This is a genomic window from Hydrogenophaga sp. L76, from assembly GCF_057654755.1.
Genome location: NZ_CM172807.1, coordinates 2109288 through 2165017, shown reverse-complemented (window position 1 = coordinate 2165017; position 55730 = coordinate 2109288). Strand labels below are relative to the sequence as shown.

Here is a 55730-nt window from a genome sequence, read left to right as displayed (position 1 = left end):
CGACGCCGTGATGCCCGGCATCGACGGCTTCGAGGTGGCGCGCCGCCTCAAGGCCGACCCGGCCACCGCGCAGATTCCCATCATCTTCATGACCGGCCTCACCGAGACCGAGCACCTGGTGGCCGCGCTCGATGCCGGCGGCGCGGACTACGTGACCAAACCCATCAAGCCGCGCGAGGTGATGGCGCGCATGGGCGTGCACCTGCGCACCGCGCGCCACGTGCGCCAGGGCGCGGTCGAGCGCAGTCAGGCGCGCTACGCGCTCGACGCCTTCGGCTACGCCACCATCACCGTGCGCGAGCGCGACGGCCGCCTGATGTGGCAGACCCCGCTGGCGCGCGACCTGCTGCAGCGCTACTGCGGCACCACCGCACCCGAGACCCCGGCCGAGGTGCTGCAATGGCTGCGCCGCCACCTGGGTGAAGCACAGGCCCAGCGCGAGCCGCCGCGCCTCACGCTCGACCACGGCCCGCGCCGCCTCACCTTCCGGCTGCACCAGCGCGTGGGCGACCAGGACGGGAGCGAAACCGTCGAAGCGCCGGGCGAAGGCGGCGACTGGCTGATCGTGATGCAGGAAACCTCGGACGCCAGCGTGCTCGAAGCCATGGGCCAGGCCTTTGGCCTCACCGCGCGCGAAGCCGAGGTCTTGTACTGGGTGGCCAAGGGCAAGATCAACCGCGACATCGGCGACATCCTGGGTTCGAGCCCCGCCACGGTGAAGAAACACCTGGAGCGCATCTACGCCAAGCTCGGCGTGGAAACCCGCACGGCCGCCGCGGCCATGGCGATCAACCGCGTGCCGTTGCTGCAGCCGCAGCATGGGGGGTGACCGTCACCGCACTGGCCAGCTGAAAGTCAAGCTGGCTTATCGCCCGCCTCGATCTGCTTCACCACCCGGTCAAAGTCGCTCTCAAACAGCCGGTCCTGCACGATGCGGTACTTCTCGAACTCGGTTTCCGCATGCGCCTTGGCCAGTTCGGCAGACACCTTGCCGGCGTCCTGCAGGATGTCGCGGTCCCAGAGTTTCAGAAAGCCGCTCAGGCGTTCTTCCCAATCCTGCATGGTCATGGGCATGCGGCGCATCGCCTGCAGCTCGGCCATGTCCAGGTACGCGGAAACGATGCGCTGCATCTGCGCCAGCTCGAATTCCGAGAGGTAGTTCTTCGCGACGGACACGTCGTATTTGTGGATCTTGCCCTGGGGTGCGCCTTCCCAGTGGGTCAGGCCCATGTGGTCCTTCTGGTGGTTCGCCCGACCCACGATCACCTCGGCCGCAGTCTGCCCGTGAATGGCGTAGTGCAGCTTGTTCTGCACGGCGGCAAAGAAGCGCTGGGTCGCCGTGGCCGAGGCGTCGTAGTCCAGCGCGGTAGCGTAGATGTCGGTGATCTTTTGGTAGAACTTGCGCTCTGAAACCCGGATCTCCCGGATTTTCTCCAGCTGCCGTTCAAAGAAGTCTTCGGTTAGCACGCCGCCGCCGCTCTTCAGGCGTTCCGAGTCCATCACCCAGCCCTGGATCGTGTAGTCCTTGACGATCCGGTTGGCCCACTTGCGGAACTGCACCGCCCGTTCGTTTTCGATCTTGAAACCCACGGCGATGATGGCCTGCAGGCTGTAGTGCTTGACCTGATAGTTCTTGCCGTCGGCGGCAGTTGTTAAGTACGGCTTAACAACTGCCGCTTCCTCCAACTCGTTGTCGGCAAACACACGCTTCAGGTGCTGGTTGATGGCCGGAACCGACACGTCGTAAAGCGTGGCCATCATCTTCTGCGTGAGCCAGAGGTTTTCATCCTCGTAGCGCATTTCCACGCTCGTGCTGCCGCCACCTGTGGCCGCGACAAACGTCAGGTACTCCGCCGCGGACGAACGGACGATGGACACCTCGGCCTTGGCGGATGGGGGCGGTTTGCGCTTGCTCATGGTGTTGTTTCCACCTCAACCTGGCCGTTCATCAGAAGAGGGAGTAGCCAGTCACGGAGTTGTGCGAGCTGTTGGTTTTCCTGCTCAAGTAAATCCTGCCGCTTGAAGATTGGTTCGACCGCATTTGTGAATTTTTCGATAACACCAGTTTTGGGTAGGCCGATTTTTACTGTTTTTAGTACTGCGCCTGAAATTTCCTTGAAGGTTGAGCCTGAAGCGTACTGAGTTATGGTCTTCAAAGAATCTTTGACCGTGTAGAAAACGAACGCAGTTGAATACCCGCTGGTAGGGATGAAAGACTTGAATCCTTGGTTGGTTGTCAGTTCGTTGCGCGCAATCGCCATGTAACCAATGGGTGCGCGTGAACTAAGCAGTACGGTCCCAGCTGGATACTTTTTCAGTGATGTACTCTTGATGCCTTCATCGGAGACATCTTGTGATCCTCGGGTGATGAACTTTTTGCCTTGATTGCCTGAGAGGTCGTACGGGGTAATCCACGGTGTTCCATTGGCGGTGAAATTGGCTGGATTTTCCGTTGTTGGGGTGCTGCCGCCAACAATTCGGCCTAAATCTTCCAACGTTCCATCTTCCCACCCTGTCGGGATCTCCCGTTTCAGGGTACCGTTGTAGACCAACTTGCCGCCTGAGGACTTGTAGGGTTTCCCGTTGGCATTGGGGAAATCAAACTGCACGAACCAATAGTCGTACAGCGTCTTGGCCATCGCCTCCAACTCGGCGTTGATGTGGTTGTTGCAGTCAATTTTGGCGTCGATGGCAGAAAGAACAGCGGCGATTCTTTTTTGCTCGTCAAGAGATGGAAGTGGGATTTCGAACTTCAGGCAGTCGGGGACACGGATATGGCTGACCGTCGATCCGCTGCTATCGTGCCTTTTGAATTGGAACTGCAGATCCGGTGAGAGGAAGGAATACAGCAGGAATTCCGATGTCAGCCGCTCTGGGTTGACCCTGTATTGCACAACCCTCTGTCCGAGAAAAACGCTCTTGTCAAAGTTAATCCGCCCAACTTCACCCATGGGTGCTTCTCGGGTCAGAAGGATATCCCCTCTCAGGACCTTGGCTCTTTTTGTCCATCTCTCATAGGTATCTTTTGATACTGATCGACAGCCTGCCAAGTCGATTCGACCATTCTTGATGTTCGTTGTCCTGATCATCTTGTAGGGTGTTTCTTGATCGACGCTTGGTGCGGTTTTGTTCACGCAGTCGACAATCAAGGTGCACAGCTCTGATGCCGGAATTTTGGGCCAGTTATTCATATCGCAACGCTGCCAGCTGCTTCTTGATATCAATCTCCAAACCAGCGGATTGCTCGAACAGCGCGTCCAACCGAGAAGTGAATCCTTGAAGTTTGTCTGCGAACTGTTTTGGCGTCAGATCGCTGTATTCAATCTTCACTTCGAAATACTGCCCGGCACTCAGGCTGTAGTTCTTGGCGGCAATCTGGCCGTAGCTCGCCACCACGGCAAAACCGTCTTCGTCCTCTTTGGCGTTGAAGGTGGCGATGATCCGATCCTCTTCGGCCTCGGACAGCACGGTCTTCTGGTTCTTGCCGTCCTTGACCTTGGTGCCCAGCACACCTTCACGGTTGTTGGGTTTCTTGACTTCGATGAAAGCCAGCGGTAAGCCGTTGATCAGCAAGGTGATGTCGGGTCGGAACTCGTCGTCACCGTTTTTGCATGTCAGCTCGGTGACGACGTGGAAGCTGTTGTTGTCGAAGTTCTCGAAGTCGATCAACCGAAGGCCTGAGCGGGCTGTGAGCTTTTCATAGAAGGCTTTGCCGAGGTCTTCGTTATCGAGCGTGAGCTTGACGTCGGCCAGCAGTCGGTTGATGTCATCGGCCTCTGCACCTGGGTTGATCTGCGCAACGGAAGCGCGGAACAGATCCGGGAAGATGTTGGTGCCCTCATCCCAAACGGCGTCTTTGAGGGAGAGGTAGCTATAGCCAAGCCTGACCAAGTGCAGGATGCAAGGAATCTTGACCCGAGAGTCTTCGCTGAAAACCATTTGATTTCTCCCTACTTATTTGATTTCTTGAGATGCAATTGGCGGGGACGTTCTCAATCCTCGCCTCCCTTCGGGATTTTCGACTGCGTCGGTGCGGCAGGGTCGAGATGCACTACCACCCCTTGAATGCTCACGACCAAGGACGTGCCCGTTTGTATTGCCAGCGCTCGCGCTCGTTGCGAGGCGCGGATCATGGCCTGTTTTGAATGTCTCAAATCTGCATCCCGCGCTGTTTCTATGGGCTGCTTGTTCTTGGTCATTCTGTCGTCCGGTGTTCGATGCATTCATTCGGCATTCTGCAGTTCCATGCAGAGGGAGTGCAGCTGCATCGCCATCACATCCTCTTTCAGCCGGTAGCTTTCCTGTCCCGGGTACACCACCAGCCTACGGGCAGGCTGCAGGTCTTCGCAAGCCGCGTGAAAACCGCGCTCCAGCTTCGGGCTGGTGCTGCGCTTGATTTCAATGGCCCAGCGGTCGCCGTTGGGCCACTGGAGCAACAGGTCCACCTCGGCGCCGCCGCTGCTGCGGTAGAAGAAGGCCTGCACGCCACGCGGTGCGCAGGCGATCAGGTTCTCGATGCAGAAGCCTTCCCAGCTGGCGCCCACCACGGGGTGGGAGAGCAGGTCGTCTTTGGTGCCGATGTGCAGCAGCGCGTGCACCAGCCCGCTGTCGCGCACATAGACCTTGGGCGACTTGACGAGGCGTTTGCCCTGGTTGTCATGCCAGGGAGTCAGGCGGCGCACCAGCAGCAGGTCGCTGAGCAGGTCGATATAGCTGGCGGCGGTTTTGCCATCCACGCCGATGTTGCGCGCCAGCTGGGCCACGTTGATCTGGCCACCCTGATGGTGGGCGAGCATGGTCCAGAGGCGGCGCAGCGTTTCGGCCGCGATGCGCGGGCCAAACTGCGGAATGTCGCGCTCCAGGTAGGTGCGGATGAAGTTTTCGCGCCAGCGCAGGCTACGGGCTTCGCCGGGGCTTTGCAGGCTGTCGGGGAAGCCGCCGCGCAGCCACAGGCTGTCTTGCAGGTCCACGCCGGTCTCGGCCACGGTCAGGCCGGTCATGTCGAGGTAGCTGATGCGCCCTGCCAGGGTCTCGCCCGATTGCTGCAGCAAGTCCCACGAGGCTGAACCGAGCAGCAGGTAAAGACCTGCGGTTTTGCCGCTGCGCCGGGCCTGGTCGATCAGGCCGCGCAGCAGCGGAAACAGGGCGGGCGCGCGGTGGACTTCGTCGAGGATGACAAGTTTGTCCAGGTGGTCGGAGAGGTACAGCTCGGCATTGTCCAGCTTGGCGCGGTCGCGTTCGGACTCCAGGTCCAGGTACACCGAGGGCCGATCTTGTGCCACGGCCAGCGCCAGCGTGGTTTTGCCGACCTGGCGTGGGCCGAGCAGGGCCACGGCGGGGTTGTGGGCCAGTTCGAGCGTCAGTTCCTGGGCTATGGAGCGTTTAAACATCCTTGCAATTATGGAACTTAATTCCTGAATTGCAAGGATAAATTTAAACCAGCCTGACCATACCAAAGCCCCACGCCCTGCGCCTGCACATACGCCACCCGGCGTACATACGCCGATCAGGGTTCTCCCTAGCATCCGTCTGTCCGCTGTGAAACGCCCGGAACCGGGCAGCCAACGGCGGCAAGAGTCACCCCCTCAACGGAAGTTTTCGAACCTGGAGAAGTCTTCATGATGCAACGTCGATTCACCCTCAAAGCCCTGACCGTCGCCACCGCCCTGGGCGCGTTTGGTCTTTCCGCCCACGCTGCCGACACCATCAAGGTCGGTGTGCTGCACAGCCTGTCGGGCACGATGGCCATTTCGGAAACCGTGCTGAAAGACGTGGCCCTGATGGCCATTGACGAGATCAACGCCAAGGGTGGCGTGATGGGCAAGAAGATCGAGCCTGTGGTGGTTGACCCGGCCTCCAACTGGCCGCTGTTCGCCGAAAAGGCCAAGCAGCTGATCGACCAGGACAAGGTCGCTGCGGTGTTCGGCTGCTGGACCTCGGTCTCGCGCAAGTCGGTGCTGCCGGTGTTTGAAGAGAAGAACAACCTGTTGTTCTACCCGGTGCAGTACGAAGGCGAAGAGCTGTCCAAGAACGTGTTCTACACCGGTGCCGCGCCCAACCAGCAGGCCATCCCTGCCGTGGAATACCTGATGAGCAAGGACGGCGGATCGGCCAAGCGCTGGGTGCTGCTGGGCACCGACTACGTGTACCCCCGCACGACCAACAAGATCCTGCGCGCCTTCCTGAAAGCCAAGGGCGTGGCGGACGCCGACATCATGGAGGAGTACACCCCCTTCGGTCACTCCGACTACCAGACCATCATCGCCAACATCAAGAAGTTCGCGGCTGCGGGCAAGAAGACGGCTGTGGTCTCCACCATCAACGGCGACTCCAACGTGCCGTTCTACAAGGAGCTGGGCAACGCCGGCCTGTCGGCCAAGGACGTGCCTGTTGTCGCCTTCTCGGTGGGCGAGGAAGAGCTGCGCGGCGTGGACACCAAGCCGCTGGTGGGCCACCTGGCCGCCTGGAACTACTTCATGAGCATCAAGAACCCGACCAACGCCGAGTTCACCAAGAAGTGGGCCGCCTACGCCAAGGCCAAGAACATCGCCGGTCACAAGGACAAGCCGCTGACCAACGACCCGATGGAAGCGACCTACATCGGCATCAACATGTGGGCGCAGGCGGTCGAGAAGGCCAAGTCCACCGACACCGACAAGGTGATCGCTGCCATGGCCGGTCAGACCTTCAAGGCCCCGGGTGGCTTCACGTCCACCATGGACAAGGAAAACCACCACCTGCACAAGCCGGTGTTCATCGGTGAAGTGAAGGCCGACGGCCAGTTCAACGTGGTCTGGAAGACGCCAGGCCCGGTGGTCGCCGATCCGTGGAGCGACTACATCGTCGAAAACAAGGGCAAGAAGAACGTGCCCATGATGAAGTAAACCAGGGCTCCGGCCCTGGAGGGGCCGGGGTGCGCAGGCGCCGCCGTGTGGTGGTGCCTGCTGTGACCCGGCCCCTGGTTTTTCTGTTGTTTTCCCCGAGTCTTTCTGCCCCTTGTGCAGCCAACCGAGAAAGACGGACCCATGCGTCCTTGCCCCTATTTTTCTGGCCGATGGCTGCACAGCGCCCTTCGCCTGCTGGCGGTGGGCTGCCTGGCCGCCAGCGGCCTGGCCCATGCGCTCACCCCGGCCGATGCCCAGGTGCTCGCCACCGGCGAGAGCGACGAGCGCATCGCCACCCTGAACCGGCTTGCCGTGGCCACCGACGACAAGGCCGCAGCGACCCTGATCCAGGCCATGGCCGACGAGGCCGTGCGCGTGCAGGGCACGCAGGTGCTGATCGTGCGCGATGAAGCGGCGGTTGACGCCGTGACCGGTGAAGCCGTGGCGCTCACCGACGAAGCGCAGGACGTGACCATCAACAACCGCATGCGCGGGGCGATCGAAACCGCGCTCGCCGGCATGCAGCTCGTGGACGGCGACCCCGAGCGCCAGCGCGAAGCGGCGCTGAGCCTGCAGCGCGGCAGTTTTGACGAGCCCGACGTGGCGCAGCTGCCGCTGATCGAACGCGCGCTGGCCGCCGATCTCGACCCCCAGGCCCGCCAGACGCTGGAGCTGGCTCAGGCCGCCGTGCTGCTGGCCAGCGAGGACGAGGCGCAGCGCCTCGCCGCCGCGCAGAAGCTGGGCGAGACGCTCAAACCCGAGGTGCGCCCCCTGTTGCTGCAACGCCTGGAAAGCGAAACCAGCGCCGCCGTCAAAGGCGCCCTGCAATCGTCGCTGGAGGCACTGGACCGCACGCTCGCCATCGGCAGCGCACTGGCGCAGGCCTTCACCGGCATCAGCCTGGGCAGCATCCTGCTGCTGGCCGCGCTCGGCCTGGCCATCACCTACGGCCTCATGGGCGTGATCAACATGGCGCACGGCGAGCTGATCATGATCGGCGCCTACGCCACCTGGGGTGTGCAGGCGCTGTTCCGCAATTACCTGCCCGGTGCGTTCGACTGGTACCTGCTGGCCGCGCTGCCGGTGGCCTTCATGGCATCGGCCCTGGTCGGCGCGGCGATGGAGCGCACCGTGATCCGCTTCCTCTACGGCCGCCCGCTGGAGACGCTGCTCGCCACCTGGGGCATTTCGCTGGTGCTGATGCAGGGCGTGCGCAGCCTGTTCGGGGCGCAGAACGTGGGGGTTGAAAACCCGAGCTGGATGAGCGGCGGCGTGACGCTGCTGGGCAACCTGAACCTGCCCTGGAACCGCATCGTCATCATCGGCTTTGCGGCGGCCGTGCTGATCGGCGTGACGCTGCTGATCACCCGCACGCGGCTTGGCCTGTTCGTGCGCGGCGTGACGCAGAACCGGCCCATCGCATCCTGCATGGGTGTGAACACCGCGCGCATCGATACCTACGCGTTTGCATTGGGCTCTGGCATCGCCGGCCTGGCGGGCTGCGCACTGAGCCAGATCGGCAACGTCGGTCCCGACCTGGGCCAGAACTACATCGTGGATTCGTTCATGGTGGTGGTGCTCGGTGGCGTGGGCCAGCTCGCCGGCACGGTCTATGCCGCGCTGGGCCTGGGCCTGCTCAACAAGTTCATCGAAGGCTGGGCCGGCGCCGTGCTGGCCAAGATCGCGGTGCTGGTCTTCATCATCGTCTTCATCCAGAAGCGGCCGCAAGGGATCTTTGCCATGAAGGGCCGGAGTGCCGAAGCATGACCAACATGTCCACACCCCCCGTTCCCGCGTCCGTGACGCTGCCGCACGCCGGCCCGCTGCTCACCCGCACCGGCTGGAGCGCCTTCGTCGTGGCGCTGCTGGTGGTCTGCGCCGTGGCGCCGCTGCTCAACCTGTTCGTGCCCGAAGGCAGCGCCTTCCACCTGAGTGACTACATGGTGGGCTTGCTGGGCAAGATCATGTGTTACGCCATCTGCGCGCTGGCCATGGACCTGATCTGGGGCTACACCGGCATCCTGAGCCTGGGCCACGGCCTGTTCTTTGCGCTCGGCGGCTACGTGATGGGCATGTACCTCATGCGCCAGATCGGCACCGACGGCAACTACAAGAGCGAGTTGCCCGACTTCATGGTCTTTCTGGACTGGAAGGAACTGCCCTGGCACTGGGCGCTGTCCGACAGCTTCGTCGCCACGCTGCTGCTGATCGTGCTGGTGCCGGGCCTCGTGGCCTTCGTGTTCGGCTACTTCGCCTTCCGCTCGCGCATCAAGGGCGTGTATTTCTCCATCATCACGCAGGCCCTCACCTTCGCCGCGTTGCTGCTGTTCTTCCGCAACGAGACCGGGCTGGGCGGCAACAACGGCTTCACCGACTTCAAGCGCATCCTCGGCATGCCGCTGGCCACGCAGAACATGCGCATGACGCTGTTCGTCATCACCGGCCTCACGCTGCTGGGCTTCTTCCTGTGGGCGCGCTGGCTGGTGAACAGCAAGTTCGGCCGCGTGCTGCAGGCCGTGCGCGATGCCGAGAGCCGCGTCATGTTCTGCGGCTACAACCCGCTGCCCTACAAGCTCACCATCTGGACGATTTCGGCCGTGATGTGCGGCATCGCCGGGGCGCTGTACGTGCCGCAGGTCGGCATCATCAACCCCGGTGAAATGAGCACCGCGGCCAGCATCGAGATCGCGGTCTGGGCCGCGGTCGGCGGCCGCGCCACGCTGGTCGGCCCCATCATCGGCGCCTTCATCGTCAACGGCGCCAAGAGCTGGCTGACCGTGACCTTCCCCGAGTTCTGGCTCTATTTCCTGGGGGCGTTGTTCATCGCGGTCACGCTGTGGATGCCACAGGGGGTGGTGGGGTTGGTGAAGAAGCTGCGCATGGGCAAAGGAGTAAAGGCATGACGCCCGACCTGATGGAAGAGGGCGCGCAGCGCTTTGAAAAACTGCAGACCGCGGGCGTGCTGGGCCGGACCGAGTCGGGTGGCCGCGCCGCGAGTTACGGCCGCATCCACACGCCCGGCGAAGTGGACACCACGCACGGCCGCATCCTGTACCTGGAAGACGTGCATGTCAGCTTCGACGGCTTCAAGGCCATCAACGGCCTGAGCCTGGACATCGCGCCCGGCGAGCTGCGCTGCATCATCGGGCCCAATGGCGCGGGCAAGACCACGATGATGGACATCATCACCGGCAAGACCCGGCCCGACAGCGGCCATGTGTTCTTCGGCAGCACGATTGATTTGTTGCGTTACCGCGAACCGGAAATCGCCGCGCTGGGCATCGGCCGCAAGTTCCAGAAGCCCACGGTGTTCGAGCAGCTCAGCGTGTACGAGAACCTGGAGCTCGCGCTGGCGACCGACAAGCGCGTGCGCCACAGCATGGTGTTCCGCCCGACGGGCGAAGAGAAGGACCGCCTCGGCGAGGTGCTGACCACCATCCACCTGGCCGACAGCGCGGCGCGTCTGGCGGGCAACCTGAGCCATGGGCAGAAGCAGTGGCTGGAGATCGGCATGCTGCTGATGCAAGACCCGAAGCTGCTGCTGCTGGACGAACCCGTGGCCGGCATGACCGACGAAGAAACCGAGCGCACGGCGCAACTGTTCCTGAGCTTGAAGGGCAAACATTCGCTGATGGTGGTGGAGCACGACATGAGCTTCATCCGGACCATCTCGGAGAAGGTCACGGTGTTGTGTGATGGCTCTGTGCTGGCTGAAGGCACGCTGGATGAGGTGCAGGCGGATGAACGGGTGATCGAGGTTTACCTTGGGCGCTGAAGAAACCACGGAGAAAGCCATGAGCCTGCTCGAAGTCAAACAAGTCAACCAGTACTACGGCGGCAGCCACATCCTTCGCAACGTCAACCTCAGCGCCGAGCTGGGCCAGGTGACGGTGGTGCTGGGCCGCAACGGCGTGGGCAAGACCACGCTGCTCAAATCGCTCATGGGTCTGGTGCCCATCAAGAGCGGCAGCATCTCGCTCGATGGTGTGGCGATCGACAAGGCCACACCCTACGAACGCGCCCGCATGGGCGTGGGCTTCGTGCCGCAGGGGCGCGAAATTTTTGGACGCCTCACCGTGCAGGAAAACCTGCAGATGGGGCTGGCCTACAAGAAAGGCGGCACGCCGATTCCGGCCGAGCTGTTCGAGCTGTTCCCGGTGCTCAAGCAGATGCTCGGCCGCCGTGGCGGTGACCTCTCCGGTGGGCAGCAACAGCAGCTGGCGATCGCCCGTGCGCTGGCCGCGGGGCCGAAGTTGCTGATCCTGGATGAGCCCACCGAAGGCATCCAGCCCAACATCATCAAGGACATCGGCAAGGTGATCCGCATGCTCGCCGACCGCGGCAACATGGGCATCGTTCTGGTGGAGCAGTACTACGACTTCGCCGAAGAGCTGGCCGACCGCTACGTGGTGATGGAGCGCGGCGAGGTGATCGCCAGCGGCCCGGGCAGCGAGATGCAGGCGAGGGGCGTGCGCCAGCTGGTGGCGATCTGAGGGTGGTCGCGCAGGGGCGATCACCAGCGCCTTTCACACCCGCCAGATGCGGGGTGTCGCGGCGCCCAGTCCCCACGCGGCGGGACGCAGTTCGGTCCAGACGCGCTGGAACAGCGCCATCAAGGGTTCCACCAGCGGCGCCACGGCGCGCAGCACCAGCAGCTGCGGGTGGGGACAGGTGGCGCCGGCCTGTGTGCTCTGTGGCTCGGCATCCAGCACGCCGCGCACCACCTCCAGCAGGTGCTCGCGGCGCTCTCGCGTGAGCGCCGTGCCGCAGGCCAGCCAGAGTGTGCCGATGCAGCGCTGGCCACCCAGGCCCAGCGGCGATTCGAGCAGCCGGGTGTCGGCCGCGTCGATGCGCGCCTGCTCCAGCCAGAGGCCCGGCAGCTCCAGCCGCTGGTTGAAACAGCCGTGGTCAAACGCCTGGCCGGCCATGGGCAGGCCGAGCGCGGTCACGTCCCAGGCCAGCAGCTCGGCGCCTTCGGCGAGCGTGGCGCTCAGGCGGTTGTGGGCCCGGCAGCCGGGGTAGGCGATGGCCTCCAGCGGCAGCCATTCGAACCGGGCACCGGTATCGAGCACGAGGTTCACCTGCTGGGTGGTGGGCAGGCCATCGGAGGCGTAGAAGCGTGTGGCGCCCGGGGTGCTGATGAGGCCGTGTGCGCCGCGGCCCACGTGCACCCGCACATCCAGCACATCGCCACCCACGAGCCCGCCGGGCGGGTGGATGATGACGTTGTGGCAGATCGCGTCGCCCTCGGGGTAGAGGCTTTTGAAAATGCGCAGCGGGCCGTTGTGTTCGTGGCGGAGCACGGTGCGCTGGGCTTCCAGGCGGTAGTCGAGATTCAGTTGGGCGTGCCAGGACATGGCGTGAGTTTAGGTTCCCCGCGTCGCTATCTGGTTTGCCAGAAGTCGCGGTGCGGGGCGAGCATCTCGGCTTCCAGTTCGGCCACCGGGCCGATGACTTCGATGCATTTCTGACCGCGCGCAATCAGCTCGCGGCAGGGCAGGGACAGGGTGGGGTTTTCTGCGTGGCTGCCGGTGAGCGCGAGCAGGGCTTCTTCGCTCGCGCCGTAGACGATGCGCCCGATGTTGGCCCAGTAGACCGTGCCAGTGCACATGGCGCAGGGTTCGAAGGTGGTGACGAGCGTGCAGCGCGCCAGGTATTCCCCGGGCCAGTTGCCCGCCGCCGTGCGCGCGAGTGTGGACTCGGCGTGGTTGACGGTGTCGATGTTGCCCTGCTCGGCCAGCACCGTCTCGCCATCGGGCGCGACCAGCAGGGCGCCGAACGGATGCCGGCCCATGCTGGCGGCGCGCAGCGCCACCTCGTTGGCGCGACGCAGATGCCGCAGAACCTGATCGGCGTTCATTCAGCTCTTCTGTGTGCCCAGCCCGTGGTGTGTTTTTCCACGAAGCTGAACAGTTCGTACATGGCCATGGCCATCGCGCCCACCACCAGCAGGCCGCTGAAGGCCAGGCCCATCTGCATGGAGCTGCCGGCCGAGATCAGCAGGTAGCCGATGCCTTCGTTCGAGGCGGTCATCTCCGACACCGTGGTGCCCACGAAGGCCAGCGTGATGGCGACCTTGAGCGAGCCGAAGAAGTAAGGCATGGAGCGCGGCAGGCCGACTTTGGTGAGAACGTCCCAGCGCCGGGCGCCGAGCACGCGCAACACGTCTTCCAGCTCGGGTTCCAGCGTGGCGAGGCCGGTGGCGATGTTCACCATGATGGGAAAAAAGCTGATGAGGAAGGCGGTCAGGATCGCCGGACCAACGCCGATGCCGAACCACACCACCAGGATCGGTACGAAGGCCGCCTTGGGCAGCGCGTTGAAGGCCGTCATGAGCGGGTACACCGCGGCGTAGGCCAGACGCGAGCTGCCGATCAGAAAGCCCAGCAGCACACCGACCACGATGGCGATGCCGAAGCCCGCCATCGTCACCCAGTAGGTGCGCCAGGCGTGGCCCAGGATGGTGACCTTGTGCTCCATCGTCTGCTCCCAGATCCGCGAGGGGCTGGGGAAGATGAACTCCGAGACGCCGAAGCCGCTGGTGATCACTTCCCAGATCACGATGATGGCGATCAGCAGCAGAAAGGGCGACCAGCGTTCGACTTGTTGTTTGTTCATGGCGTGCTTCTCACTGGTTGATCGTTGCACCGGCCTTGCGCATGGCGCCAATGTGGCCCCTGAGTTCATGGACGATGTTGGTGAACTGCGGCGTGTAGGTCACTTCGAGGTCGCGCGTGCGTGGGATGTCGATCTCGCGCTGCACCACGAAGCGCCCCGGGCTCTTGCTCATGCAGTACACCGTGTCGGCCAGGAACACGCTCTCGCGCAGGTCGTGCGTGACCAGGATGACGTTGAAGCGCTGCGCTTCCCACAGGTCGCGCAGCGTGCACCAGAGTTCTTCGCGCGTGAAAGCGTCGAGCGCGCCGAAGGGCTCGTCGAGCAGCAGCATCTTGGGCTCGTGGATCAGGGCGCGGCAGATGCTGGCGCGCTGCTGCATGCCGCCCGAGAGCTCCCAGGGAAACTTCTTTTCCATGCCGCCGAGGCCCACGGATTCCAGCAGCTTTTTCGCGCGCTCCTCGAATTCCTTGCGCCGGTCCTTGAACTGGCTGCGAAAAGGCTCGACGATCTCCAGCGGCAGCAGCACGTTGTCGAGCGTGGTGCGCCAGGGCAGCAGCGACGGCGCCTGGAAGGCCATGCCCGAGATCTTCAGCGGACCGGTCACGGGCTGGCCGTCGATCAGGATCTTGCCCATGCTGGGCATCTTCAGCCCGGTGGTGAGCTTCATGAAGGTGGACTTGCCGCAGCCCGAAGGGCCGACGATGGCGATGAACTCGCCCTTCTTCACCTTGAGGTTGATGTCTTCAACCGCGAAGATGTTCCTGGCCAGCAGGTCGTCGTTGTAGGCGAGCCAGACCTGGTCGAAATCGACAAAGGGCTTGTCGGTGGTGGTGGCGTTGGACATGCGGGTTTCCGAAAAAAAAGGCCAGCCGCTCCGCAGAGTGTCTGGCCCAGGTCCTGGTCTGGAGAGGGCTTATTTTTTGGCCGGCGGCAGCACGTTGAGTTCGGCGGCGCTGGGCAGCAGGCTGCCGTTCCACACCGCCTTGGGATCGACGCGGGTCTTGGTGCCGTAGGCATCCGACACCTGCGAGGCCATCAGCGAGAGCCGGCCGGGGTTGACCTGGCCGAAGCCTTCCTTGCGCGCGTCGGGGCTGGCCACCACCGAGTCCACCGCGAGCTGCAGACGGCGCGTTTCCAGCGCCACGTTGATGATGCCGTCGCGCGCCTTCACGGTGCCGATGGTGTCGGCCGGGCTGGCCATGACTTCCTTGGCGCCCTTGGCGAACGCGGTCAGGAAGGCCTTGATGGCGGCCGGGTTTTCCTTGATCAGCTTGGGGCTGGCGATGATGGCGTTGCCGTAGAGCTTCACGCCGTGGTCGGCGTAGGGCAGGATCACCACGTCTTCGGCCTTCACGCCGCGCGCTTCGAGGTTGAGCAGCGAGGTGAACGAGAAGCCGGTGATGGCGTCGATGTCACCGCGCACCAGCATGGTTTCGCGCAGCGGCGGGTCCATCGAGGTCCAGGCCACGTTGCTCACGGCGTTGGCTTTCTGGAAGATCGGGAAGCCCTTGCGGCCGGCGTCGAACACCGGGGCGCCGAGCTTCTTGCCGCTCAGGTCGGCGGGCTTGGTGATGCCGCTCTTCTTGAGCGCCAGCACGGCGGCGGGCGTGTTGTTGTAGACCATCATCACGGCCACCGGCTTGTTGGGGGCGTCCGGGTTGTTGGCGTGGAATTCCATGAGGGCGGCCATGTCGGCAAAGCCCATGTCGTAGGTGCCCGATGCCACGCGGGTGACGGTGCCACCCGAGCCGTTGCCCGAGTCGATGATCACGTCCAGCCCGGCGGCCTTGAAATAGCCTTTGGCGGCGGGCTGCAGGAACAATGCGGCCGGGCCTTCGAAGCGCCAGTCGAGCTGGAACTTGACGGCGGTCTGGGCCTGGGCCGAGCCGAAGGCGCTGGCGGCAGCGAGGGCGGCGGTGATCTGGATGAAGTGGCGCTTGTTCATGGGTTCTCCGGTGGGGGGCGAGGGTTGCGGGCGGCTGTCCGTGGTCAGCCGGGGCACCAGCTCCATCAGCAATAACGGTGCCAGCCTGCGTTGGTCCGGCACACCGGTGTCTCGCGTGCCTGCAAGGTGAATACACAAGGTGTATACACATTGAGCCTGAAGAAGAGAGGTTTCCGGGCCGCGGATGGATTCCCAAATTGGTGCATTGCGGGGTGCAGAGAATCAACTTGGTGCAGGCTCGCCGTTGGCCCTGCATGAAAAACCCGACCAGTCCAGGCCGGTCGCTGGGGGTGTGGGGCTCAGCCTCAGTCGAGTTCCTGCGGGAGTGCCAGGTTCTGGATGACGGAGATCGCCGCGGCGGGAAGCAGGCCGCTGGTCATCAGCACCTTGGCGTTCGGGGGCAGATGTTGCAGCGCCTCGGGCGCCCTGTCAGGCGGCGTCACGACGCCTGGGATGCAACGCATGATGTGTCCACGCAATCCGGTCAACTCCAGGGCGGTATTCGAGGCTGCATTCCACATGCGGTTTGCGCGCTGACCCACTGGTGCCCATTACACTTGTTTCAATTCATGCGGCACGTTTCGTGCCCCTATTGCCCAAGAACGATGGATCTCCCATGCTGCGGTTCAAGGTTGACATCCACGAGCCCCTTTGGCGTGCCGGTCAAACCCTGAAAGACGCGGCCTTTCTTCCGTTGCCGCTGCCAGACAACCGGTACGCATCCTGGCGTGAATTCCGCATATTCGTGGACTTCTTCCGCCGCGGCGCTCATTTGAAAGCGGGCATGACGGGCATTTTCTCGCCCAAGTTCCAGCTCAAATCGAAAATCAGGGGCCAACAGTTCCTCGCCTTTGCCCAGTCACACGCCGGGGCCGATGTGTGCTTCATCAACGTTTTTCCGACGATTCCCTACTATGCCTACAACGCATGGATGCAAGGTGAGTCGGCGCACCCAGGCTTGTTGTCACGTGCACAAGCGCTGCTCGCGGCCTCGGGCATTGACTGGAATCTGTCTGCGGTGCCGCGGCACAACCGTTCCAACCTGTGTTTCGGCAATTTTTGGGTCGGTACGCCCGCGTTCTGGCAGGCGTATGTGGGAGGGGTGCTGGATCCGATCGCGCATTTCCTCGAAGCCAACCCGGATGCTCCCGAAGCCAGGGCGGTGTTCGATGCCGCCCCCTACATGGTCGAGGCGCCCTTTCTTCCCTTCATCACGGAACGGCTTTTCTCCACCTATCTGTCCTTGCATCCCGAGCTCAGGGCTGTCCCCTTTCACGAAGCGGGCGCAGACCCGCTGCTGCATTGCAGCAGCGAATTCCGAAGGGACGTGGTTTGCCACATGCGGTCTCGAATCGACCAGGCGGACGCCTCGAACTGCTTTCCCCAGGCGCTGATCCAGGAACAAGCGCTGCTTTCACGGCTTTCAACCCTGTACCATCACGTTCATTTCCAGCTGCACCGCCATCCGCATCTGGTGCCTGAGGAGGCGCCGCTGCCAGTCCAGCGCCTGGCCCCTTCCTGAACCCATGACCAGGCTTCCGACGGTCGGCGTTGCCGCCATCTTCAAGAACGAGAAACCCTATATCGTCGAATGGCTCGCCCATCATCGCCTGCTGGGTATCGAGCAGTCCGGCAACCGGAATGTGAATGGTGCGCGCATCCGAAAGCCAGGCCGCCAGCCAGGAAAAAGAACTGATGGCCAGCGCGATGTTTGACGACCCCATGAGCATGAGGAAGTCTTCTTTCGGGGGCCTCTCACCGGTGAACACCGCGTTGGGGAAACGACGGCGCAAGGCGCACTCATAGACCTTGTGGCTGCCGGTTTCGCCTATAAAAACAGGCCTCAGACCGGTTTCCTTGACCAGCTTTTCATAGTGGTGGAGAGGCAGTGGCCGGTAGTCCGGGTGCACCCCTTTGTACAGGTGGTCGGCACCATATGGGCCGCCATAGCCCTGGGAAATCAGGTCCGGATGGGGCCCGTTGAAGATGTCACCGGCGCGAATGTTGATGGCCAGGAACTCCGGCCCGAAGCCCGTGCCGCCAACCGTCTTCAGGTTCAGCAGGTGCTTGCAGAAGACACGGTCATAGTATTCGAGACGCATGGCAAAGCCGCTGAACGTCGCTCCCGTATGGTCGCCATCACGCAGGGTCGAGACAATGCCCGCGACATCGAACTCGTGCTTGCCTTCGATGTTGAGGAAGCTGTCACTCTCGGCAGGTCCCGTGTCGGTCTCTATGCCAAGGTCTGGAATGTGGACATCGGTGACGCAGTGATTTCCGGAGCGCCTTGCCAATTCCGCGCAAAAGAAATACTGGAAAAGCCGATTGCCCGCACGACCCCTGTGCCTGACGATGAGCGGTTTTCGCATGCGCGGTGGCCGTGATTCTCAGGCGTTGCTCGCGGCGGCCAGTGCCGTCATGTTGAGCACGCGGCGCACGGTGGCGGCGGGCGTGAGGATGTAGGCCGTGGCCGCTGCACCCATGAGCACCGGGCCCACCGTCACGCCACCGCTGGTGGTGGTCTTGAGCACGTTGTAGAGGATGTTGGCCGAATCGAGGTTCGGACAGATCAGCAGGTTGGCCGAACCGGTGAGCGTGGTCTGCGCGTCGTAGCTGCGGCGGATTTCCTCCTGCAGGGCGGCGTCGCCGTGCAGCTCACCGTCGCACTCGATCTCGGGATGCTGCGCCACAAAGAGGTCGCGCGCAGCGCGCATCTTCCTGGCCGAAGCCCGCTTGCTGGAGCCGAAGCTGGAGTGCGAAAGGAAGGCGATCTTGGGCGGTATGCCGAAACGCTGCACCTGCTGCGCGGCCATGAAGGCGATCTCGGCCAGCTGTTCGGCGTTCGGGTCCTCGTTGACGTAGGTGTCGGCGATGAAGATCGGGCCGCGGTCGGTCATGAGCGCGTTGACGGCGGCGTAGTTGGTCACGCCAGGCTGTTTGCCCAGGATCGCGTCGATGCGTTCCAGGTGGGTGCTGTAGCTGCCCACCAGGCCGCAGATCAGCGCATCGGCATCACCCAGCGAGAGCATGAGCGAGCCGATGATGGTGTTGGAGCGGCGCACCGCGGCCTTGGCCACTTCGGGTGTGGCGCCGTTGCGCGCCATGAGCTTGTGGTAGTGCTCCCAGTACTGGCGGAAGCGCGGATCGTCCTCGGGGTTGGTGTTTTGCACGTCCACACCCAGGCGCATGCGCAGGCCGGCCTTTTGAATGCGTGCGGCGATCACGGCGGGGCGCCCGATCAGGATGGGCACGGCGAGCTGGTCGTCGATCGCCATCTGGGCGGCGCGCAGCGCTCGCTCGTCTTCACCGTCGGCGAAGGCGACCCGTTTGCGCTCCGGAGGCAGGGCCTTGGCGGCGTTGAAGATGGGCCGCATCAGGATGCCGGTCTGGTAGACGAAGCGTCCCAGGCTCTCCTTGTAGGCCACCATGTCGGTGATGGGGCGGGTGGCCACGCCGGAGTCGGCAGCGGCTTGCGCCACGGCGGGCGCGATCTTGAGGATCAGGCGGGTGTCAAAGGCCTTGGGGATGATGTAGTCGGGGCCGAACACCAGCTCCTGCCCGGCGTAGGCGGCGGCCACTTCGTCGCTGATCTCGCTCTTGGTCAGGTCCGCGATCTGGCGCACGCAGGCCAGCTTCATCTCTTCCGTGATCTTGGTGGCACCACAGTCGAGCGCACCGCGGAAGATGTAGGGGAAACACAGCACGTTGTTGACCTGGTTCGGGTAGTCCGAGCGGCCGGTGGCGATGATGCAGTCGGGCCGAGCGGCCTTGGCGATCTCGGGCCGGATCTCGGGCTCGGGGTTGGCCAGCGCCAGGATGATGGGTTGCGAGCCCATGCTTTTGACCATGTCGGCATCCACCACGCCCGCGGCCGAGCAGCCGAGGAACACGTCGGCGCCCTGCATCGCATCGGCCAGCGTGCGCGCGGCGGTGGTTCGGCAGTAGCGCTGCTTGGATTCGTCGAGCTTGCCGCCCGCGACGTCGGCGCGTTCGGTGTGGATCACGCCCTTGGAGTCGCAGACCAGGATGTTCTCGATGTTGACGCCGAGGTTGACCATCAGGTCCAGGCAGGCGATGGCCGCGGCGCCCGCGCCCGACACCGCCATCTTCACCTGACCGATCTGTTTGCCGACCAGTTCCAGTCCGTTGATCAGGGCGGCGCTGGAGATGATGGCGGTGCCGTGCTGGTCGTCGTGGAAGACGGGGATCTTCATGCGCTCGCGCAGCTTCTTCTCGATGTAGAAGCACTCGGGCGCCTTGATGTCTTCGAGGTTCACGCCCCCCAGCGTGGGCTCCAGCGCGGCAATGATGTCGACCAGCTTGTCGGGGTCGCGTTCGGCGAGTTCGATGTCGAACACGTCGATGCCGGCGAACTTCTTGAACAGGCAACCCTTGCCCTCCATCACCGGCTTGCTCGCCAGCGGGCCGATGTCGCCCAGCCCGAGCACGGCGGTGCCGTTGGTGATGACGCCGACCAGGTTGCCGCGCGCGGTGTATTCCGAAGCCAGCGACGGGTCGGCCTCGATGGCCAGGCAGGGATAGGCGACACCGGGCGAATACGCCAGCGACAGGTCGCGCTGGTTGGACAGCGGCTTGGTCGGGGTGACGGAAATCTTGCCCTTGCCGGGCGAGCGGTGGTATTCGAAAGCGGCGTCGCGCAGGGCTTGTTCAGCGGGTGTCATGGTCTCTCCAGAATCGGGCCGCCCGGCGTGGGCGGGCGGTCATTGTGGCACGCTGCCCGCCGGCCATCTGCTGGGGCAATCCACAGGTGGCTCAGGCGGCCTGCAGCACATCCAGCAGGGTGCGGGCAACCACTTTGGTGGCGCGCCGCAGGTCTTCCAGCAGCAGGTTCTCGTCGGCGCGTTTGGCATTGGACTCGCGCACGGTGCGCGGGCCGGCGCCGTAGATCACGCCCGGGATGCCGTGTTCGCCGTAGATGCGCACGTCGGTGTAGAGCGGTGTGCCGACGGCCGGAATGGGCTCGCCGAACAGTTCCTGCCCGTGTTTCTGGATCGCTTCGACCAGCGGCTGGTTGCCGGGCAGGGGCTTGAGCGCACGCGCCAGGAGGATGCGTTTCACGTCCACGCTGATCGCCCGGCCACCGCGCGGCGGGTTGAAGCTGGCGGCCGCTTCGGCGATGGTGCGGCGCAGGGCCGCTTCCACCTCGGCCGGGTCTTCCTCGGGGATCATGCGGCGGTCCACCTTGAGCACCACCTTGCCGGGGATCACGTTGGTGTTGGTGCCGCCGCTGATCTGGCCCACGTTGAGGTAGGGGTGGGTGATGCCTTCGACGCTGGAGGTGACCTTGAGGTAGTCGGCGTTGAGAGCGTAGAGCGCGTTGAGGATGTGCACCGCGCCCTGCAGCGCGTCGGTGCCGCTGTCGGGGATGGCGGCGTGCGCCATGTCCCCGTGCACCGTCACCTCCAGCTGCAGGCAGCCGTTGTGCGCCACCACCACCTGGTAACTGAAGCCGGCGGCGATCATCAGGTCGGGTTGGGTGAGGCCGTTCTTGAGCAGCCAGTCCGGGCCGACCTCGCCGCCGTATTCCTCGTCGTAGGTCACGTGCAGTTCGACGCCGCCTTTGAGTGGCAGGCCGAGCGATTCGAGCGCGCGGATGGCGAAGCTGAAGCTAGCGATGTCGCACTTGCTCACGGCGGTGGCGCGGCCGTAGATCCGGCCGTCCACGATCTCGCCGCCGTAGGGGTCGTGCGTCCAGCCCTCGCCGGGCGGCACCACGTCGCCATGCGCGTTGAGCGCGATGGTCTTGCCACCCTCGCCGAAGCGGCGGCGCACGATCAGGTTGGTGATGGTCTCCAGGCCGGCGGCCTTCACCTCGGCTTCGGGCACAGCGTGTTTTTCGGCGTTCAGGCCCATCGCGGCCAGCAGCTCGGCCGTGCGCTCGGCGTGGGGCGCGTTGTTGCCGGGCGGCGTGTCGGTGGGCACGCGCACGAGTTCCTGCAGGAACCGCACTTCTTCGTCGAAGTGGGCGTCGATCCAGGCGTCGAGTTGTTGTTGCGGAGTGGTCATGGGGTGTTCAGTTGGGGTGTTCGGCGGCGAGTTGGCCGAGCAGGTGCGCAAAGGCACGCACGCACAGGTCCATGTCGTCGCTGGTGCTGGATTCGAGCGGGTTGTGGCTGATGCCGCTGTTCTGCCCGCGCACGAACAGCATGGCTTGCGGCATCACTTCGTGCAGCTTCATGGCGTCGTGGCCGGCACCGCTGGGCAAACGGTGCAGTGGCACGCCGAGCGCGGCCGCAGCCGCTTCCCAGCGCGCCTGCCAGGCTGGGGCACTGGGTGCGGCGGCGGCGCGCATGGTTTCTTCCAGCGTGTGGCGCACACCGCGGCGGCTGCAGATGTCGCCGAGTTTCGCCAGCACGTCCTCTGCCAGCGCGTCGCGCTGGGCATCGCTCGGCGCGCGCAGGTCGAGGCTGTAGCTGCAGCGGCCCGGCACCACGTTGATGGAGCCGTTGGGCACCTGCAGCATGCCGATGGTGGCGACCGAGTCGCCGTCGGCCGCGGCGCGCTGCTCGGCGTAGAGCGCCAGCTCGGCCACGGCGCAGGCGGCGTCGCGGCGCCGGTCCATGGGCGTGGTGCCGGCGTGGCTGGCCATGCCGATCACCTCGCCCAGGTAGCGCACGCTGGCGTTGATGGAGGTGACGATGCCCAGCGGCAGGTCGAGTTCGTTGAGCACCGGACCCTGCTCGATGTGCACCTCGACGAAGCCGAGGTATTTGGCCGGGTCGCGTCGCAGCGAGCCTATGGCTTCCAGCGTGGCGGGCAGGCCGGCGTGTTGCATGGCCGCGCGCATGGTGACGCCGTCGGCATCCTGCTGGTCCAGCCAGGCCGGGTTGAAGTGGCCGGTGAGTGCGCCCGAGCCCAGGAAGGTGGCCTTGTAGCGCTGGCCTTCTTCTTCGGCAAAGCCCACCACCTCGATGGCGAAGGGCAGTCGCCGGCCAGCCAGCTTCAGCTGCTGCACGCAGGCCATGGGCACGAAGATGCCCAGGCGCCCGTCGTATTGGCCACCGTTGCGCACGGTGTCGTAGTGGCTGCCGGTGAGCAAGCTGGGCGCACCGGGCGAGTTGCCGTGGTAACGGCCCACCACGTTGCCCACCGCGTCGATGTGCGCCTCGTCAAACCCCAGCGCCAGCATCTGCCGCTGCAACTGCGCCGCACAAGCCCGGTGTGCGTCGGTCAGGTAGGTCACGGTGAGCTGGCCGAGTTCGGCGCAGCCCGGGTCGGTGTGGCGTGCCAGGTCTTCGTGCCAGTCCCAGACCGCGTTGCCCAGCACCGGCTCAAAGCCGAACTTGTCGTTCAGGCGGATCTCGGCGATGCGGTGGATGTTGCGCAGGCACTCGGCGCGCTCGAAGTCCACCGGGTTGTGCAGGCGGCGCTGAAAGGTGGCGATGATCTCCGCCTTGGTGAGGCCCGTGCCGCGCGGCCCGCGCACCGCGAGGATGAACGGGAAGCCGTGTTTTGCGTTGTAGTCGGCGTTGAGGCGCTGGATGTGCGCGAATTCTTCGGGCGTGCAGTGCGTCAGGCCGGCTTTGGTCTGCTCGTTGGTGGACTCTGCCGTCAGGGCCTTGCTGACCATGGCCTTGCCCGCGAGCTCGGGGTGGGCGCGGATCAGCGCGAGCTGCGGTTCAACACCAGCCTCGTTGAGCACGCGCACCATCGCGTGTTTCAACGCCGCGAGCGAAGCAAACGGGCGCTGCTGCAGCGCTGCCTCGGCGATCCAGGGCGAGTGTTCGTAGAGGCCGTCGAGCATCTGCGCGGCCTCAGCCAGCGGCGCCGCGTTGAGTTGGTCCAGGGTGATGGGCATGGCGGTTCAGGCGGCGTTGAGGGGGTGCGTGGCCTTCCAGTGCAGCGCGATGTCCAGCCGCCGCGCCACCCAGACTTTGTCGTGCGACTGGATGTGGTCCAGGAAGCGTTGCAGTGCGGTGATGCGGCCCGGGCGCCCGAGCAGTCGGCAGTGCATGCCGATGCTCATCATCTTGGGTCGGTTCAGACCGTCCGGATCGCCTTCGGCGTAAAGCGCGTCAAACGTGTCTTTCATGTACTGGAAGAACGGTTCGGCGTGCGAATAACCCTGGGGCAGTGCAAAACGCATGTCGTTGCAGTCCAGCGTGTAGGGCATGATGAGCTGGTGCGCGTCGCTGCCGTCGGTCTTGCGGACTTTCATCCAGAACGGCAGGTCTTCGCCGTAGTAGTCGCTGTCGTACTCGAAGCCGCCGAAGTCGGCCACGAGGCGGCGCGTGTTGGGGCTGTCGCGGCCGGTGTACCAGCCCAGCGGTCTTTCACCGGTCAGGCGTTCGATGATCGACATCGCCTCGGCCATGTGGGCGCGCTCGGTGGCTTCTTCCACGTTTTGGTAGTGGATCCACTTCAGGCCGTGGCAGGCGATGTCGTAGCCCAGTTCCTTGAACGCCGCGGTCAGCTCGGGGTGTTTTTCCAGCGCGGTGGCGACGCCGAACACGGTCAGCGGCAGGTCGCGCCTTTCGAACTCCCGCAGGATGCGCCAGACCCCGGCACGCGAACCGTATTCGTAGATGCCTTCCATGCTGATGTGCCGGTCCGGGAACGAGGCCGGGTTGAACATTTCCGAGAGGAACTGCTCCGATCCCGCGTCACCGTGCAGCACACAGTTCTCGCCGCCTTCTTCGTAGTTCAGCACGAACTGCACGGCGATGCGCGCGCCATTCGGCCAGCGCGCGTGCGGCACGTCGCGGCCATAGCCGACCAGGTCGCGGGGGTAGGGGGCGGTGGCGTCGTAGATCATGAGGACAAGGCCATCGAGATGTCGTTGGACGGCAGCTTGCGGTCGAAGGTCAGGCCTTCTTCCACGTGCATCAGGTGTTGATTCATCAGGCGCACGGCGGTTTCTTCGTCTTTGGCGGCGAGGGCCTTGACGATGGCGACATGTTCTTCGTTGGAGTGTTCGGCCGCGTTCGTGCTCTGGTACATCAGCGTGATGAGGGCACAGCGTGAGATCAGCTCTCGCAAGAGTTCGGCCAGCACCTGGTTGCCCATGAGTTCGGCCAAACGCACGTGGAAGTCGCCCAGCAGTTCGGTGCGGCCTGGCACATCCTGGTTGTCCACGGCCCGCTTTTCCTGCGCCACGTGTTCGCGCAAGGCCTTGATCTTGCTTGGCGTGACCTGCCGCACGAAGGCGCGCGTCATTTCGATCTCCAGCATGCGGCGCACGGCGAACACCTGTTTGGCTTCCTCGACCGAGGGTGCCGCCACGAAGGCACCGCGCGCGGGCTCCAGCCGGATCAGGCGGTTTTGCGAGAGCTGGAACAGCGCCTGGCGCACCAAGGTGCGCGAGACGCCAAAGTGGTCCGCGAGCTTCTGCTCGGCCAGCTTGGTGCCTGGATGCAACCGATGCTCCACGATGGCCTTGGTGAGGGACTCGACGATGTGGCGGGTGCTGGAGGTTTCCATGCGGGCATCATATCCAGAAAAACAAAAAGTGTATACACTTTCAGTCGACTGCAATGGAAAGGAATCCTCATGGGCTTGAGTACACACGTTCTGGACACCATGCATGGCTGCCCGGCCGCCGGCATGGCCGTGGAGCTTTACACCACCGAGGGCGAGCTGGCCACGCTGGTCAAGCGCTTTGAGCTCAACGCCGACGGCCGAAACCCCGACGGCCTGCTCTACGACAACGCCAGCCTCAAGGTGGGCACCTACCGGCTGGTGTTCGATGTGAAAGGGTATTACGCGGCCCGGGGCGTGGCGCTGCCCGAGCCCAATTTCCTCAACCGCGTGGCGCTGGATTTTGGCGTGGCCCACACCGACCAGCACTACCACGTACCGCTGCTGGTGAGTCCGTGGAGCTATTCCACATACAGAGGCAGCTGATTTCCAATCTCCCCCCCGTGCCGCTTCGCGTCCCCCCCCCAGGGGGCGATGCGAGTGGCCCGGCAAAGCCGGTTCCACCGCATCCTGGGCTTGAAGGCACGCCCGCCGAGCGCGATGTCTCAACCCAGGGCACCGAGGAACCGGCTTTGCCGGGCCTCTGGTGCCGCCCCCTGGGGGGGGTGACGCCGCAGGCGGCGCGGGGGTGTTACTTACTCCTTTGCCCTTCGGTCAGCGTATCGAGCTGGAAGTTGCCGCTCTTGTCCCACAGCCAGACATCGGTGTAGATCACGCTGCCCAGCTGTACGGGCGCCGGAAACGGAGCCGCTTCGTGCACGGTGCGTTCGATCTCGCGCACCACGTCGGGGGCATGGGAGGGGGCGCGCATCCAGTTCAGGCGCCGCACGTTGCCGCGGTTGTCCAGATCCACCTGCAGCACGCCGACGGCGTGCATCAGCGGCGGCAACTGGCCTTTGAAGATGCGGTGGGCGTTTTTCCCATAAATGTGGCGGGCGCCGTCCTGGCGGTAAGCGCGCGGGTTGTCGGCTTTCGACACCAGGCTCGGGGGCACCTCGGGTGAGGGCGTTGGCAAGGCAATGGGGTCGACGACCGGTGGTGTTGTGGGGGGGGCTGTCACTGGCGACGCGCAGGCGGCCAGCAGGGCAGCGGCGCACAACGCGAGCGATCCCCAGACGCTGCGCAGGCGGCTGGAGTCGGCTGGTGCGGGGCCGACCGGTCCCGGGTGGGCGGGGGTGGTGATGTTCATGGTGCCAGGTCTCCTGATGCGAGGTCCGCACGGGCTGCCAGCGGGGTGGCGGTGTCGGGCTCATACGGGCAATCTGATGAAGTGTATGTGGGAATCGCCTGGGGGTGTTTGCTGGTCGCGGTGATACTTCGCAGCACGCTCCGGCTTTACGTCTTCATACAGTTCTGTAGGCAAACGCACCACACATGACCCCGGAACTTGACGGTTTCTTGCGGTATCTGGCCCTCGCGCCAGCGGTGCTGGTCAGCGTGTCGGAGACGCGCGGCTCGGTGCCGCGCGAGCGTGGTGCCTGGATGGCGGTGTTTGGCGACACCCAGGTGGGCACGATCGGTGGCGGCCAGCTCGAATGGAGCGCCGTTCGCCAGGCGCGCGAACGGCTGGCACTGCCCGGCGACCGACCGGGAGGCGGCGCATGGGAGCACGAGGCGGCCCTGGGGCCCAGCCTGGGGCAGTGTTGTGGTGGTCGCGTGCGCCTGCGGTTCGAGCCGGTGCAGGCGGCGGACCGTGACGCCCTGCGCCAGCGCCTGAGCCCCCGGCTGACGCCGCTGGCCCTGTTCGGCGGCGGTCACGTGGGTCGGGCCATCGTGCAGGCGCTGGCGCCCTTGCCCTTTGAGGTGACCTGGATCGACAGCCGCGACGAGGTGTTTCCCGGCGATCTGCCGCCGCAGGTGCACGCGGAACATTCCGACCCGGTGCAGGCGGCTGTGGGCGACCTCGCCCCGGGTTCGTTGGTGCTGATCATGAGCTTTTCACACGCCGAAGACCTCGACATCGTGGCGGCCTGCCTGCAGCGCCAGCGCACCACGGCCGACCTGCCGTTCGTGGGCCTGATCGGCAGCCGCACCAAGTGGGCCACCTTCCGGCACCGCCTGGCCGAGCGTGGCTTCGGCGATGCCGAGCTGGCCCGGGTCAATTGTCCGATCGGGCTGCCGGGCATCACCGGCAAGGAGCCCGCCGTGATCGCGGCCTCGGTTGTGGCGCAGTTGTTGCTAGTCCGGTCCGGGGCCGCCAAGGGCTGAAACGAGGCGGGATCTGCGGGTTATCACGCAGTCGACTGTTTGCAAAAAGTGTATACACTTTGGCGGTCTGGTCGCAGCGGAGCGGGCGTCGTTCAACAGCATCGACGCTCAAACGCGGCCCTCAGTCGGCTCAGAGCGCCCGCGGTGGTGAGTCGCAAACCCTGACGGGTGTCCGTCGTCGTGTTGAGGTGCCATGGAAACTTATCTGCTCGATTGGGCCAACCTGCTGTTGCGCTGGCTGCACGTCATCGTCGCCATCGCCTGGATCGGCTCCTCCTTCTATTTCGTCTTCCTCGACAGCAGCCTCACGCCGCCCGAAGACGAGCAGCTGAAAATAGACGGCGTCAGTGGCGAACTCTGGGCGCTGCACGGCGGCGGTTTCTACCACCCGGTGAAATTTGCAGGCGCGCCGCCCAAGCTGCCCGAGCACCTGCACTGGTTCTACTGGGAGAGCTATTCCACCTGGCTCTCGGGCTTTGCGCTGTTCCTCATTTCGTACCTCTGGAGCCCCAGCGTCTACCTGATCGATCCCAACATCATGCAATGGAGCCCGGCCGGCGCGATCGCCGCCGCACTGGCGTTCCTGGTGGTGTTCTGGCTGCTCTACGACGCCATTTGCCGCACGCTGGGCCAGACCGACAACGGCGACGCCAAGGTTGGCGCGCTGGTGCTGGTGCTGGTGTGCATTGCGGCCTATGCCGCCACACAGATGTTCGCCGGCCGTGCGGCCTTCCTGCTGATGGGCGCCATGCTCGCCACCTCGATGAGCGCCAACGTGTTTTTCTGGATCATTCCCGGCCAGCGCACCGTGGTGGCCGACATCAAAGCCGGCCGCCCGGTGGACCCGATCCACGGCAAACGCGGCAAGCAGCGCAGCGTGCACAACACCTACTTCACGCTGCCGGTGCTGTTCGCCATGCTGAGCAACCACTACAGCTTCACCTACGCCAACGAACACAACTGGCTGATCCTCATCGGCATGATGTTCGCGGGCGCTGCCATCCGCCAGTTCTTCGTCATGCGCCACGGCTTCAAGCTCGGTCGCAACGCCCACCCCTGGCCCTACGCGGCGGTGGGCGTGGTGGCGTTGCTCGCGCTCATCGTCTGGCTCAGGCCCGCGCCGGTGGCTGCGGTGTCGGTTTCTGAAACGGTGGGCTACGCTCAGCTCAAGCCGGTGATCGAGCAGCGCTGCGTGATGTGCCACGGCGAAGCCCTGCAGTCCAAGGGGGTGCGCCTGGACCAGCCAGCCGCCGTCAAGCAGCACGCGCAGATGATCTACCAGCAGGTGGTGCTCATGAAGGCCATGCCCATGAACAACGCCACCGGCCTGACCGACGCAGAGCGTGCCCTGTTTGCGCAGTGGTTCATGGACGGCGCACGGACTGATTGACCCCCCCGCAGCGCTTCGCGCTACCCCCCAGGGGGCAACCCCTGCGGCCTGGTGAAGCCAGTTCCGCGGTGTTCTGGGTCTGGGCATTTCGCGCCGGCTTGCCGATGTGGGCCAGGGGTCGGCGTGGTCGTTCTGCGGTACGCTTGTGCGGTTGTCCAACCACCATCGCCGCAGACCATGAAAACCAAAGCCGCCGTCGCCTGGAAAGCAGGCCAGCCTCTGAGCATCGAAACCGTGGACCTGGAAGGCCCGAAATTCGGCGAAGTGCTGGTCGAGATCAAGGCCACCGGCATCTGCCACACCGACTACTACACGCTCTCGGGCGCCGACCCCGAAGGCATCTTCCCCGCGATCCTCGGCCATGAAGGCGCGGGCATCGTGGTGGACGTGGGCCCGGGCGTGACCTCGCTCAAGAAGGGCGACCACGTCATCCCGCTCTACACCCCCGAATGCCGCCAGTGCAAGTTCTGCCTGAGCCGCAAGACCAACCTCTGCCAGCTGATCCGCGGCACGCAGGGCAAGGGCCTGATGCCCGACGCCACCAGCCGCTTCAGCCTCGACGGCCAGCCCATCTTTCATTACATGGGCACCAGCACCTTCAGCAACTACACGGTCGCGGCCGAAATCTCGCTGGCCAAGATCCGCGAAGATGCGCCGTTCGACAAGGTCTGCTACATCGGCTGCGGTGTCACCACCGGCATCGGCGCCGTGATCTTCACCGCCAAGGTGGAGGCGGGTGCCAACGTGGTGGTGTTCGGCCTCGGCGGCATCGGCCTGAACGTGATCCAGGGCGCCAAGATGGTGGGCGCCGACAAGATCATCGGCGTGGACCTGAACCCCGCGCGCGAAGCCATGGCGCGCAAGTTCGGCATGACGCACTTCATCAACCCCAAGGACCACGCCAACGTCGTTGACGCCATCGTGCAGCTCACCGACGGCGGCGCCGACTACAGCTTCGAGTGCATCGGCAACACCCAGGTGATGCGCCAGGCGCTGGAGTGCACGCACAAGGGCTGGGGCCGCAGCATCATCATTGGCGTGGCCGAGGCCGGCGCCGAGATCAGCACGCGCCCGTTCCAGCTCGTCACCGGTCGCAAGTGGGAAGGCTCGGCCTTCGGCGGCGCGCGCGGCCGCACCGACGTACCCAAGATCGTGGACTGGTACATGGAAGGCAAGATCAACATCGACGACCTGATCACCCACAAGCTCAAGCTGGAAGACATCAACAAGGGCTTCGACCTGATGAAGAGCGGTGAGTCGATCCGCTCGGTGGTCGAGTTCTAAGAGACTCTCAGCCTCTGAGCTCGCCATGGCGCTGCCCACCCTGAACGCCGACACCCGCGTGCGCGCCGGCGTGCTGGAGGTGGCCTGCCACCTGGCCGGGCCCGCCGACGGCCCGCCGGTGCTGCTGATGCACGGCTTCCCCTACGACATCCACGCGTACGTCGACGTCGCGCCGATGCTGGCCGACGCCGGCTGCCGCGTGGTGGTGCCTTACCTGCGCGGTTTCGGCGCCACGCGGTTCCTGGAAGCCTCGACGCCCCGCTCCGGCGAGCAGGCGGTGCTGGGGGCCGATCTGCTGGCGCTGCTGAATGCGCTGCGCATCGATCGCGCCGTGCTGGCCGGCTACGACTGGGGCGGCCGCGCGGCCTGCGTGGTGGCGGCCCTGTGGCCCGAACGCATCGCGGGGCTGGTCTCGGTCAACAGCTACAACATCCAGAACATCGTGCGCGCCATGGTGCCGGACACGCCGGCCAACGAACACCGGCTCTGGTACCAGTACCTGTTCCACAGCGAGCGCGGCCGCGCCGCCTTGCAGCAGGACCGGCGCGCGCTCTGCAAGCTGCTCTGGCAACTGTGGTCGCCCACCTGGGTCTTCGACGAAGCCACCTTCGAACGCAGCGCGGTTGCCTTCGACAACCCCGATTTCGTCGACGTGGTCATCCACTCCTACCGCCACCGCTTCGGCCTGGTGCCGGGCGACCCGGCGGTGGCCGAGGTGGAGCGGCGCCTGGCCGCGCAGCCGGTGATCGGCGTGCCGGTCATCACGCTGGACGGTGAGGTGGACGGCGTGCGGCCGGCCGAGCCGGCGCCGGCCAACGCCCACCGCTTCACCGGACCCAGGTCGCACCGCATCCTGCCCGGTGTGGGCCACAACCTGCCGCAGGAAGCGCCGCGTGTCTTTGCCGACGCCATACTGGAACTGATCCGCCGCTGATGGCGGGCACCCTCACGGAGAAAAACACCATGGGTTTTGAGCGCCTTGAACTGGTCAGCGAACACGGCTGCTTCGGCGGCGTGCAGCGTTTCTACAAACACGCATCGAGCGAGATCGGCTTGCCGATGGGTTTTGCGCTGTTCCTGCCGCCGCAGGCGCTGGCCGGGCAAAAAGTGCCTTTGCTCACTTTCCTGGCGGGCCTGACCTGCACCGAAGAAACCTTCTCCATGAAAGCGGGTGCGCAGCGTCTGGCCGCGCAGCTCGGCCTGGCGCTGCTGATGCCCGACACCAGCCCGCGCAACACCGGCGTGGACAGCGAAGACCACCACTGGGACTTCGGCGTTGGCGCCGGCTTCTACCTCGACGCGACGCAGGCGCCCTGGTCCGGCCACTGGTGCATGGAGAGCTACCTGCTGAAAGAACTGCTGCCAGCGGTGACGGCCGAGTTCCAGCTGGACGGCGATCGCCTGGGCCTGTTCGGTCACTCCATGGGCGGGCACGGCGCGCTGACCCTGGCGCTGCGCCACCCGGGCGTGTTTCGCAGCCTCTCGGCGTTTGCGCCCATCTGCGCGCCCACCAGATGCCCCTGGGGCCACAAGGCGTTCACCGGTTACCTGGGACAGGACGAGAGCACCTGGGTCGAACACGATGCCAGCCTGCTGATGGCCGCGCAGAAGACCGCGCCGTACCCGGGCGGCATCCTGATCGACCAGGGCCTGGCCGACAAATTCCTGGCTGAACAGCTGTACCCCGAAGCTTTTGAAACCGCCTGCGCGCAGGCCGGCCAGCCACTCACGCTGCGCCGCCACGCCGGTTACGACCACGGCTATTACTTCATCAGCACCTTCATGGAAGACCACCTGCGCCACCACGTGCAGGCGCTGGCGCAAGCCTGAGCGGTCTCAGCCGGGCAGGGCGCCGGGCTGCTGCAGCTGCCGGTAGACCGCGTCGGCCAGCTGCGCCAGCCGTTCCCGGGGCAGGTTGCCGCTGAGCGCGTAGCCGAGCGAGCCCTCGATCCAGTAAAAGGTTTCGGTTTGACCCACCCGCGCGAAGCGGAACGCCTCCGGCGCCGGGGCGGCGTCACCCGGCAGCACCGAGACATGCAGCGTGATGCGCCCGGCCTCGGGGTTCTCATACATGAACAGCGCGCGCGGTTCTCCCGCCTGGCCGGGCAGCAGGCGCCCGCCCATCAGGCCAAAACCCTGGTCTTCCAGCAGCGGCGCCTTCAGCGGCGTGCCCAGGCGGCGCGACAGCCACTGCACCAGGTGCGTCTGCTCCTGCACACCGACCTCGACCGCATGGCGTTTTTCGGGCACATACACCGCGTGCGCCACGCGCGCTTCCTGCACGAAACCCGGCTCGCCCGTACCGGCCAATGGCGAGCCGGCCTGGCGCAGCCACCAGCCGCCCGCGAAGCCCAGGCCCAGCATCAGGCTGGCCACCAGGCCCTGCAGCCAGGGCCGCGAGCGGCGCGGCCGGGTGGCGCGCGCCAGCGCCAGCGGCACGGGTTCATCGAGCACACCGCGCTGCAGCGCCTGCAGGCCCAGGCGCTGGGCCTGCCAGGCCTGGACCCGGGCGGCGGCGTCGGGGTGTTGCAACAGCCAGTCCGACACCACCGGGACGAACCCGGGGAGCAACTGGCCGTCGACCCAGGCGTGCAGCTCGGCGTCGGTCACGGGAGTGGGGTTGTCGGGGGTCATGCGCAAGGCGTTTTCATTTCACGATCTTCAACCGGTGTGTCCGGGTCTGAACCGGTGCTCCACCGTCCATCAGTTGGCGCAGCTGTTCGCGTCCGCGCGACAGCCGCGACATCACCGTGCCCGCCGGCACGCCCAGCACCTGGGCGGCTTCTGCGTAGGGCAGTTCTTCCACACACACCAGCAACACCACCTCGCGCAGCGCGGGGCTGAGCTGGCGCAGCGCCTGTTCCAGGTCCAGCCGTTCGGGCGTGTGCAGGAACGGGTCGTGGCTGGGCTCGTTGCCCTCGTCCAGTTCCACCGCCTGGCGCTCGTGCACCGTGTCACGCACCTGGTTCAGGTACAGGTTGTGCATCAGCGCGAGCAGCCAGCCGCGCAGGCCGCTGCCGTCTTCGCGCGGGCGCCACAGCGACCACTTGTGGCAGGCCCGTTCCAGCGTGTCCTGCACCAGGTCGTCGGCACGGCTGGCATCCCCCGTGAGCAGGCGCGCATAACGCCGCAGCCGAGGGATGTGGGTCAGCGCGCCTTCCGGGCCCAAACCTGGCCGCTTTCAGGGCTTGACAACGTGCCAGACACCGTTGAAACCGTCGCCTGTCATGTCGCCGGGCTTGGTGTCCTTGACCCAGTAGTACAGCGGCTTGCCTTTGTAGGCCAGCTGTTTGCCACCGTCATCGCGCGTGACCACGCTGTAGTCACCGGCGGGTGCGGAGTTGCCGGCCATCAGCGGCGGCCAGTTGGTGGCGCAGGGACCGTTGCAGACGCTCTTGCCACTGCCGGCCATGTCGCGGTCGAAGGTGTAGAGCGTCATGCCGTTGGGGCCGGTCAACAGCCCATTGGCCACCATGGGAGCGCCAGCGGGCGCGGTGGCCGGGGCCGCCATGCCGTAGCCGTGGCGCTTCATCATGCCGGGGTGACCGGGACCACCCATGCCCCGGGCGCCGGGACCGCCCATGCCCCGGGGGCCGGCGCAGCCCACGAGCAGGGACGCACCCAGCAGCAGGGTGGCAGAGGTGGAAAACAGGAGGGATCGGCGTTGCATGAGCAGGCTCCTTGAACAGGGGTTAAACAGGGACTGACACGCGGTGAACACCGCAGCGAGACCGTTTATTCCCGATGGCCCGACTGTTTTGTCCGGTGGCCGGTTTCAGAAGTCCGACCAGACGACCGGCTTTCCCGCGGTTTCCCAGGCTTCGTAGTGTTTCGCGTACAGCTCTTCGATGCGGTTGCGCTTGACCTTGAAGGTCGGCGTGATGACGTCGTTGTCCACGGTCCAGGCGCTGGTCACCATCACGATGCACTGCAGCTGTTCGTGCGGGTCGAGCGTGGCGTTGATGTGCTGCAGGTGTTGCGCCAGCGAGGCCTCCAGCGCGCGGCGCGCGACGGGGTCGCCCGTCCGTGCAACCGCCTCGGCGTTGAGCATCACGATGCCCAGCGGCTGCCCCAGGTTGGCGCCGGTGACCACGCAGGCTTCCACCGCCTCGTGCATCACCAGCCGGTCTTCGATCGGCGCGGGCGCGACGTATTTGCCCTTGCTGGTCTTGAACAGGTCTTTCACCCGGCCGGTGATGTGCAGGTTGCCCTGGGCGTCGATGCGGCCCTTGTCGCCGGTGTGCAGCCAGCCGTCGAGCGTGAAGGCGTCGCGCGTCTGCTCCGGCTCCTTGTAGTAACCCAGCATCAGTGCCGGGCTGCGCATCTGGATTTCGCCGTTCTGCGGGTCGATGCGGTGTTCCACGCCGTCGTAGGTCGGTCCGACCGAGCCCTGCTGGTTCTGGCCGGGAATGGTGATGTGCGAGACCGCGAGGTTCTCGGTCATGCCGTAGCCCTCGTTGATGTGCAGGCCGAGACGGCTGTACCACTGCAGCAGCTCCATCGGCATGGGCGCGGCGCCACCGGCGGCAAAGCGGCACTGGTCCAGTCCCAGTGCTTTCTTCACCTTCTTGCGCACCAGGCCGCCGATCAGTGGAATGCCCAGCAGGCGCTGCAGCTTGGCCGGTGGCATCTTGTGGTGCACGCCCTGCTGGAACTTCACCCACAGGCGCGGCACCGAGAAGAAGATGGTCGGCCGTGCGCGCTGCAGGTCGGCGGCAAAGGTGTCGAGCGATTCGGCGAAATACAGGCTCATGCCTGTCTGCAACCAGCCGTGTTCGACCAGCACGCGCTCGACCACGTGCGCCAGCGGCAGGTAGGAGAGCATGCGGTCCTCGCCCGACATCGGCACGCGCTTCAGGCCGCTGGTGATGGCCCAGGCGAAGTTGTCGAAGCTGTGCATGACGCCCTTGGGTCGCCCGGTGGTGCCCGAGGTGTAGATCAGCGTCGCCAGCTCGTCGGGTGCGCGGGTCGGCTGGCCGGTCAGCGGCGCGGTGCGCGCCACGATGGCGTCCCAGCCGTCATAGGCCGCGATCGCGTCGGCCGGCGACAGCGGGTAGCTGATGCAGGGCAGGCCGGCCGGCACGCCCGACTTCATGCCCTCCCAGCCGTCGAGCTTGCCCACGAAGCAGGCCTTGGCCTCGCTGTGCGTGAGGATCTGGTTCACCGTGTCGTGTGCCAGCGTGGGGTACAGCGGCACCGACACATACCCGGCCATCCAGATCGCCAGATCGCTCATGAGCCACCAGGCGCAGTTCTTCGACAGGATGGCGATCTTCGAACCCGGCTCCCAGCCCTGTGCCTGCAGGTGGGCGGCCATGCGCCGCGTCTGGTCGGCTACCTGGGCCCAGGTCCAGGTCTGCGTGGCACCGTTGCCCATGGGCTGGGTCAGAGTGACGCGGGACGGGGCGGTCTGCTCCCAGTGGTAGAGGCGTTGCAGGGCAAGCAGGTCGGGCGCGATTTTGGGCATGTTCTTGTCTCCTGGAGGGTGTGTGAACTTTCCAATTTACCAAGTGGGCGTGCCGGTGTTTAGAGGGTTTCACCTGTTCGAGGGGGCCGACGGGACCGGCAGCGCATCGCTGCGGTCGAGGTGCGATACTTTGCGGCGCTCAACGGGAACTCTGGTGCCGGGCGTGCATCCATCTGCCAGCACACGGCGCCGGCGCACCAACCGGGTGTCCTGTGATGGGTCAACGGGCCGCAGCAGCGGCCTCTTTTTTTGTCTGCACCACCTTGTTCCGTTCACCACCCTTCATCGCGCTGGCCATGGCCTGGGGTCTGTTCTTCAACGGAGCCGTTGCTGCCCGCGCTCAGACCCCTCCCGTGGCACCCGTTGCCCCACCCGTGATCGTGGCCACCAGCACCGAGGCCAGCGACAACGTCACCCTCAACGTCCTTGGCAGTGGTGTGGCTCGACAGTCGGTCACGCTGTACCCGGCCGTGGCTGGCGAAGTGGCCCAGCTCGGCTTTCGAACCGGCCAGCGCGTGAAGGCAGGGCAGGTGCTGCTCCGCCTGGTGGACCGCAGCCAGCGGCTGGCGGCTGACCTGGCGGCGGCACGCGTCGACGCGGCGCAAGCGCTGGCGCGGCGCTACGAAGGCACGCGCGGTACCGGCGCGGTGCCCGAGAGCGTGGTGGACGAGGCCCGCGCTGCCCTGCGCGCCGCGCAGATCGAACGTAAGCAGGCGGGCGAAGCCGTGGCCGATCGTGTGGTGCGTGCGCCCTTCGAAGGGGTGGTGGGCCTGGCCAGCGTGGGGGTTGGCGACCGCGTCAGCACCGACACGGCATTGGTCACGCTTGACGATCAGCGCGACTTGCGGCTCGACTTTGAAGTGCCAGAGGCCTACCTGTCTCGCGTGGCCGCCAGGCAGTCTCTGACGGCGGTCAACCCGGCCTACCCTCAGCGAAGCTTTGATGGCGAGATCACCGAGATCGACAGCCGTGTCGACCCGACCACCCGCAACGTGCGGGTGCGCGCCAGGCTGCCCAACAAGGACGATGCGCTGCGATCGGGCATGTCGTTTCAGGTGAAGCTCGAGTTGCCCGGCCAGGCCTATGTGAGCGTGCCGGAACTGGCCTTGCAATGGGGCCGCGAAGGTTCCTTTGTCTGGGCCGTGCGCGACGGGAACGCGGTACAGGTGGCTGCGCGCCCGGTGCGACGCACCGCTGGCCGCGTACTGATCGACAGCGAACTGAAGGCGGGTGAAGCGGTGGTGGTCGAAGGCGTGCAGCGCCTGCGCGCGGGCCGGCCGGTGCGCGTGGTCGGCAACGGATCGTGAGAGCAGTCCCGCATGACTGACGACCGCGCCAGCGACCTGCCCGCCCTCTCCATCCGCCGGCCCTGGCTGGTGATTGTGATCAACCTGCTGATCGTGATTGCCGGCCTGGGCGCCTGGATGGGGGTGGAGGTGCGCGAGCTGCCCAACATCGACCGGCCCATTGTCGCGGTGGTTGCCAACTACCCGGGCGCCGCACCCGAGACACTCGATGCCGAGGTGACCCGCCTGCTCGAAGGCGCGGCCTCCAGGGTGCCGGGCGTGTACCTGGTGCGTTCGTCCAGTGAAGAAGGCAATCTGCGCGTCATCATCGAATTCAACCCCGGCGTGGACCTGGTGACCGCCGCCAACGACGTGCGCGATGCGGTCGCGCGGGTGCAGCGCAGCCTGCCCAGCGGCGTGGAAAACCTCACCGTGATCAAGGCCGACGCCGACGCCGATCCGGTGATGCAGCTGGCGGTTTCCAGCCGCACGCTGGCGGTGGACGAGCTCTCGCGCGTGGTGGAAGAACAGATCGAAGCCGAGCTGGTTTCGGTGGAGGGCGTGGCCGACATCACGCTGTTCGGCACGCGCCAGCGCGTCATGCGGGTGCGCATCGACCCCTTGCGTCTGGCCGCCTACAACGTGTCGGTGGACGACATCGCCACCTTGCTGCGCAGCGCGCGCGTGGACGTGCCCGCAGGCAGCCTGGAATCCAGCAACCAGGAAGTGCTGGTGCGCGCCAACGCCTCGGTCACCACACCGGCGCAACTGCGCGCGCTGCGCCTGAACCCTGCCCTGGCGCTGGGCGATGTGGCCGACGTGTTCTACGGTCCGGCCGATGCCACGTCCTATGTGCGCCTGAACGGCGAGGCGGTGATCAGCCTGGGGGTGGTGCGGCAGGCGCAATCGAACAGCGTGGCCATTTCCGAGGGCGTGCGCGCCGTGGTCGATCGCCTCAACCAGAACAGTGGCGACCTGACCGTGTCGGTGGTGTCGGACGACGCCGTCTTCATCAGCGGTGCGATCCGTGAGGTGGTGATCAGTCTGGGCCTGGCGGTGCTGATCGTGGTGGCCGTGGTCGGTGTTTTTCTGGGCCAGTGGCGCGCCACGCTGGTGCCGGTGGTGGCCATTCCCGTCGCGCTCATCGGCACCCTGGGCGCCATCTGGATGCTGGGTTTTTCGGTCAACCTGCTGACCTTGCTGGCCCTGCTGCTGGCGACCGGCCTGGTGGTGGACGACGCCATTGTGGTGCTGGAGAACATCCAGCGCCGGCGCGGCCAGGGCCTGCTGCCGCGCGCTGCGGCGGTGCTGGGCACGCGCGAGGTGTTCTTTGCCATCGTGGCGACCACGGCCACCCTGGTTTCGGTCTTCGTGCCCATCTCCTTCCTGCCTTCGGCCGCGGGACGGCTGTTTGCCGAGTTCGGCTTCGTGATGGCGATCGCGGTGGCCATCTCGTCCTTCGTGGCCCTCTCGCTCGGACCGATGATCAGTTCGCGCCTGCCCGAGGCGCGCGCGCCCGGGCCGGTGTGGCGCCGTCTCTCGGCCTGGGGCAACCGCGGCATCGGCGCCTATGACCGCTGGCTGGCCAGGGCCCTCGGGCGGGCCTGGTGGGTCTTCGGCGTGTGCGTGTTGCTGGCGGTGGGCGCGGGGTTCACCTTCACCCAGTTGAACCAGGAGCTCGCGCCCACCGAAGACCGCGGCGTGTTGTCGATCCGGCTCGATGGCCCGGACGGCGTGGGCCTGGCCTACAGCGACCGCCAGCTCGAAGCCGCACTGGCCGCGGTGAGGCCGTTGCAGGACGAAGGTCTGGTGAAGAACCTGTTCACCATCACCGGCCGATTCGATTTCAACCGCGCCGAGATCGTTGCGCCGCTGACCGACTGGAGCGAACGCACCGTATCGCAGGCCGAACTGACCGCGCGCGTGCAGGCGCTGCTGAACGACCTGCCGGGCGCACGCGTGCGCATCCGCGGCGGCAACAGCCTGGGCGTGGGTGGTGGCGACGGCAGCGTGCAGATGGCCATCACCGGCGACGACTACCCCCGCATCGCCGAAGCCGCCTACGCCTTCGCGGCCGCCATCGAAGACCGGCTGCCCGGCTTGCGCGACGTGCGCGTGAGCTACACCGCCTCGCAGCCACAGCTCACGCTGCAGGTGGACCGCGAACGCGCCACCGCCCTGGGTGTACCGGTCGAAGGGCTGGATACCGTGCTGCGCGCCCTGGTGGACGGTACCGAAGTGGCCGAACTCAATGTGGACGACCGTACGGTGCCCGTGATCCTGCAGTCCACCGCGCGCGGCGCCACCGACCCGCAGGACCTGCTGGCCTACAGCGTGCGCGCCGGCGGACCCGATGGCTCGCGCCTGGTACCGCTGTCGCAGTTCGTGCGCTTTGAAGAAACCGCCATTCCTTCCGAGCTGGAACGCCTGGGCCAGCGCCGCGCGGTGCAGCTCAGTGCCGTCGCCGCCGACGGCGTGTCGCTGGCCCAGGCGGTGACCGATCTGCGCGCACTCGCCGCCACCGAGCTGCCGCCCGGCATGGGCCTGCTGTTCCGCGGTGATGCCGCCACGCTGGAGCAGACCGGGCGCGACGTGCTCATCACCTTCGCCATTGCGCTGCTGGTGGTGTTCCTGGTGCTGGTGGCGCAGTTCGAAAGCGTGACCAGCGCCGCGGTGGTGCTGATCAGTGTGCCCTTCGGCCTGGCCGCGGCGGTTTTCGCGATGGCGCTCAGCGGCACCTCGGTCAACATCTACAGCCAGATCGGCCTGCTGTTGCTGGTGGGCGTGATGGCGAAGAACAGCATCCTGATGGTGGAGTTCGCCGACCAGTTGCGCGACGCCGGTCGCAGCGTGCCGGAGGCCGCACAGGAAGCCGCGGCCACGCGCCTGCGCCCGATCATGATGACCATGGCCTCCACCGTGCTGGGCGCGCTGCCCCTGGTGCTGGGCAGCGGCCCGGGCGCCGAGTCGCGTGCGGCCATTGGCTGGGTGATTTTCGGTGGCCTGTCGCTCGCCGCCGTGTTCACGCTCTTCCTCACGCCGGTGGTCTACCTCGGCATCGCGCGTTTCGCCCAGCCCCGTGCCCATCAGGCCGAAAACCTGGCCCGCGAGATGAAACAGGCCGCCGTGAACGAACAGAACGAACCCGTATGAATGTGCCCCTGCCTGCGCGCGGACACCTGGCCGCTCTGGCGCTGTGTGGTGCTCTGGTGGCCTGCGCCAGCGCCCCACCTGCGCCAGACCTGCCGACGCTCGGCCTGGACCAGGCCACCCGCTTCGAAGCCGCGCCGCCGGATGCGCCCGACGCCCAGATGGCCGACTTGCGCTGGTGGCAGCGTTTTGACGATCCTGAACTGGCCTTGTGGGTTGAGCGCGCGCTCGCCCTCAACCCCGACATCGCCATTGCGCGTGAGCGCGCGGTGCAGGCCCGTGCCCTGTTGCGCAGCGCGGGCGGCCAGCGGGGCCTGCAGGTGGGCGGCGAACTGGCGCTGGAGCGCCGCAGCCGCCGCGACGCCGGCACACACGCGCTCGACCCCTCGGCAGCGATCGATGTCGAATGGGATCTGGACCTCTGGGGTGGCTTGCGCCAGGCCGAACGCTCGGCGGCGGCCGCCGTGCTGCGCTCCGAGGACCTGGTGCAGGCCGCGCGCCTGTCCGTCGCTGCGCTGACGGCGCGCGCCTATGTGGCCTGGCGCGAGGCCCTGCTCGACCAACGCCTGCTGGCCGGCGCCCTGGACCTGCAAACCGAGGTGTTGCGCGTGGTGCGTGTGCGGGTGCGGGCCGGTCTGTCGCCGCAGCTGGACCTGGACCGCGCCGAAGCCGAAGCCGCTTCCCTGACCGCAGACGCAGCCGATGCGGTCGTCCGGGTGCGCCAGGCAGGCGCTGCCCTGCAGGTGTTGGCCGGCGAGCGCCCCACAGCGCTCGAAGGAGGTGAAGCCGTGCGCCTGCCCGCGTTGTCGGGTGCGCAAACGGTGGTGCGCCCGCTGAACCTGCTGCGTCTGCGGCCCGACCTGCGCGCCGCCGAACAGGCGCTGACCGGTGCAGCGGCCGACCTGGGGGTGGCGCGCGCCGACCTGTACCCGCGCCTGCGCCTGCCGGGCTCGATCACGCTCACCTCCAGCGCGTTCGGTGGCGGGGTGCTGGACATCGTCACCGCCAGCATCGCAGCCGTGCTCGACGCCACGCTGTTCGACGGTGGCCAGCGCCGTGCCGGGGTGGCCGTGGCCGAATCGGTGGTGCGGGAGTCGCTGGAGATCTACCGGCAAACGCTGCTGCAGGCCTTGCAGCAGACCGAAGCCGCCCTGGTGGCGGCCAGCGGAGCGCGTCAGCGCGCGCAGGCCCTGGAAACAGGCCATGCCGCCGCCAGCGCCGCCGTGGCACAGGCCCGCGTGCTGTACGACAACGGTCTCTCGGGTTTTCTGGATGTGCTCGATGCCCAGCGCAGCGCGCTGGACACCCGCCGGCGACTGCTGGTGGCCCAGGGCGACGGCGCTCGCCAGTCCATCGCCACCTTCGAAGCCATGGGCCTGATCGAACCCGGTGCCGGCCACTGACGGCGGTGGCGGGCCGGCGCTATGCTGGCGGCATGAACACCCACAACCCCCCGCTCGAACTCATCGAATTCGTCACCGGCGGTGACCCTGCCGCCCAGCCTGCGGCCAGCATCATCGTGCTGCACGGCCTGGGCGCCGATGGCAGCGACTTCGTGCCGATCGCCCAGCAGCTCGACCTTGCCGCCATCGGGCCGGTGCGCTTCGTCTTCCCCAGCGCACCGGTGCAGCCGGTCAGCATCAACGGTGGTTACGAGATGCGCTCGTGGTACGACATTTACCCGCCCGACCCCGCCGGTGGCCGCCGCGAGGATGAACCGGGCCTGTGCGCATCGCAGGCCATCGTGCAGCAGCTGCTGGACCGTGAAGCGCTGCGCGGCGTGCCGGCCGGGCGCACCGTGCTCATGGGTTTTTCACAAGGCAGCGCCATGTCGCTGCTCGCCGGTCTGCGCGCACCGCAGCGCCTGGCGGGGCTGGTGGCGCTCTCGGGCTATTTGCCGTTGGCCAGCCGCACGGGCGCTGAAATCAGCGATACCAACCGCGGCCTGCCGGTGTTCATGGCCCATGGCCGCATTGACGACGTCGTGACCATGGCGCGCGGCGAAGCCGCTCGCGACGCGCTCAAGGCGCTGGGTTACCCGGTGGAATGGCACAGCTACCCCATGGCGCACGAGGTGTGCATGGAAGAAGTGGCCGACCTCAACAGCTTCCTGTTGCAGGTTCTGGCACCACGCTGAGCGCGCCACCGCCGTGAACGGCGGCAAGTTGGCGTTTGTTTGTTAAGTTTGCATCCGGATGCAACCGCAGCGCCGCTGAACGCCGGTTTTCGTTTCATCGGATGCACACCTGCGCTTATGCTGGCCGCATGAATGCGCCAGACTTTTTTTTCAACACCACACCATCCCGCTGCAGGAATTTGTGACGGGGCGCGACCCGGCCGCCACGCCCGTGGCCAGCCTCATCGTGTTGCATGGCCTCGGCACCACGGGCGCTGACTTCGTGCCCCTGTTGCGCAGCATGGACCTCGCTGCCGTGGGGCCGGTGCGCTGTGTGTTCCCCGATGCGCCTTGGCGGACCATGAGCCTCAACGGCACCGACATGCACGCCTGGTACGACGCGGCGCCTCCGGAGACCCGGCGCCACGCCCCTCAGCCGCTGGACGAAACGGGCCTGCGCGAATCCCAGGCCATGGTGCAGGCCCTGATCGAGCAGGAACAGGCCCAAGGCATGCCGTCCGAGCGCATCGTGCTCATGGGCTTTTCGCAGGGCGCGGTGCTCGCGCTGCACACGGGTTTGCGCGCACCCCAGCGCCTGGCCGCGATCGTGGCGCTCTCGGGTTACCTGCCGCTGGGCGCCCGCACGCTCCAGACCGAGTCCAACGCCGCCAACCAGCGCCTGCCGATCTTCCTGGCCCATGGCGAGCAGGACGAGGTGGTCGTCATCGACCGCGCCCGGGCCGCGCGCACCGCCTTGCAGGTCATGGGGCACCTGGTGGACTGGCATTGCTACCCCATGGGGCATGAGGTGAGCGACACCGAACTGGCCGAAGTGGGGGCTTGGCTGACCGGCGTGCTGAGCTGATGCCGTTCGGTATCCGTTTCAGGGCTCCGGAGTACGCCCCGGTGGCCTGAAGCGGTCCACCCCAGGCACCGCCGGGCCGGCTCTGCCGGACGGCCCGTGCCGCCCTTGGGGGTTAGCGCGAAGCGCTGCGGGGGGCTTCAACGCTCTGCGATGTAGTGCGACATGTGCGAACTCTCGCCGGGCGCCAGAAACTCCCGCACCTCGGCCTCCAGCGCGTGATCGGCCACGGTGGCTCGGGCGCGCTGGTGCAGGTAGTCGGCCCACGAGGTGACGATGAAGCGCTCGACATAACGCGAGGGTTCTCCCAGGTCCCGGTAGATGCGCCAGAAGGTGGCGCCGTCGCGCCGGCGCGGTGCCTTCATGCGGCTGATGGCGTCAAGAAACGCCTTGTCCGCGCCCGCGCGGATGCGGTAACCCACTTCCACCGCCACCGGGCCGGCCTCGGGGCTGGGTTCGGCTTCCACAAAGAGCTCGTCCCACGGCGTGCCCTGCGTCACCTCGTGCGCTTCGCCCACGCGCAGCGGGAACGGGCGCGCCAGCAGCAGGCCCGCGGCCATCAGGGCGCCAGCGGCCACCAGCGCGGTGGTGAGGCCGGCGATGTCGGACACCGCGCCCCAGAACGCCGAGCCGATGGCGAACGCGCCGAGCGAAGCCACGATGTGCAGCGCCACCGCGCGCGAGCGCACCCACTGCGGTGCGCTGGCCTGCGTGGCGGTGTTGAAGGTGGACATGGCCGCCATCCAGGCTGCGCCGCCCACCGCCATGGCGGTGTACACCAGCAGCGGCACGCGCACCCAGGCGGCCAGCAGCATGACGGTGGCAAACGCCACGCAGGCGGTGGCGATGATGGCGTCGAGCCCGAAGCGGGTGCGCAGGCGGCCGATTACCAGGCCCGAGGCCACCGCGCCGGTGCCCATGCAACCCATCAGCAGGCCGAAGCCCTGCGCGCCGGTGCCGAGCTGGCGCTGCGCGATCACCGGCAGCAACGCCCACAGCGCCGAACCGGCGGCGCTGTACGCCATCACGCGCACCAGCTGCGCCAGGATGATGCGCGAGTGCCAGGCGAAGCGCAGGCCGCTCAGCGTGCCGCCCCAGAGGCGTTCGGCCGGCAGGCGCGAGGGCGGGTGGGCCTTAGGCGGCCAGCGGCGAATCGACTCCCACATCACGCCCGTGGTGAACACCGTGACCACAAACACCCAGCCCGCGCCCATCCAGGCGAACAGCAGGCCGGCCAGCGTGGGGCCGATCGCGCGCGCCGCGTTGTAGGCGATGCCGATGGCCGTGATCGCCTGCGGCCATTCGTCGCGCGGCACCGGGTCGATCACCGACGAGTTCCAGGCCGGGGTGAGCACGGCCGTGCAGCAGCCGCACACGAAGACCAGGAACAGCACCGACGCCGGCCCGCCCCAGCCGCCGAGCACCAGCCCGGCCAGCAGCACGCAGGCGACCACCTGCGCGATCAGCGCGCCCGAGATCAGGCGCCGGCGGTCGGTGGTGTCGGCCAGCACGCCCGCGGGCAGCGCCAGCAGGAACATCGGCAGGAACACCGCGGTCTGCACCAGCGCGGCGAGGAAGGACGAGCCGGTGAGCTCGATCATGAGCCAGGCCGCCGCCATGGTCTGCATACCCGCACCGATGAAAAAGACGGCGCCGCAAAGCCACAGCCCGCGGAAAGCGGGCTGTCGCAGGGGACTCCAGATGGAGTGGGAAGGGGTCATCGGGGCCATTGTCCCGCAGGGGCTCAGGCTGTGCGCGCCGAGTCGGCCAATATCCTGGCCAGCCCGTTGTGCCGCTCCACCAGCGGCCCGAGGTCCACGGTGGTGAGCTGGCCTTCACGCACCACCACCCGGCCGTTGACCACGGCGTACGCGGCCTGCGGGCTGGCGCAGAGCAGCAGGCTGGCCACGGGGTCGTGCACCGCGCCGCCGGCAAAGCCCAGCGTGCGCAGGTCGAACAGCGCGAGGTCGGCGCACATGCCGACCGCGAGGTGGCCGATGTCCTGGCGGCCCAGCACCATCGCACCGCCGCGGGTGGCGATGTACAGCGCGTCGCGCGCGGTCATCTCGGCCGGGCCGAGGTCGCAGCCGAAGAAGGTTTGGCCATCGCGGGTTTCGGGCGGCATCAGCGCGCGGCCCACGCGGGCCAGCAGCAGCGCCTGCCGCGCTTCGTTCACCATGTGCGCGCCGTCGTTGCTCGCGCTGCCGTCCACGCCCAGGCCCACGGGCACACCGGCGTTGAGCATGCGGCGGATGGGGGCGATGCCGGAGGCGAGGCGCATGTTGCTGCAGGGGCAGTGCGCCACGCCGGTGCGGCTGGCGGCGAAGAGCGAAATGCCCTCGTCGTCCAGCTTCACGCAGTGTGCGTGCCACACGTCCTCCCCCAGCCAGCCCAGCTCCTGCGCGTACTGCGCAGGCGTCTTGTTGAACTTCTCGCGGCTGTAGGCGATGTCGTGGTGATTCTCGGCCAGGTGGGTGTGCAGGCGCACGCCCTGGCCCCTGAAGCTGCGCGCGAGTTCGGCGCTCTGCTTCATCAGCGCCGGGCTGACGGAGAAAGGTGAGCAGGGCGCCAGCGCGATCTGCACCATGGCGCCGTGCGCGGCGCTGTGCCAGGTCTCGATCAGGCGCTGACTGTCTTTCAGGATCGCATCTTCGGCTTCGACCACGCGGTCCGGCGGCAGGCCCCCTTGAGACTGGCCCACGCTCATGCTGCCGCGCGTGGCCAGGAAGCGCATGCCGATCTGCTGCGCGGCTTCGATGCTGTCTTCGAGCCGCACGCCGTTGGGGTAGATGTAGAGGTGGTCGCTGCTGGTGGTGCAGCCGCTCAGCAGCAGCTCGGCCATCGCCACCTGGGTCGAGACCTGCACCATTTCAGGTGTGAGCCCGGCCCAGATCGGGTACAGACCGCGCAGCCAGCCGAACAGCTCGGCATCCTGCACGCCGGGGATGGCCCGCGTAAGGCTCTGGAACATGTGGTGGTGCGTGTTCACCAGGCCGGGCATGACCAGGTGGCCGCGGGCGTCAATGGTTTCGCCCGCCGATTCGAGCAGTGCGCGCGGCAGCTCGCTGGTTGGCCCTGTCCATTCGATCGTGTTGTCGCGAACGAACAGCGAAGCGTCCTTCAGCTCGCGGCCTTGTGAGGGATCGGCGTGGTCGAAGGTGGCGATGCAGGTGGCGTTGTGGATCAGCAGGGTGTTCATGTCGATGTGCCTTGATAGCTGCCGTTCGGGCTGAGCCCTTCAACCGGCTCAGGACATGCGCTGCCGAACTCCAGCGAGCCCTTCGACTGGTTCAGGCCGAACGCGCTGTGCGCATGGTGCAGGAGCGCAGGGGAAAGCAGCTTCTTAACCCGGCAAACCACTGACCCGGCTCATCAGCTCCACCGCGTTGTGGGCACCAAACTTGGCTCGGAGCCCTGCGCGCAGCTTCTCTACGGTACGGGGGCTCAGCCCAAGTTCTCTGGCCGCTTCTTTTGCCGTATGTCCGCGGGACATGCCCGCAAGAATCTCGCGCTCACGCGGGGTCAATCGTGAAACATCCGCGCCAGCGTTCAGCGGCTCGAACACCCAGCATGCGTTACCGAAAGGGTTGGACAGATCGGATGTGTTGCCGTGAACCCGGAACCATTGGGTCGCGCCATCACGCCTGCGCATCAATCGCTCATCGTGGTACTCACCCTTCTGCGTCATGACCTGAAGTCCGCGCTGGCCAATGCGCTGGTATTCGTCCTCGCTGGGGTACAGCGCCAGCAGGTCCTGACCCTGCAATGCCTCCATCGAGTAGCCAAACATGCTCGCGAATCGCTGATTGCAGGTCACGATTTTTCTGTTGGATGAGAGCATCAACCCGAGCGGACAAAGGTCAACGATGGCCTCTGCAAGTTCTGGAGAAAAAGCCCGATCGAAGGCCGTGCTGGTGGGCGTAGTTTTACGCACGGGTTTCTCCCGGGGTGGTTATACGACTGTCATTGAAGGCGCACGCTTTCTACTATAGCGCCACACTTTCAAGGACAGGTTCATGGTCGATCTGATCGGATTTGCGCACAGCCAGTTTGGAAAATTCCCGGGCGCCGAACTGGAAAACCTGATGAGGGATGTGGCCGGTATCGCCGTGTCGGACGCCGGACTCAGCGGTGCTGACATCGACGCCGTGGTGGTCGGCCATTTCAATCCGGGTCTGGTGGCTCAAAGCTTCACTGCGGGCTTGGCCGCCGGTTTGCTGCCGGGGCTGCAGATGAAGCCGTCGGTTCGCGTCGAGAATGCCTGTGCCACCGGTAGCGCTGCCGTGCACCATGCCGCCAACCTGGTGCGCGCCGGCGAGGCCAGGCGGGTGCTGGTGATTGGTGTGGAGATCATGTCAGGCGTTCCGACCCGGGAGGTCGGCAAGGCCTTGCTGCAGGCCTGCTATGTGCGCGAGGAAGGCGACACACCGGCAGGGTTTGCAGGCATGTTCTCGCGCCTGGCGGATGCCTATGCCGAACGTTTTGGTGATCCGCATCCCGCCATGGCCAAGATTGCGTCGAAGAACCATGCCAATGGTGTTCACAACCCCCTGGCGCAGTTGCGCATGGCGCTGGACGAGGCCTATTGCGCCAACGAGTCCGAGCGCAATCCCCGTGTGGTGGGGCGGCTGCTGCGCAGCGACTGCTCGCCCATCTCCGACGGCGCTGCCGCACTGGTGGTCAGCGCATCGGATGCGCACGACCGCCGCGACGGTTTTGTGAGATTGCGTGCCACGGCCCAGACCACCGACCTGATGCCGCTGTCGCAGCGCGACATGAGCGAACTCGCAGGCGCACGCGCGGCCTGGAGCCAGTTGATGCATCGCGCAGGCATCGGCTTGAACGACCTCGACCTGCTGGAGACCCACGACTGCTTCACCATCGCCGAGTTGATGCAGTACGAAGCCATCGGCCTGTGCGCCCCAGGTCGCGGCATGCAGGCCCTGGAAGAGGGCTGGGTGATGCCCGGTGGCCGCCTGCCCGTCAACCTGTCCGGTGGCCTGAAGGCCAAAGGTCATCCGGTGGGGGCCACGGGTGTCTCGATGCACGTCATGGCGGCCTGGCAGCTGCTGGGCCGGTGGCGCAGCGCGCCCTTGCCCAGGGCCCGGCTGGCAGCGATTCTCAACATGGGCGGTGCGGGCGTTTCAAACTACGGTTCGGTGCTGGAACGGGTGCGCTGAATGAACCTCGCTCACTGGCTGCAACGCAGCGCCCACACACATCCCGAAACGCCGGCGATCGCCCATGGCACCGAGGTGTGGTGCGACTACGCTGGTTTTGCCGAGCGCGCCGCCCGCACCGCGAGCTGGCTGCAGGCCCAGGGAGTCGAGCCGGGCGACCGTGTGGCCCTGTTCATGTACAACTGCCCGGAGTATCTGCCGCTGTTCTGGGGCGTGTGGTGGGCCGGTGCCGTGGTGGTTCCGATCAACGCCAAGCTGCATACCCGTGAAGCGGCGTGGATCATCCAGCACAGCGGATGCCGGGTCAGCTTCTGCGATGCCGACCGGTCTTCCGGATTGCAGGCGGTCCTCGCCGAAACGGGTGCGTCCTCGACGGTTTGCAGCAACCGGGGCCTGATGCTCGGCGACCTGCCGCTGGCGCCGATTTCGCCGCGCGGTGACGACGATCCCGCCTGGCTTTTTTACACCAGTGGCACCACCGGGCGGCCCAAGGGGGTGGTGCTGTGCCCGCGCCAGCTGCGCTGGTGCAGCCTGGCCTACCTGGCATCGGTCCAGCCAGTGAGTCCGGGCGACAGCATGCTCCATCCGGCTCCGATGTCGCACGGCGGAGGCCTGTACCACCTGCCTTACGTGCTGCAAGCCGGCATGAATGTCGTTCCGCGGTCGGACGGTTTTGATGCCGTCGAGTGTCTTGATCTGGCGGCCCACTGGAACCGGGCCTCGTTCTTTGCGGCGCCCACCATGGTGCGCCGGCTGGTGGAGGTGGCGCGAACACGCGAGCAGCCGGCCAAGGGAATCGAAACCATCGTCTACGGCGGCGGCCCCATGTACCTGGCCGACATCGAGGCGGCTGTTGAAGTCATCGGTCCTCACTTCGCCCAGATCTACGGCCAGGGTGAATGCCCCATGTCGATCAGCGTGCTGCAGCGTTGCCTGATCTCCGATCACACCCATCCGCAGTGGCGCGACCGGCTGCGTTCGGTGGGGACTGCGCAGTCGATGGTGGAAGTCGCCGTGTGCGATGACGATGGATGCCCGCTGCCGGCCGGTGCCAGCGGAGAAATCTGTGTGCGCGGTGACGTGGTCATGGCGGGCTACTGGAACGACCCCGAGGCAACGGCAAGAGCCATCCGCGGCGGCTGGCTGGCCACCGGCGATGTGGGTTGTCTGGACGGGCATGGCTTCCTGTATCTGCTGGACCGTTCCAAGGACCTGGTCATCAGTGGTGGCACCAACATCTATCCGCGCGAGGTGGAAGAAGCCCTGTTGACGCATCCGGCGGTCGCGGAGGTGTCGGTGATTGGACGCGCCGATCCCGAATGGGGCGAGGTGGTCGTGGCCTATGTGGTGCTGCAGGGTGAAGCCGATGCGACAACCCTGGATGCCTGCTGCCTCAGCCAGCTGGCGCGCTTCAAGCGGCCCAAGCACTACCAATTCGTTCCGGAACTCCCGAAGAACCACTATGGCAAGGTGCTCAAGACCGCCTTGCGCGAGCTGGACGCCCGACAACTTCAAGGAACCACGCCATGAGCATCTCCCCTTCGCCACGCCGCTGTGCCCTTGTCACGGGTGCTACTCAAGGCATAGGCCTCGCCATCGCCGGGCGCCTGGCCGCCTCGGGCTGCGACGTCATCCTGCATGGCATCGAAGCCCAGGAACTGGGCACCAGGGTGGCTGGCTCCCTGGCCCAGGCCACGGGTGTGCACGCCGCGTATGTGCAGGCCGACCTCTCCAGCCAGGAGGCCGCTGCCGACCTGGTGGACCAGGCAACGCGGGCCATGCGCTCGCCGGACATCCTGATCAACAACGCTGGCATCCAGCACACCTGTCCCATCGAGAGCTTTCCCACCGACCGCTGGAACGCGATCCTGGCGGTCAACCTCACGGCGGCCTTTCTGGCCATGCGCGCTGCGGTGCCTGGCATGCGGGCGCGTGGCTGGGGCCGCATCGTCAATATCGCGTCGGTACACGGTCTGGTGGCTTCGGTGAACAAGGCCGCCTACCTCGCTGCCAAGCATGGCCTGGTGGGCTTGTCCAAAGGGGTGGCGCTGGAGACGGCAGCCCAAGGCATCACCGTCAACTGCATCTGCCCGGGCTGGACCGACACACCGATCATCGCGCCGCAGATCGAGGCCCGGGCAGCCCTGTTCGCCGGTGACCGGCAAGCGGGCATTCGCGATCTGCTGCGCGAGAAACAACCCAATCTGACCCTGCTTCCGCCAGAGCGCATGGGTGACGTGGCGGTGTTCCTGTGCAGCGATGCCGCGTCGGGCATCACGGGCGTCGCGCTGCCGGTCGATGGCGGTTGGACTGCGCAGTAACCCCCTTCTTTTTTCGAGCTTCCCGGGTGCCGTGAGCGCACCCCGAGAGACGGCTTCAGCGATCCAGCCATAGCGTAGAAATACCTCATGGATTGCCCCGCTGCTGCGCAACCCGACAAAGCCCACCATGGCAGCTCCCAACGAGTTATCCCAAACGACGGAGATCTGCATGACCACCTTCAAACAATCCCTGGGCGCGCTGGCCCTGTTCCTGCTGCCCGGCATGGTCTCGGCCAACGACATCGTCATCAGCCAGGTCGCACCCCTGACCGGCGTGCTTGCCAGCACGGGCAAACAGATGGTGGTGGGCGGTCAGATCTATTTCGACCACATCAACGCCACCGGCGGCGTCAACGGCCAGAAGATCCGGCTGCGGGTGACCGACGACGGGTACAAGGTCGACGAGACCGTGCGCCTCACCAGGGAGGCCTTGGCCAGGCCCGAGGTGGTGGCCCTGTTCGGCTTCGCCGGCACGGCCAACGTGGGCAAGCTGCTCACCGATGGCGTGCTGACTCAGGGCGGTGCCGCGCTGGTGGCACCCTACACCGGTGGCGAACCCTTGCGCACGCCGTTCAATCCCTGGATCTTCCACGTGCGCGCCGGCTACGGTGACGAAACCGAGCACATGGTGCAGCAGGTCACCACGCTGGGCATGAAGCGCGTGGCCGTGATGTACCAGGACGACGGTTTCGGCAAGGCCGGCCTGGAAGGGGTTGAGCGCGCCCTGGGCAAGCGCGGGTTGACGCTTGCCGTCGCCGCACCCTACGAACGCAACACCGACCAGGTGGACGATGCCGTGAAGACCATCCGCGCGTCCGACGCGCAGGCGGTCATCATGATTTCGGTGAACCGGTCCACCTCGGCTTTCATCAGGCGCTACCGGGAAGCCGGTGGCGGTGCACAGCTCTACAACATTTCGGTGGTCGACCCGGCCGAGATCGTCAAGCTGGCCGGACTCAAGCATGCACACGGCCTGGGCGTGAGCCAGGTGGTGCCCTATCCCTTCATGCCCGCCATGCCGGTGGTGCGCGAATACCAGCGCCTGCTCAGGCAGTACGCACCCAGCGAGCTGGTGAACTACACCAGCTTCGAGCAGTTCCTGGGCGCCAAGGTGCTGGTCGAAGGCCTGCGACGCGCCGGCCCCAGGCCCACGCGCGCCCAGGTGATCAAGGCGCTGGAGAGCATGAACAACTTTGACCTGGGCGGTACCTCGGTGCGCTACGCGCCGGACAACCGGATCGGCTCGCGCTACGTCGAGGTGACGGTGATCGGTGGCAATGGCAAGCTGCTGAAGTGACGTTCGCCGCCAGCGACGCGCTGCCGATGAACCCGCTTCAGACGTGTCCCAGCAGCTTGGCCACCAGCTCACCCTGCGTGGCCGCCTTGTGCTTTGTCATCAGGCGCGCGCGGTGCGCCTCCACCGTGCGCGGGCTCAGGTCCAGCACGCGGGCGATCTGCTTGCTGGTGAGCCCTGCCACCAGATGCTGGGCGACCTCACGCTCGCGCGGGGTCAGCGGCGTGGTCACGGGGCGGCGCTGCGAGATGTCTTCGAACATCCACACCGCACAGGCAAACGGGTCGGCGCGGTCACTGGCACGACCCGACGCGTGGCACCAGAACAGGGTTCCGTCGCGCCGCCGCATGATGCGTTCGTCGCTGTACACGCCGGTCTCGCGCATCACCGCCTGGCCCTGCTCGCCAATGTTGGCGAATTCATCCGGCGTGGGGTACAGCAGTGCAAAAGGGGCGTTGGTCAGCTCTGCCACCTCGTACCCGAACTGCCGGGCAAAGACGTCGTTGCAGAACACCACCACACGATGGCGCGACACACACAGGCCCACTGGAGCCAGGTCGAAAGCCATTTGCATCGACTGCAGCGATTCAGCGTTGATCACGGTTGGGGTCATAGATCCGGATTGTGGCGGCAAGACCTGCCTGACATCCATGTCCCTGCACAACCGCCGCGGCATGGTCACCGGTCCGGTACAGGCCTGGGTCTGGCCATGGCCCGGGAACTGGCACGCGCCAGCGCCCGGGTGGTGCTGCACGGCTGCCCGACGAAGCCGTGTACGCATGCAGATGCGTAGAACTACGCTAGTACCAACCCGGTCGCGGAATCACGACCAATCGATCACCATCGGTCGCTGTCTGGCGCAAGCCGACGTACCCCAAGATAACCCGTCGCCGGAGAGCAAATTGTCAGCAGAGTGCATTCTCGAAACACAGAGTTTGACCAAGGAATTCAAGGGATTCGTGGCCGTCAACCAGGTGGACATGAAGGTTCAGCGCGGCCACATCCACGCCCTGATAGGACCCAATGGCGCCGGCAAGACCACGTTCTTCAACCTGCTGACCAAGTTCCTGCCGCCCAGCAGCGGCAGCATCCGGTTCAACGGTGTGGATATCACCCATGAAAAGCCTGCGCAGACCGCACGGCGAGGCATCGTGCGCTCGTTCCAGATCTCTGCGGTGTTCCCCCACATGACGGTGCTGGAGAACGTTCGCGCGGCCTTGCAGCGCAACCTCGGTACCTAGTTCCACTTCTGGAAGGCGGAGCGTTCACTGCATCCGTTGCACGAGCGCGCACGGGAGCTGCTGGCCGCGGTGGATCTGCAGGACTTTGCCGACGAATTGACGGTGAACCTGCCCTACGGGCGCAAACGTGCGCTGGAACTTGCCACCACGCTGGCCCTGGAGCCGGAACTCATGTTGCTGGATGAGCCCACGCAGGGCATGGGCCATGAAGACGTGGACCGCGTCACGCAGCTGATCAAGAAAGTTTCGGCGGGCCGCACCATCCTGATGGTGGAACACAACATGAACGTCGTTGCCTCGATCGCAGACCGCATCACAGTGCTGCAGCGGGGCGCGATCATTGCCGACGGCCCCTACGCGGAGGTCTCCAGCAATCCCCAGGTCATCGAGGCCTACATGGGCTCGGCGGATACCGGCCTGCAGGGAGCGCACTGACCATGGCCAAGGAAATGCTTCGCATCGAAGACCTGCACGCCTGGTACGGCGAGTCCCACATCCTGCATGGCGTGAACCTGACTGTCCGTGAAGGCGAGGTCATCACGCTGCTGGGTCGCAATGGTGCCGGCCGGTCCACCACCATGCGGGCCATCGTCGGGCTCACGGGCAAGCGCACGGGCTCCATTCGCATCCAGGGAAACGAATCGATCGGGATGGCACCGCACAAGGTGGCCCATCTGGGCATCGGCTATTGCCCCGAAGAGCGCGGCATCTTCGCCAGCCTGAGTGCAGAAGAGAACCTCATGCTGCCGCCCGTGCTCGGGCCAGGAGGCATGACGCTGGACGAAATCTACGCCATGTTCCCCAACCTGAAAGAGCGCGCCAACAGCCCGGGCACGCGTCTGTCCGGCGGTGAACAACAGATGCTGGCGGTTGCCCGCATCCTGCGCACCGGCGCACGGCTGCTGCTGCTGGACGAGATATCCGAAGGACTGGCGCCCGTCATCGTGCAGAAGCTGGCGGAAATGATCCTGGCCCTCAAGCAGAAGGGCTACACCATCGTGCTGGTCGAGCAGAACTTCCGCTTTGCAGCGCCACTGGCCGATCACTTCTATGTGATGGAGCACGGCGTCATCGTCAAGCAGTTCGAAAAGAAGGAACTGAGCCAGAACATGGCCATGTTGCAGGAGTACCTGGGCGTTTGACCGCGGCTTCCGCAGCGGACATTGCGCCCTTGTTTTTTTAACCCCAAGGAGACACCATGAAACTCAAGCCTGTCGTCATCGCCGCGTCCATCGCGCTGGCAACCGCTGCATCCGCACAGGGCACCGGCCCCGTCAAGATCGGCTTCATCACCGACATGTCCAGCCTCTACGCGGACATCGACGGTCCAGCCGGCGCCGAGATGGTCAAGTGGGCGGCCGAAGACTTTGGCGGCAAGGTGCTGGGTCGCCCGATCGAAGTGCTGTCCGCTGACCACCAGAACAAGGCCGACGTGGCCAGTTCCAAGGCGCGCGAATGGATTGACAAGGACGGCCTGTCCATGCTGGTGGGAGGCACCAATTCTGGAACGTCGCTCGCCATGGCCACAGTGGCTCAGGAGAAGAAGCTGCCCTTCATCTCCATCGGTGCCGGCTCGGCGCGCCTGACCAACGAGGCTTGCACACCCTACACCGTGCACTACGCCTACGACACCGTGGCATTGGCCAAAGTGGCCGGCAATGCCCTGGTCAAAGGCGGCGCAAAGAACTGGTTCTTCCTGACCGCCGACTACGCCTTTGGCCATTCCCTGGAAGCCGATGCGACGTCAGTGGTGAAGGCCAATGGCGGTGCAGTGGCCGGTGCAGTCCGCCATCCCTTGAACGCGTCCGATTTTTCTTCCTTCCTGCTGCAGGCGCAGACCTCCAAGGCCCAGGTGCTGGCGCTGGCCAACGCTGGCGGCGACTTCACCAACGCGATGAAGGCAGCCAGGGAGTTCGGCATCAACAAGAGCATGAAGATCGCCGGCTTGCTGGTGTTCATCAACGACGTGCACAGCCTGGGCCTGGCCAATACCGAAGGCCTGCAGCTGGCAGACAGCTGGTACTGGAACCAGGACGATGCCTCGCGCAAGTTTGCCCAGCGCTTCTTTGACAAGTACAAGCGCATGCCTTCTTCCATCCAGGCTGCCAACTACTCGGCGACCACCACCTACCTCAAGGCTGTTCAGGCGGCGGGCACCACCGAGGCTGACAAGGTCATGGCGACCATGAAAAGCACGAAGGTCAACGACTTCTACAGCAAAGGCCAGATCCGTGCCGATGGCCGGATGATCCACGACATGTACCTGTACCAGGTGAAGACCCCGAAGGAATCGACCAAGCCGTGGGACTACTACAAGCTGGTGGCCACGGTCCCTGGCGAGCAGGCGTTCACCACGGTGGCCGAGTCCAAGTGCGCACTGATCAAGAAGTAAACGCTTGAAGTAAGGCGCGCCCCAGGCGGGGCGCGCTTTTTTGCTGTCTGGTTGTTTTTATGTCTGGCCTGACCGGACGCGATTCCATGGAAATTTTCGGCATACCTCATCAGGCCTTCATGGGCCAGATCCTGCTCGGGCTCGTCAATGGCGCTTTCTACGCCATGCTGAGCCTCGGTCTGGCGGTGATTTTTGGTCTTCTCGGCGTGGTCAACTTCGCGCACGGGACGCTCTACATGCTGGGCGCGTTTGCCGCCTGGATCCTGCTGGACAAGTTCGGCGTCAACTACTGGGTGTCGTTGCTGGTCGCACCACTCATCGTCGGGGCTTTGGGCGTCGTGATCGAGCGCCTGTTCCTCCGGCACCTGTACAAGCTCGACCCGCTGTACGGCCTGCTGCTGACCTTTGGCCTCACCCTGATCTTCGAAGGCGTGTTTCGCGAGATCTACGGCGCCTCGGGTCAGAGCTACCCGGTCCCCGAGTTGCTGCAAGGTGCGACCGATCTGGGTTTCATGTTCCTGCCCAACTACCGCGCGTGGGTGGTGTTTGCATCGCTGACGGTCTGTTTCGGCACCTGGTATCTCATCGAGCGCACGCGCCTGGGCGCTTACCTGAGGGCTGGCACCGAAAACTCGGCCCTGGTCCAGACCTTCG

The 55730-nt window shown here is 65.8% G+C and carries 52 protein-coding genes and 1 pseudogene (2 of these 53 cut by a window edge); 28 read left to right on the top strand and 25 right to left on the bottom strand.

All coding sequences use genetic code 11. The features are described from left to right. Window positions 1–829, top strand: the 3' portion of a protein-coding gene (locus AC23D4_RS10330; RefSeq protein WP_472889543.1) for a response regulator. The gene continues 209 nt to the left of window position 1, outside the view; 829 of the gene's 1038 nt are visible here — the last part of the coding sequence; the start codon falls outside the window, past its left edge; its stop codon occupies window positions 827–829. Window positions 830–855: 26 nt separating this feature from the next. On the opposite strand, the gene AC23D4_RS10325 is transcribed toward AC23D4_RS10330, so the two are convergent. The 5 genes from AC23D4_RS10325 to AC23D4_RS10305 are packed head-to-tail and all read right to left on the bottom strand — an operon-like array spanning window position 856 to window position 5390. Then, entirely contained in the window at window positions 856–1917 is a 1062-nt protein-coding gene (locus AC23D4_RS10325) for a virulence RhuM family protein (protein WP_472889542.1), read from the bottom strand. Next, window positions 1914–3191, bottom strand: a complete 1278-nt coding sequence (locus tag AC23D4_RS10320; RefSeq protein ID WP_472889541.1) for a restriction endonuclease subunit S — start codon at window positions 3189–3191, stop codon at window positions 1914–1916. The genes AC23D4_RS10325 and AC23D4_RS10320 overlap by 4 nt, the downstream gene beginning before the upstream one ends. Beyond that, window positions 3184–3939: a type I restriction endonuclease gene (locus AC23D4_RS10315; protein ID WP_472889540.1), complete on the bottom strand. Its 756-nt coding sequence runs from the start codon at window positions 3937–3939 to the stop codon at window positions 3184–3186. Before AC23D4_RS10315 ends, AC23D4_RS10320 begins: the two co-directional genes overlap by 8 nt. Window positions 3940–3992: 53 nt before the next feature. Then, window positions 3993–4199 carry a hypothetical protein gene (locus tag AC23D4_RS10310; protein ID WP_472889539.1) on the bottom strand — a complete coding sequence of 69 codons (207 nt, stop codon included), beginning with the start codon at window positions 4197–4199 and terminating at the stop codon, window positions 3993–3995. A gap of 24 nt (window positions 4200–4223) precedes the next feature. After that, on the bottom strand, window positions 4224–5390 hold the full coding sequence (locus tag AC23D4_RS10305; RefSeq protein WP_472889538.1) for an ATP-binding protein: 1167 nt from the start codon (window positions 5388–5390) through the stop codon (window positions 4224–4226). 231 nt (window positions 5391–5621) lie between these two features. Here AC23D4_RS10305 and urtA point away from each other — a divergent pair, with 231 nt between their 5' ends. The 5 genes from urtA to urtE all read left to right on the top strand — a co-directional run bounded on the left by urtA (window position 5622) and on the right by urtE (window position 11377). Then, on the top strand, window positions 5622–6884 hold the full coding sequence (urtA, locus tag AC23D4_RS10300; protein ID WP_472889554.1) for an urea ABC transporter substrate-binding protein: 1263 nt from the start codon (window positions 5622–5624) through the stop codon (window positions 6882–6884). A 141-nt stretch (window positions 6885–7025) separates the two neighbouring features. Further along, window positions 7026–8651, top strand: a complete 1626-nt coding sequence (urtB, locus tag AC23D4_RS10295) for an urea ABC transporter permease subunit UrtB (RefSeq protein WP_472889537.1) — start codon at window positions 7026–7028, stop codon at window positions 8649–8651. After that, complete coding sequence (urtC, locus tag AC23D4_RS10290) at window positions 8648–9787, top strand: urea ABC transporter permease subunit UrtC (protein WP_472889536.1); 1140 nt, start codon at window positions 8648–8650, stop codon at window positions 9785–9787. The genes urtB and urtC overlap by 4 nt, the downstream gene beginning before the upstream one ends. Then, complete coding sequence (urtD, locus tag AC23D4_RS10285) at window positions 9784–10659, top strand: urea ABC transporter ATP-binding protein UrtD (protein ID WP_472889535.1); 876 nt, start codon at window positions 9784–9786, stop codon at window positions 10657–10659. Before urtC ends, urtD begins: the two co-directional genes overlap by 4 nt. A gap of 25 nt (window positions 10660–10684) precedes the next feature. After that, a complete protein-coding gene (urtE, locus tag AC23D4_RS10280; RefSeq protein WP_472889553.1) occupies window positions 10685–11377 on the top strand; it encodes an urea ABC transporter ATP-binding subunit UrtE in 693 nt (230 codons plus the stop codon). Between the two features lie 33 nt (window positions 11378–11410). Here urtE and AC23D4_RS10275 read toward each other — a convergent pair whose 3' ends face one another. From AC23D4_RS10275 to AC23D4_RS10250, 6 genes are all read right to left on the bottom strand, one after another. Continuing rightward, a complete protein-coding gene (locus tag AC23D4_RS10275; RefSeq protein WP_472889534.1) occupies window positions 11411–12241 on the bottom strand; it encodes an urease accessory protein UreD in 831 nt (276 codons plus the stop codon). 26 nt (window positions 12242–12267) lie between these two features. Beyond that, complete coding sequence (locus AC23D4_RS10270; protein WP_472889533.1) at window positions 12268–12744, bottom strand: nucleoside deaminase; 477 nt, start codon at window positions 12742–12744, stop codon at window positions 12268–12270. Beyond that, complete coding sequence (locus tag AC23D4_RS10265; protein WP_472889532.1) at window positions 12741–13502, bottom strand: ABC transporter permease; 762 nt, start codon at window positions 13500–13502, stop codon at window positions 12741–12743. Before AC23D4_RS10265 ends, AC23D4_RS10270 begins: the two co-directional genes overlap by 4 nt. Window positions 13503–13512: 10 nt before the next feature. Beyond that, window positions 13513–14346 carry an ABC transporter ATP-binding protein gene (locus tag AC23D4_RS10260; protein ID WP_472889531.1) on the bottom strand — a complete coding sequence of 278 codons (834 nt, stop codon included), beginning with the start codon at window positions 14344–14346 and terminating at the stop codon, window positions 13513–13515. Between the two features lie 69 nt (window positions 14347–14415). Then, window positions 14416–15447 (bottom strand): ABC transporter substrate-binding protein, encoded by a 1032-nt coding sequence (locus tag AC23D4_RS10255; RefSeq protein ID WP_472889530.1) that lies wholly within the window; start codon window positions 15445–15447, stop codon window positions 14416–14418. A gap of 305 nt (window positions 15448–15752) precedes the next feature. After that, window positions 15753–15911, bottom strand: a complete 159-nt coding sequence (locus tag AC23D4_RS10250; protein WP_472889529.1) for a hypothetical protein — start codon at window positions 15909–15911, stop codon at window positions 15753–15755. Window positions 15912–16063: 152 nt separating this feature from the next. Between AC23D4_RS10250 and AC23D4_RS10245 the strand changes: the two genes are divergently transcribed. The 3 genes from AC23D4_RS10245 to AC23D4_RS10235 all read left to right on the top strand — a co-directional run bounded on the left by AC23D4_RS10245 (window position 16064) and on the right by AC23D4_RS10235 (window position 17831). Beyond that, entirely contained in the window at window positions 16064–16969 is a 906-nt protein-coding gene (locus AC23D4_RS10245) for a hypothetical protein (protein WP_472889528.1), read from the top strand. A gap of 4 nt (window positions 16970–16973) precedes the next feature. Next, window positions 16974–17162: a glycosyltransferase family protein gene (locus AC23D4_RS10240; protein ID WP_472889527.1), complete on the top strand. Its 189-nt coding sequence runs from the start codon at window positions 16974–16976 to the stop codon at window positions 17160–17162. A 96-nt stretch (window positions 17163–17258) separates the two neighbouring features. Continuing rightward, on the top strand, window positions 17259–17831 hold the full coding sequence (locus AC23D4_RS10235) for a hypothetical protein (protein ID WP_472889526.1): 573 nt from the start codon (window positions 17259–17261) through the stop codon (window positions 17829–17831). A 3-nt stretch (window positions 17832–17834) separates the two neighbouring features. Here the strand turns inward: AC23D4_RS10235 and AC23D4_RS10230 are convergent, their stop codons facing one another. From AC23D4_RS10230 to AC23D4_RS10210, 5 genes are all read right to left on the bottom strand, one after another. Next, window positions 17835–20129, bottom strand: a complete 2295-nt coding sequence (locus AC23D4_RS10230; RefSeq protein WP_472889525.1) for an NADP-dependent malic enzyme — start codon at window positions 20127–20129, stop codon at window positions 17835–17837. A 91-nt stretch (window positions 20130–20220) separates the two neighbouring features. Beyond that, window positions 20221–21474 (bottom strand): M20 family metallopeptidase, encoded by a 1254-nt coding sequence (locus AC23D4_RS10225; RefSeq protein WP_472889524.1) that lies wholly within the window; start codon window positions 21472–21474, stop codon window positions 20221–20223. Window positions 21475–21481: 7 nt separating this feature from the next. Further along, window positions 21482–23266, bottom strand: a complete 1785-nt coding sequence (uraD, locus tag AC23D4_RS10220) for a 2-oxo-4-hydroxy-4-carboxy-5-ureidoimidazoline decarboxylase (protein ID WP_472889523.1) — start codon at window positions 23264–23266, stop codon at window positions 21482–21484. 6 nt (window positions 23267–23272) lie between these two features. After that, the gene (puuE, locus tag AC23D4_RS10215) at window positions 23273–24223 is read right to left on the bottom strand and encodes an allantoinase PuuE (protein ID WP_472889522.1); all 951 of its coding nucleotides are present in this window, start codon (window positions 24221–24223) and stop codon (window positions 23273–23275) included. Beyond that, window positions 24220–24888: a GntR family transcriptional regulator gene (locus AC23D4_RS10210; RefSeq protein ID WP_472889521.1), complete on the bottom strand. Its 669-nt coding sequence runs from the start codon at window positions 24886–24888 to the stop codon at window positions 24220–24222. Before AC23D4_RS10210 ends, puuE begins: the two co-directional genes overlap by 4 nt. A 69-nt stretch (window positions 24889–24957) precedes the next feature. Here AC23D4_RS10210 and uraH point away from each other — a divergent pair, with 69 nt between their 5' ends. Continuing rightward, entirely contained in the window at window positions 24958–25311 is a 354-nt protein-coding gene (gene uraH, locus AC23D4_RS10205; RefSeq protein ID WP_472889520.1) for a hydroxyisourate hydrolase, read from the top strand. Window positions 25312–25516: 205 nt separating this feature from the next. Here the strand turns inward: uraH and AC23D4_RS10200 are convergent, their stop codons facing one another. Then, window positions 25517–26074, bottom strand: a complete 558-nt coding sequence (locus tag AC23D4_RS10200) for a hypothetical protein (protein WP_472889519.1) — start codon at window positions 26072–26074, stop codon at window positions 25517–25519. Between the two features lie 185 nt (window positions 26075–26259). On the opposite strand from AC23D4_RS10200, the gene xdhC reads away from it, so the two are divergent. From xdhC to fghA, 5 genes are all read left to right on the top strand, one after another. After that, a complete protein-coding gene (gene xdhC / locus AC23D4_RS10195) occupies window positions 26260–27093 on the top strand; it encodes a xanthine dehydrogenase accessory protein XdhC (protein ID WP_472889518.1) in 834 nt (277 codons plus the stop codon). Window positions 27094–27286: 193 nt separating this feature from the next. Next, window positions 27287–28483, top strand: a complete 1197-nt coding sequence (locus AC23D4_RS10190) for a urate hydroxylase PuuD (protein WP_472889517.1) — start codon at window positions 27287–27289, stop codon at window positions 28481–28483. Window positions 28484–28660: 177 nt separating this feature from the next. Next, window positions 28661–29767 (top strand): S-(hydroxymethyl)glutathione dehydrogenase/class III alcohol dehydrogenase, encoded by a 1107-nt coding sequence (locus AC23D4_RS10185; protein ID WP_472889516.1) that lies wholly within the window; start codon window positions 28661–28663, stop codon window positions 29765–29767. 25 nt (window positions 29768–29792) lie between these two features. Next, a complete protein-coding gene (locus AC23D4_RS10180; protein WP_472889515.1) occupies window positions 29793–30701 on the top strand; it encodes an alpha/beta fold hydrolase in 909 nt (302 codons plus the stop codon). A 29-nt stretch (window positions 30702–30730) separates the two neighbouring features. Beyond that, window positions 30731–31597: an S-formylglutathione hydrolase gene (fghA, locus tag AC23D4_RS10175; protein ID WP_472889514.1), complete on the top strand. Its 867-nt coding sequence runs from the start codon at window positions 30731–30733 to the stop codon at window positions 31595–31597. Window positions 31598–31603: 6 nt separating this feature from the next. Here the strand turns inward: fghA and AC23D4_RS10170 are convergent, their stop codons facing one another. The 4 genes from AC23D4_RS10170 to AC23D4_RS10155 form a co-directional block, all read right to left on the bottom strand. Beyond that, entirely contained in the window at window positions 31604–32401 is a 798-nt protein-coding gene (locus tag AC23D4_RS10170) for an anti-sigma factor family protein (RefSeq protein WP_472889513.1), read from the bottom strand. 13 nt (window positions 32402–32414) lie between these two features. Continuing rightward, entirely contained in the window at window positions 32415–32936 is a 522-nt protein-coding gene (locus AC23D4_RS10165; protein ID WP_472889512.1) for an RNA polymerase sigma factor, read from the bottom strand. A gap of 12 nt (window positions 32937–32948) precedes the next feature. Next, window positions 32949–33278 carry a COG4315 family predicted lipoprotein gene (locus AC23D4_RS10160; RefSeq protein WP_472889552.1) on the bottom strand — a complete coding sequence of 110 codons (330 nt, stop codon included), beginning with the start codon at window positions 33276–33278 and terminating at the stop codon, window positions 32949–32951. A gap of 264 nt (window positions 33279–33542) precedes the next feature. Then, window positions 33543–35234 carry an AMP-binding protein gene (locus AC23D4_RS10155; RefSeq protein ID WP_472889511.1) on the bottom strand — a complete coding sequence of 564 codons (1692 nt, stop codon included), beginning with the start codon at window positions 35232–35234 and terminating at the stop codon, window positions 33543–33545. A gap of 215 nt (window positions 35235–35449) precedes the next feature. On the opposite strand from AC23D4_RS10155, the gene AC23D4_RS10150 reads away from it, so the two are divergent. From AC23D4_RS10150 to AC23D4_RS10130, 5 genes are all read left to right on the top strand, one after another. Further along, window positions 35450–36541, top strand: a complete 1092-nt coding sequence (locus AC23D4_RS10150) for an efflux RND transporter periplasmic adaptor subunit (protein ID WP_472889510.1) — start codon at window positions 35450–35452, stop codon at window positions 36539–36541. A gap of 12 nt (window positions 36542–36553) precedes the next feature. Continuing rightward, entirely contained in the window at window positions 36554–39673 is a 3120-nt protein-coding gene (locus AC23D4_RS10145; RefSeq protein ID WP_472889509.1) for an efflux RND transporter permease subunit, read from the top strand. Continuing rightward, a complete protein-coding gene (locus AC23D4_RS10140) occupies window positions 39670–41073 on the top strand; it encodes an efflux transporter outer membrane subunit (protein WP_472889508.1) in 1404 nt (467 codons plus the stop codon). The genes AC23D4_RS10145 and AC23D4_RS10140 overlap by 4 nt, the downstream gene beginning before the upstream one ends. 32 nt (window positions 41074–41105) lie before the next feature. Further along, window positions 41106–41807, top strand: a complete 702-nt coding sequence (locus AC23D4_RS10135; RefSeq protein ID WP_472889507.1) for an alpha/beta hydrolase — start codon at window positions 41106–41108, stop codon at window positions 41805–41807. 181 nt (window positions 41808–41988) lie between these two features. Beyond that, complete coding sequence (locus AC23D4_RS10130) at window positions 41989–42651, top strand: alpha/beta hydrolase (RefSeq protein WP_472889506.1); 663 nt, start codon at window positions 41989–41991, stop codon at window positions 42649–42651. 137 nt (window positions 42652–42788) lie between these two features. Here the strand turns inward: AC23D4_RS10130 and AC23D4_RS10125 are convergent, their stop codons facing one another. From AC23D4_RS10125 to AC23D4_RS10115, 3 genes are all read right to left on the bottom strand, one after another. Further along, complete coding sequence (locus tag AC23D4_RS10125; protein WP_472889505.1) at window positions 42789–44369, bottom strand: MFS transporter; 1581 nt, start codon at window positions 44367–44369, stop codon at window positions 42789–42791. Window positions 44370–44392: 23 nt separating this feature from the next. Next, window positions 44393–45847: an 8-oxoguanine deaminase gene (locus AC23D4_RS10120; RefSeq protein ID WP_472889504.1), complete on the bottom strand. Its 1455-nt coding sequence runs from the start codon at window positions 45845–45847 to the stop codon at window positions 44393–44395. Window positions 45848–45991: 144 nt separating this feature from the next. Next, complete coding sequence (locus AC23D4_RS10115; protein ID WP_472889503.1) at window positions 45992–46582, bottom strand: LuxR C-terminal-related transcriptional regulator; 591 nt, start codon at window positions 46580–46582, stop codon at window positions 45992–45994. A gap of 82 nt (window positions 46583–46664) precedes the next feature. Here AC23D4_RS10115 and AC23D4_RS10110 point away from each other — a divergent pair, with 82 nt between their 5' ends. The 4 genes from AC23D4_RS10110 (at window position 46665) to AC23D4_RS10095 (ending at window position 51446) form a co-directional block, all read left to right on the top strand. Next, window positions 46665–47828 carry a thiolase domain-containing protein gene (locus tag AC23D4_RS10110; protein ID WP_472889502.1) on the top strand — a complete coding sequence of 388 codons (1164 nt, stop codon included), beginning with the start codon at window positions 46665–46667 and terminating at the stop codon, window positions 47826–47828. Then, window positions 47829–49358, top strand: a complete 1530-nt coding sequence (locus tag AC23D4_RS10105) for an AMP-binding protein (RefSeq protein ID WP_472889501.1) — start codon at window positions 47829–47831, stop codon at window positions 49356–49358. Then, window positions 49355–50149 carry a 3-hydroxybutyrate dehydrogenase gene (locus AC23D4_RS10100; protein WP_472889500.1) on the top strand — a complete coding sequence of 265 codons (795 nt, stop codon included), beginning with the start codon at window positions 49355–49357 and terminating at the stop codon, window positions 50147–50149. Before AC23D4_RS10105 ends, AC23D4_RS10100 begins: the two co-directional genes overlap by 4 nt. 223 nt (window positions 50150–50372) lie before the next feature. Further along, window positions 50373–51446 carry an ABC transporter substrate-binding protein gene (locus AC23D4_RS10095; RefSeq protein ID WP_472889551.1) on the top strand — a complete coding sequence of 358 codons (1074 nt, stop codon included), beginning with the start codon at window positions 50373–50375 and terminating at the stop codon, window positions 51444–51446. 37 nt (window positions 51447–51483) lie between these two features. Here AC23D4_RS10095 and AC23D4_RS10090 read toward each other — a convergent pair whose 3' ends face one another. Further along, window positions 51484–52056, bottom strand: coding sequence for a LuxR C-terminal-related transcriptional regulator (locus AC23D4_RS10090; RefSeq protein WP_472889499.1), 573 nt, complete (start codon window positions 52054–52056; stop codon window positions 51484–51486). A gap of 289 nt (window positions 52057–52345) precedes the next feature. On the opposite strand from AC23D4_RS10090, the pseudogene AC23D4_RS10085 reads away from it, so the two are divergent. The 4 genes and pseudogenes from AC23D4_RS10085 to AC23D4_RS10070 all read left to right on the top strand — a co-directional run. Further along, window positions 52346–53119: pseudogene (locus AC23D4_RS10085) on the top strand (ABC transporter ATP-binding protein). A gap of 2 nt (window positions 53120–53121) precedes the next feature. Continuing rightward, the gene (locus AC23D4_RS10080; RefSeq protein ID WP_472889498.1) at window positions 53122–53826 is read left to right on the top strand and encodes an ABC transporter ATP-binding protein; all 705 of its coding nucleotides are present in this window, start codon (window positions 53122–53124) and stop codon (window positions 53824–53826) included. A gap of 56 nt (window positions 53827–53882) precedes the next feature. Then, a complete protein-coding gene (locus AC23D4_RS10075; RefSeq protein ID WP_472889497.1) occupies window positions 53883–55076 on the top strand; it encodes an ABC transporter substrate-binding protein in 1194 nt (397 codons plus the stop codon). Window positions 55077–55162: 86 nt separating this feature from the next. Further along, on the top strand, window positions 55163–55730 hold the 5' portion of the coding sequence (locus AC23D4_RS10070; protein WP_472889496.1) for a branched-chain amino acid ABC transporter permease. 317 nt of this gene lie beyond the right edge of the window; only the first 568 of its 885 coding nucleotides appear in the window; it begins with the start codon at window positions 55163–55165; its stop codon lies off the right edge, out of view.

What these genes read in the sequence shown, in the direction of transcription:
- AC23D4_RS10325 (WP_472889542.1), bottom strand. Translation starts at nt 1,917, where the DNA reads ATGAGCAAGCGCAAACCGCCCCCATCCGCCAAGGCCGAGGTGTCCATC.
- AC23D4_RS10320 (WP_472889541.1), bottom strand. Translation starts at nt 3,191, where the DNA reads ATGAATAACTGGCCCAAAATTCCGGCATCAGAGCTGTGCACCTTGATT.
- AC23D4_RS10315 (WP_472889540.1), bottom strand. Translation starts at nt 3,939, where the DNA reads ATGGTTTTCAGCGAAGACTCTCGGGTCAAGATTCCTTGCATCCTGCAC.
- AC23D4_RS10310 (WP_472889539.1), bottom strand. Translation starts at nt 4,199, where the DNA reads ATGACCAAGAACAAGCAGCCCATAGAAACAGCGCGGGATGCAGATTTG.
- AC23D4_RS10305 (WP_472889538.1), bottom strand. Translation starts at nt 5,390, where the DNA reads ATGTTTAAACGCTCCATAGCCCAGGAACTGACGCTCGAACTGGCCCAC.
- urtA (WP_472889554.1), top strand. Translation starts at nt 5,622, where the DNA reads ATGCAACGTCGATTCACCCTCAAAGCCCTGACCGTCGCCACCGCCCTG.
- urtB (WP_472889537.1), top strand. Translation starts at nt 7,026, where the DNA reads ATGCGTCCTTGCCCCTATTTTTCTGGCCGATGGCTGCACAGCGCCCTT.
- urtC (WP_472889536.1), top strand. Translation starts at nt 8,648, where the DNA reads ATGACCAACATGTCCACACCCCCCGTTCCCGCGTCCGTGACGCTGCCG.
- urtD (WP_472889535.1), top strand. Translation starts at nt 9,784, where the DNA reads ATGACGCCCGACCTGATGGAAGAGGGCGCGCAGCGCTTTGAAAAACTG.
- AC23D4_RS10275 (WP_472889534.1), bottom strand. Translation starts at nt 12,241, where the DNA reads ATGTCCTGGCACGCCCAACTGAATCTCGACTACCGCCTGGAAGCCCAG.
- AC23D4_RS10270 (WP_472889533.1), bottom strand. Translation starts at nt 12,744, where the DNA reads ATGAACGCCGATCAGGTTCTGCGGCATCTGCGTCGCGCCAACGAGGTG.
- AC23D4_RS10265 (WP_472889532.1), bottom strand. Translation starts at nt 13,502, where the DNA reads ATGAACAAACAACAAGTCGAACGCTGGTCGCCCTTTCTGCTGCTGATC.
- AC23D4_RS10260 (WP_472889531.1), bottom strand. Translation starts at nt 14,346, where the DNA reads ATGTCCAACGCCACCACCACCGACAAGCCCTTTGTCGATTTCGACCAG.
- AC23D4_RS10255 (WP_472889530.1), bottom strand. Translation starts at nt 15,447, where the DNA reads ATGAACAAGCGCCACTTCATCCAGATCACCGCCGCCCTCGCTGCCGCC.
- AC23D4_RS10250 (WP_472889529.1), bottom strand. Translation starts at nt 15,911, where the DNA reads ATGCGTTGCATCCCAGGCGTCGTGACGCCGCCTGACAGGGCGCCCGAG.
- AC23D4_RS10245 (WP_472889528.1), top strand. Translation starts at nt 16,064, where the DNA reads ATGCTGCGGTTCAAGGTTGACATCCACGAGCCCCTTTGGCGTGCCGGT.
- AC23D4_RS10240 (WP_472889527.1), top strand. Translation starts at nt 16,974, where the DNA reads ATGACCAGGCTTCCGACGGTCGGCGTTGCCGCCATCTTCAAGAACGAG.
- AC23D4_RS10230 (WP_472889525.1), bottom strand. Translation starts at nt 20,129, where the DNA reads ATGACACCCGCTGAACAAGCCCTGCGCGACGCCGCTTTCGAATACCAC.
- AC23D4_RS10225 (WP_472889524.1), bottom strand. Translation starts at nt 21,474, where the DNA reads ATGACCACTCCGCAACAACAACTCGACGCCTGGATCGACGCCCACTTC.
- uraD (WP_472889523.1), bottom strand. Translation starts at nt 23,266, where the DNA reads ATGCCCATCACCCTGGACCAACTCAACGCGGCGCCGCTGGCTGAGGCC.
- puuE (WP_472889522.1), bottom strand. Translation starts at nt 24,223, where the DNA reads ATGATCTACGACGCCACCGCCCCCTACCCCCGCGACCTGGTCGGCTAT.
- AC23D4_RS10210 (WP_472889521.1), bottom strand. Translation starts at nt 24,888, where the DNA reads ATGGAAACCTCCAGCACCCGCCACATCGTCGAGTCCCTCACCAAGGCC.
- uraH (WP_472889520.1), top strand. Translation starts at nt 24,958, where the DNA reads ATGGGCTTGAGTACACACGTTCTGGACACCATGCATGGCTGCCCGGCC.
- AC23D4_RS10200 (WP_472889519.1), bottom strand. Translation starts at nt 26,074, where the DNA reads ATGAACATCACCACCCCCGCCCACCCGGGACCGGTCGGCCCCGCACCA.
- xdhC (WP_472889518.1), top strand. Translation starts at nt 26,260, where the DNA reads ATGACCCCGGAACTTGACGGTTTCTTGCGGTATCTGGCCCTCGCGCCA.
- AC23D4_RS10190 (WP_472889517.1), top strand. Translation starts at nt 27,287, where the DNA reads ATGGAAACTTATCTGCTCGATTGGGCCAACCTGCTGTTGCGCTGGCTG.
- AC23D4_RS10185 (WP_472889516.1), top strand. Translation starts at nt 28,661, where the DNA reads ATGAAAACCAAAGCCGCCGTCGCCTGGAAAGCAGGCCAGCCTCTGAGC.
- AC23D4_RS10180 (WP_472889515.1), top strand. Translation starts at nt 29,793, where the DNA reads ATGGCGCTGCCCACCCTGAACGCCGACACCCGCGTGCGCGCCGGCGTG.
- fghA (WP_472889514.1), top strand. Translation starts at nt 30,731, where the DNA reads ATGGGTTTTGAGCGCCTTGAACTGGTCAGCGAACACGGCTGCTTCGGC.
- AC23D4_RS10170 (WP_472889513.1), bottom strand. Translation starts at nt 32,401, where the DNA reads ATGACCCCCGACAACCCCACTCCCGTGACCGACGCCGAGCTGCACGCC.
- AC23D4_RS10160 (WP_472889552.1), bottom strand. Translation starts at nt 33,278, where the DNA reads ATGGCGGCCCCGGCCACCGCGCCCGCTGGCGCTCCCATGGTGGCCAAT.
- AC23D4_RS10155 (WP_472889511.1), bottom strand. Translation starts at nt 35,234, where the DNA reads ATGCCCAAAATCGCGCCCGACCTGCTTGCCCTGCAACGCCTCTACCAC.
- AC23D4_RS10150 (WP_472889510.1), top strand. Translation starts at nt 35,450, where the DNA reads ATGGGTCAACGGGCCGCAGCAGCGGCCTCTTTTTTTGTCTGCACCACC.
- AC23D4_RS10145 (WP_472889509.1), top strand. Translation starts at nt 36,554, where the DNA reads ATGACTGACGACCGCGCCAGCGACCTGCCCGCCCTCTCCATCCGCCGG.
- AC23D4_RS10140 (WP_472889508.1), top strand. Translation starts at nt 39,670, where the DNA reads ATGAATGTGCCCCTGCCTGCGCGCGGACACCTGGCCGCTCTGGCGCTG.
- AC23D4_RS10135 (WP_472889507.1), top strand. Translation starts at nt 41,106, where the DNA reads ATGAACACCCACAACCCCCCGCTCGAACTCATCGAATTCGTCACCGGC.
- AC23D4_RS10125 (WP_472889505.1), bottom strand. Translation starts at nt 44,369, where the DNA reads ATGACCCCTTCCCACTCCATCTGGAGTCCCCTGCGACAGCCCGCTTTC.
- AC23D4_RS10120 (WP_472889504.1), bottom strand. Translation starts at nt 45,847, where the DNA reads ATGAACACCCTGCTGATCCACAACGCCACCTGCATCGCCACCTTCGAC.
- AC23D4_RS10110 (WP_472889502.1), top strand. Translation starts at nt 46,665, where the DNA reads ATGGTCGATCTGATCGGATTTGCGCACAGCCAGTTTGGAAAATTCCCG.
- AC23D4_RS10105 (WP_472889501.1), top strand. Translation starts at nt 47,829, where the DNA reads ATGAACCTCGCTCACTGGCTGCAACGCAGCGCCCACACACATCCCGAA.
- AC23D4_RS10100 (WP_472889500.1), top strand. Translation starts at nt 49,355, where the DNA reads ATGAGCATCTCCCCTTCGCCACGCCGCTGTGCCCTTGTCACGGGTGCT.
- AC23D4_RS10095 (WP_472889551.1), top strand. Translation starts at nt 50,373, where the DNA reads ATGGTCTCGGCCAACGACATCGTCATCAGCCAGGTCGCACCCCTGACC.
- AC23D4_RS10090 (WP_472889499.1), bottom strand. Translation starts at nt 52,056, where the DNA reads ATGACCCCAACCGTGATCAACGCTGAATCGCTGCAGTCGATGCAAATG.
- AC23D4_RS10080 (WP_472889498.1), top strand. Translation starts at nt 53,122, where the DNA reads ATGGCCAAGGAAATGCTTCGCATCGAAGACCTGCACGCCTGGTACGGC.
- AC23D4_RS10075 (WP_472889497.1), top strand. Translation starts at nt 53,883, where the DNA reads ATGAAACTCAAGCCTGTCGTCATCGCCGCGTCCATCGCGCTGGCAACC.